This is a genomic window from Antrihabitans spumae (genome assembly GCF_043944905.1).
GTDB classification, from domain to species: domain Bacteria; phylum Actinomycetota; class Actinomycetes; order Mycobacteriales; family Mycobacteriaceae; genus Antrihabitans; species Antrihabitans spumae.
In genome coordinates, this window is record NZ_JBIMSN010000078.1 from 1 (window position 1) to 45,298 (window position 45,298).

Consider the following 45,298-nt stretch of genomic DNA (forward strand, 5'->3'; position numbering starts at 1 on the left):
CCTCCACCAGCCTCAACGGTCGCATGGCGATCAAAGGTGACGTCGACGCCGAAACCGCCGAAATGTTGCTCGCCGCCCTCTCCCCACTAGCGGCACCGCACCCGAACACCGCGACCGGAGACCGCGACGCGCGCAGTGCCGCGCAACGCCGGGCCGACGCGTTCGCCGAAATTCTGCGGCGCTACCTCGACTCCGCCACCGGACCCACCGAAGGTGGGGACCGTCCGCACCTGTCGGTGCACATCAACGCCGCCGACCTCATCGATCACCACACCGACATGTGTGACCCGAATGCTGCTGACCAGTCCGACACCGATCAGCCCGACACCGATCAGCCCGACACAGATCGGCTCGACACTGAACAACCGCGACCCGATCGCAACGCCTACCGGCAGTTGTTCGAGAACACCGACACCGGCTGGATGCCGTGGATGGGTCCGCTGACCGTGCGCTCCACGCGACGCCTTGCCTGCGACTGTGTGCGCACCACCATCGTGTTGGACGAGGACGGCTGCCCCGTCGACCTGGGTCGTACCACTCGGGTGGTGTCGAAACGGCTCCGCAAAGCGGTCGCTGCCCGCGATCGCGGGTGTTCTTTCCCTGGCTGCGGTCGACCCGAATCCTGGTGCGACGCACATCATGTGCACCATTGGGTCGACGGTGGTCCCACCGATCTGGACAACTTGGTGCTGCTGTGCCGGTTTCATCATCGGCTGATGCATCACACCGACTGGGATGTGGTGATGGGCACCGACCGCCATCCCTGGTTCATCCCACCCGCCGGAATCGACCCACGCCGACAACCCATTCCCGCCCACGGCCGAGCCAGTCCCAAGGCTGCCTGAGCCCAACAACCGAACATCGACCCCGCATCGGATCAACCACCGATGCGGAGTCGACGTGCGCTCGAACCCGTTCGACCCTAGATCAGGCTCTACACGCTCGACACCATCGGTGACGATGACCGATTTCCGCCAGCATCGGGCGAGGCAGCCCAGCTACAACTCAGGTATGACGAATGAGTCTCCGCAGGCGGAAGTCAAGGCGAACACCCCAGACGCGGACGCAGCAGAGTTTGTTGGCCGCTTCGAACGCTTCTGGGCAAATCCCGACCCCGAACGTCTCGGCGAGCTCCTTCATCCGGACGCTCACCTCAAACAACCGTTTCGACCCGAAATGCACAGCTGCGCTGCGTATGCCGACGAGCTAAGTCAGCTTCTTCAGCTGTGCCCCGACTTGGCGGGCCACCTTCTCTGGTGGTCAGCGACGCACGATGGTGTCGTCATCGAGCACACTCTGTCTGGAACGATCGCCGGGAAACGATTCTCTTTGGAAGTGCTGGATCGAATAACCCTGCGTGACGGCAAAGTTGTCGAGCGACTCGCCTACTTCGATCCCAGTCCGCTGATCGTGACGATCGCCACCCGCCCAACTGCTTGGCTGCGCTACCTCCGAATACAACTGAGCACAAGCAGATCTCGCTGAGGACGTGCCGATCGTCTTGGAGATCGACCACCGCTGCCGCGCGTATTTGCGATCTTGCTCAGCAGGAGGCCGATTCCGCTGAACCTAAAACGCGTCCCGAAACCCACTCCTCACCGTCGACCGAATCGTTTGCGCAAAACGCTTCGCATTCCCTCCAGCACGTGCCCGACACTCGCGTCGAAGGGATTGTCATGAACCATGTACGTCCACGTCGCGGACGGCCTCAGCACTCCTGCAGCCTCCAGATCGACCTTGCCGTCGACAACCAAAAGCTCGGAGAACGTCTGCACCGCTTGCGATTTCGCTTCATCGATGATCTTGTGAAACTCCGGTATCGCGGCACGGTGGAACTCGTCGATCGGCGTCTCCTTGCCGAGGGCACGCAGGTGAATGCTGTCTCGGACGTCGGCGAGAAAGGCGAGGTGATCTGCCCACAGCCGGTCGGTTTGGAACAGCAGAATCTCGCGGCAGACCTGTTCCAACGAATCGTCGGCGAGTCCCTTCTCGATCTCGCTGTAGTGATCCTTCGCCTCCGCCCGCATCAACTCGGCTGCGGCGTCACCGCTGAGCACACCGTCGCGGAATCGCAGGATGTCGTCACGCTGTCGCTCGATCAGCCTCGTGTAGCGCCACGTATTGCGATGGATCTCCAGGTTGACGCCTTCGAGGACTCGCTGCGCGTGGTCGACGTGCGGTGGCACTCGCCGATCGGTGACCTCGCCATCGTCTTCGGCGACAACCCCTTTGGGGATATTCGGCTCTCCCATCAGCACAACCTCGTCTTCGAGGCTTGCGAAGAAAACACTGCCGCCCGGGTCGCCCTGCCTGCCCGCTCGTCCACGCAGCTGATCGTCGAGCCGGCTGCTCTGGTATCTCGCGGTGCCGATCACATACAGTCCGCCACGCTCGACGACGTCGTCGTAGGTCGGGCCAGTACCTGTGTGACCGCCGAGTTTGATGTCGGTGCCGCGACCTGCCATCTGGGTGGAGACGGTGATCGCACCAGGCGCTCCGGCTTCGGCGATGATCTTCGCTTCCTCTGCGTCGTTGCGCGCGTTGAGCACTGCACACGTCAGTCCGGCTTGCACCAAAAGCTCTGCGAGCGCGTCGGATTCGGCGACGTCCTGGGTACCGATCAGAATCGGGCGGCCGTCGGCGTGCACCTTTTCGATCTCGGCGACGATCGCGGTCAGCTTCGCTTCCGCGGTTGTGAAAATGCGGTCGGGCTCGTCGATTCGGATGTTCTCCTGATCCGTCGGAATGACCGCGACCTCGAGCTCGTAGAACTCACGCAGCGTATCGGCAACGGCGACAGCGGTGCCCGTCATTCCAGCGACCGTCGGGTAGCGAGAGATCAGCGCCTGCACCGTGCTCGAATCCAGGATCTCCCCACTGTCGGAGGGCGCCAGCTGTTCCTTCGCCTCCACTGCGGCTTGCAGCCCGTCGGGCCAGCGCTGGAGCACGGCAACTCGCCCGCGCGACTGATTGATCAGCTGCACGGCTCCGTTGCGGACCAGGTAGTCGACGTCGCGGGTGAGCAACGCTTCTGCGTGCAGCGCGAGGTTGACCGAGGCAAGGCGGTCCGAGCCGGAATCGTCGTAGAGGTCGATCCCGCCGAGCGCCCGCTCGACTTCGGCCTCCCCAAGTGGGGTCAACCAGACGTTGCGGCCGGGGTCGACCTCGTAGTGCTGCTTTGGACGAAGCCGTCGAACGATGTTGGCGATCTCGACATGCGTGACCGCAGGATCCACCGACCCCGCCAGCACCAGCGGAACTCGCGCCTCGTCGACGAGCACCGAGTCGGCCTCGTCGATGATCGCGACCTCCCGGTGTGGTGCCACCTGGTCACCGGGGACAACCACGAGTCGGTCACGCAGCACGTCGAACCCGATTTCGCTGACAGCGCCGTACGTCACCTCGCACTCGTATGCGGAGCGCCGCTCGTCGTTGGTACTCGACTCCTCGACGAAGCCGACGGTGACGCCGAGTAGGTCGTAGACCGGACGCATCCATTCGGCATCGCGTCGAGCGAGGTAGTCGTTGACCGAGACAACGTGAACGTGGTTGCCGCGCAACGCATAACCGGCTGCCGCGATCGCACCGACGAGCGTCTTGCCCTCACCGGTCGCCATCTGCACGACGTTGCCCGAGAGCATGCCCATTGCACCCAACAGTTGAACGTCGAAGGGGCGTTCGCCGAGCGCGCGGTCGGCGGCCTCGCGTCCGAGCGCGCACGTGTCAGACAACCACGCCTTGTCGTCGACCGACTTCCGCAAGCGGTCCGCGGCGGCACCTATCTCCTCGTCGGACAGTTTGCGTAGGTCCGCCTCGCGCTCGCCGATCGCGGGCAACAGTTTTGTGTACCGCGTGAGGTCGACGCTTGCAGTGCGGTCTGTGAATCGCCGCAGTCGCGCGACGAGTCCCTTTCGATTCGACATCACTCGAGTGTTCCAGAACCCGCGCAGACGCCTCGGATAGTCGGCCGGGCAGTCCGGCGAGCCCGATATTGTCGCGGCATGAGTGCGGCCGGACCAGAGCACGATTTGGAGCAGTACCGCGTCGAGTTGACGGGCTACTGCTACCGGATGCTGGCGTCGCCCTTCGATGCCGAGGACGCCGTGCAGGAGACGTTCGTCAACGCCCTGCGCAGTATCGATCGCTTCGATCCTGCTCGCGGCGATGTGCGGCCGTGGCTGTATCGCATTGCCACCAACATCTGCATCGACACCGCACGAGGCCGCCAACGGCGGGCAAGAGCAATGGATCTGGCGGCGCCGTCACGCCCGGGACCCGACGTGGGAGCGCCGCTCCCGGAATATGCGTGGGTACTGCCGATCCCCGACCATCGGGCGGTGCCATCCGGTGATCCGGCCGACGTGGCGTTGCTTCGCAGCTCGATTCGCCTCGCGTTCGTCGCAGCGCTGCAACGTCTGCCCGCCCGACAGCGCGCCGTTCTCATCTTTCGGGATGTGTTGTGCTGGAAGGCAGACGAAGTTGCGCATCTGCTCGACACCACAACGGCGTCGGTGACCAGCGCGTTGCAACGTGCGCGGTCGACGCTTGCATCGGAACCACTCGGCGACGCACAACCGATGGACTCGACGCAGCAGGAATTGCTGACCCGCTACTGCGCCGCCTTCGAACGTTATGACGTCGAAGCTCTCGTTGCGTTGCTGCACGAGGATGCGACGACCTCCATGCCGCCGTACCTGTGGTGGCTACGCGGCCGCGCCGACATTCGCAGCTCGCTACTTGCCGGCGGCGACTTCTGCGCCGGCGCCCGGCTTGTTCCCACCATCGCCAACGGTGCGCCTGCGTTCGGTCAGTACCTACCGACCGGACCGGACGGCAGCCTGCGACCGTTCGCCCTCGTGGTCTTCACCATCGTCGACGCGACGATCACCGAGACAACCACCTACCTCGACCCCGACCGGCTGTTCGCACTCTTCGATCTCCCGCCGGTTCTCGTCACGACCGATTAGTTTTCGGCAGCCGACTCGTATCACTGGTGTACCCACCCGATACGAGAGGACCCGACGAACATGGCCGACTACATCGACGTCAACGGAATCAGCACCTGGTACGAGGACGGCGGGTCAGGTGCGCCGGTCGTACTGCTGCACGGTGGTCTGACCGACAGCCGAGACTTCGACGGCAACCTCGACGCGCTGGCCGCCGACTACCGGCTGCTGCTCCCCGAACGCCGCGGCCACGGCCATACCGCCGACCAGCCCGGTCCCATCACCATGGATCTGCTGGCCGAGGACTCGGCGGCCTTCATCGAGCGGATCGTCGACGGACCCGTCCGGTTGGTCGGCTACAGCGCAGGTGCCGTCGTCGCACTGGTCGTCGCGATTCGCCGACCCGATCTGGTCGACAGGTTGGTCCTGATCAGCGGTGCCTTCGACAAAAGCGGCGCCATTCTGAAGCCCAGCGCGGACGCACCACCGCCGCCGGTTCTGGTCGCGGCGTACGCGGAGGTGTCCCCGGATGGGGCCGACCACTTTCCAGTCGTCATGGCAAAGGTGGCGAGGTCGGCCAACGACGACCCGCCTATCCCCGCGGCAGACCTGGCGACCGTTGCGTGTCCGACGCTGGTCATGGCTGCCGACGACGACATCGTGACCCTCGAGCACACACTCGAGCTGTACCGGTCGATTCCCGACGCGCAACTGGCGATCGTGCCCGAAACGTCGCACCTGTTGTTGCACGAAAAGCCCGAACTGTGCACTCGCCTCGTTCGCGATTTCCTGGCAGGAACACCCACCACAACCTGGATGCCGATCCGGCGCGCCGGCACAGACTGACTCCCTGGTCAGTCGGCAAAGTACCGCCCCGGCGATATCCCGACTTCGCGGTGGAATGCGGCAACGTAGGCGCTGGGGGTGGCGTAGCCGACACGACCCGCAATGCGAGCCAGGGGCATGTTCGCAGCAAGGAGAGGCAACGACGACGCCAGCCGGACCTGAGTTCGCCACTGGCCGAACGTAATTCCGGTCTCTGCAACGAATGCCCTAGCAAGGGTCCTCGAGCTGACGCCGACGTCCGTCGCAACGTCGGCGAGGACGGCGTTGCCCGACGGGTCTGCGGCGATACGTTCGGCAACGGCGCGGGCTCGCGGGTCGGTCGGCATACGCGCGCCGATGGGAATTGTGCTGACAGGTTCGAGAGCGTCGAATACCACCGCCTCCACGCGTTGGCGCTGCTCGCCGGATAGCTTGCCTGTCGTCAAGTAATCGAACAGTTCATGCAGCAGCGGGGTGACGCGCACCATCGTCGGTGTGGACCATACGATCGGGCAGCGTTCGGGTTCGAGGAAGATGCCGCGCATGTCTGCGCCGTTCGGCGTTCCGGTCCGGTCCGGTCCGGTGAACGGCGTTGCCAGGCACCCAGAGCGCTCTCGTCGGCGGAAGGACCCAGTACCCAACTCCTACTTCGACATTAAGAACGCCGCGCGACGCCCAAGCGATCTGATGCTGCGGATGTTCGTGCGCTGGAAACCACGTTCCTGCTGGCAGGGCGGGGCCGCCGAACACCATCGCCGTGGTTTGGGTTGGAAACGGCACCGTGAAATGTCCGTCTGGCGACATAGTTTGTCAGCGTAGCTCGTGGTGGACAGCGGGTGGCCCTGCGTATTTTCGCCGTATGGGAATGAATGTGCTGCACCGCATGGCGTGCAGGTCCGCGGCTTGGGAAGTGCTAACGACTCGCAAATTGGTCCCGTGGGCACTGTGCGACCTCGACCTCGGTGAATCGACGGTCGAAATCGGGCCCGGCTACGGCGCGAATTTGCGCGCTCTTCGACTACGTACCGGTTCGTTGACCGGGGTCGAACTCGACGAGACGATGGCGAAACGATTGCAGGCATTGCATTCGGACCAGGTCACCGTGATCCACGGTGACGCTGCGAAGATGCCGCTCGGGGACGCGAGCTATACGTCTGTGGTGACATTCTCCATGCTGCACCACGTGCCCTCGGAGGAGCAGCAGGACGCGGTGTTCGCGCAAGCGCGTCGAGTGCTTCGACCCGGCGGCGTGTTTGCAGGAATGGATGGGCTGCACTCGACGGCATTTCGCCTGCTGCACACGGGCGACACCTACTTGCCGATAGCGCCCGAAGCGTTGCCGAGTCGTTTGTTCGCAGCGGGATTCGACGATGTGGCAGTCGAAACATACGGGCCGATGTTTCGATTCCACGCTCGCGTGGCTGCGTAGGCGTCGGCGGAGACTAGGGCTCAATGTGCATGGCCTCGGGAGCGAATGCCCCAACGATGTCAACGACCGGACCTCTGCTCGGTGCCTATGGTGCGTTGGACGAACTCGTCGATGAGCAGAGCTGTCCGATCCGGCTGATCTTCGGCAACCCAGGTTCGTGACCCGTGGATAGCCTCCGACTGAGATGTCGGGAAATCCGCTGCGAGCCGCTGAGCTTCGCTGTAGGGAAAGATTTTGTCCTCGGGCGCCCACGCGATCAGCACCGGCACGCTGACCGACGAAAATTGCGCCGCGGCGTCCAGCGTGTACCGATTGTTTACGGCCCGAAGGAATTTGAGACTGTCGCGCATCACGTCCGCGCTATGGGTGATCCCGAATAGGTAGTGGTCGATCAACTCGGTGTCGATCGGATCGACGGTGAGTGATCCGTAGCCGATGCGTGATCGTGCATAGACGTATCGGGCTTGCGGTATCCGCAGAATTCTGCGGGTGAGTGCGCCCGCTCCCGGGGTTCTAGCCATCCAGCACAGGTAGTCGAACAACGGCGGAGGAAAGTTCTCGTAGGTGTCGCACGGTGTCAGAACAAGTCGGGCAAGGCGTCGCGGCCGACGCGTAACAACGAGTTGGGACAGCATGCCCCCACCGTCGTTGCCGACAAGCGTCACATTCTGTAGTCCGAGGTGATCGAGTACGTCGGCGATAGTGTCGGCGATCCCGGTCGGCGTCAGATCTGCGTCTGGATTCATCGGCTCCTGGTGACCCCCGAACGGCCAGTCCGCCGTAATGCACCGATACTTTTCAGACAGGCGTGGCACCACTTTGCGCCAGGCCGCGGCGTTGACGAACAGACCATGCACAAACACGATCGGCGGTCCGCTACCGCGTTCGTAGATTTTGACCGGCCCTTGCGGCAGCCGCAGGATACGTTCAGCGCCAAGACTTTTCGCGAGATCCATCGTGATTCCTTCAATCGTCGATCGAGGCCGACCGCGGATGCAAGGACTAGTACCTCCGCTTGGAGGTCCGCCGTCCGCTTCTGCGGTGGAGTGGGACTCAGCATTGCCGACACGAGTACGTCAGTGCTTCCAGAAACATGCTGCGCGCCCACAGATCCGGGGGCTGTCTCGGAGGGTCGCCGAGGTGACGGTAGTGAAACGTGCCCTCGAACTCCGACCATTTTTCAGACGCGCAGTGACGATCACTTGTTCGCTTCGCGGACGTCCTTCCCCTGTTCGGCGAACGCGGTGAAATCCTGCATGTGCTGTTGCTGCTGCTTACGGAAGGCGCTCGGCATCAGAAGCCCCATCAGCCGCATCAGCAGACCGCTGAACCGGTATTCGCTATCGCATTCCCAGAGCGTCGTGTCCGGATTTGCTTCGGTCAGCCGATCGCGGGCGACACTCCACATGCCCGCGCCGACGATTTCCCGGTCGAAATGAACAACGGTCCCCTTGGGGATCCCGTGTAGGTCTGCCGGCTCCCGACGTGTGATCGTCTCGATGCATTCGAAACGTCGCTTCCCGGACTGCATTACGACCCGAGACGTGGTAGCGAGCTCGCCGTGGATCCCGCTCAGCGGCTCGTGCAGCACCATGCCTCGCAACCACTTCGGTAGATGTGCTGGATCGGCGAGCAGCTGGGCCACCCTCTCCAGCGGCAGGGCGACCTCGACCGAGTTGGTGAACTTCACGTCGTACTTTCCTTCTCGGCGTGGGACGACGTGCTGGGTGCGTAGAACTCGGTGGTGGCCGTGACTGCGGCCGCGACCTGCTCCGGTTCGCCACCGGCAGCCAGGTGAGCGTGGCCCCAAGCCGCGGCGCTGCGTCGGATGAACTCGCGCCCCTCGGGCGACTCCTCGAGCCCCTCGTGATCGAGGACCTCCCCGTCGGCTAGGAACCGAGCCAGGGTGAGGAGATGCAGGTCCCAGCCCACACCACCGGAACCGGGGCCGTAGGTCGGGAACATGGGCTCCCCGACCGCCGCTGCATGGACCAGCTCGAACTCGGTGCCCCCGGCAGGGCTCGGGGTCAGTAGTACCTCGACCTCGCTCGTACCCGGCCACTCGTCGGCCTCCGGCCCGAAGAGCCAGGACACCCGCAGCCGCCGCGGTGGGTCGCAATGGAGGATCTCGCCGTGCTCACCGCCGTCCAGTTCGAACGAACCCCCGAGTCGAAGGTTGCCGGTGACCGGCCTCAACCAGCGGCCAAGCCGCTCGGGGTCGGTGATGGCGTTCCACACCTCGTCGACCGGAGCGTCGTAGCAACGCCGCAGCTCGACCGTGTACGCGTCGCCGGCGGGCAGGGTCGCCGTGCCCATCGTCCGGCGGGCCGCGGCCAGTTCGTCCAGTACGTCCTTCATGTCATGGTCCTTTCGCTAGCGGATTGGCCTTGTCGGCAGGTGTGGTCAGGGATGCACGCCTGCCCCGGGCCAGCTCGGTCTCCAGGGCATCGAGCCGCTGATCCCAGAACCGGCGAAACCGGTCCAGCCATGCGTCGATCTCGCTCAGTGCCGCGGGCTCGACGGAGTAGAGCCGACGCGCACCGTCCGCCCGCACGGACGCGAACCCGCTGTCACGCAGCACACGCAGATGCTGCGAGACAGCAGGCTGGGAGATCGCGAACTCGGCTCGGATCACGTCCGTGATCGCGCCCGAGGACTGCTCACCGTCGGCGAGCAGCTCCAGAATGCGTCGGCGTCGAGGGTCGCCGAGGATGTCGAACGCGTGCACACGACGAATCGTACCGGTTTCTACTTATATAAGTCTAGACTGGCTTATCTAGCCCGCGATTCCCAGTCGTCGGGCACGGCGCTTTTCGATTTCTGCCCCGACCGCTGCGCTGATCTCGGTGCAGGTCGACCGCCGATGGTCCGGGTACTTGCGCAGCGTCGCGTAGGTCGCGGCAAGGAGTCGCCGTGTGGTGAACAGCGAGCTGGACGGAAGTTCTCGGTTGAGGACCTGCAGCAGGGTGGTCGCGCCGCTGGGATCGTCGGCCACCCGCCGGAGCACCTCGGTAGTCAGCGGCGAGGCCACCCCAGCGCGGCCCATCTGCAGCGCAAACCAGTACATGTCGTAGGACTTGCGGTCACGGTCCTGCCACCAGCGCTTCAGCGCTTCGTCCCGCGCGGTGGGTGAAACGGACGTTGCGAGTATGGCCTTCGACAGCGACTTCGCCTGGCAGAGCGCGTCGGCGATGCCTTGCGCCGGGGTGAAGTCCTTGAACTGCCCGGCGTCGCCGACGAGCACCCAGCCAGGCCCGGCGGACTCCCGAAAGTAGCTGTGCCAGTTGGCCATTACTCGCAATGGACCTTCACGTTCGGCACCGCGCACGATGTCGTAGACCTCGGGCCAGACACGGAGAGCGTTACGGAAATTGGTTTCGCGGTCGCGTTTGAACGCACGAGCATCCTGATGGTCGACGGTAACGCCGGCCATATAGAGACCGGAATCCGTAGGGCTCGCCAGCAGACCCCGATTGCCGTGGATTCCCACACGCAGCCGAGGCTCCTGCGACCCAGCGGCAAAGTAACCCCAGATCGGTGTCCGCCCCGGCGGTTTGACCAAGTACTTTCCTGCACCGACCGACTCGGCCACCACCGACCCTCGACCATCGGCTCCGACGACCAGACCGCCCGAGAGCGGACCGTCCGCGGTCTCGACACCGACCGCTCGATCGCACGACATCAGGACCCCCGTAACGCGGCACCCCGTTCGAACGTCGACGCCCGCGCGGGTGGCCGCTTCTTGCAGTTGCCGATCCAGGATCGTCCGGCGAACGTTCAGTCCTGGACTACCGGAGCTGTCGACGTCTCCGTCGATGCGGACATCGTCGTAGGTCAATGTGAAGCGAGTCAGTTGCGCTGCACCTCGAGCCGAGACCGGTTCCAGCACTCCCAACTCGGCAAGGATCTCGACACCGCGGGGCTGAATCACATGGGTAGACGGCGTCTCGCTGGGAAAGTTGGCCTTGTCGAGTAGGCACACTCGGACACCTGCTCGTGCCAGATAAGCAGCGAGTGCCGAACCAGCGCAACGGCCGCCAACGACTATCACGTCGAACGCTTCCACGGACACCTCCGAGGTCGCTCGTAGGGGTAACTTACCATTGGTAAGACTAGTTCTGATCTGGGAACTTATCAATGGAAAGATTGCACGTGGGCTATTCTCGGCACATGACCGAAGCCGACGCCCGCCGGCACTATCATCACGGTGACCTGCGAGCCACGGCAGTTGCCGCGGCCGTTGCCGAGGTCGAGGAAGTCGGCGTTTCAGCCGCCTCGATGCGTCGAATCGCCCGCCGAGCAGGTGTGTCACACGCAGCCCTCGCACACCATTTCGTCGACAAGACAGGGTTGTTCACCGCTGTTGCCGCGGAAGGGTTCACACGAATGGCCGCGGCAATCGCGCCGGCAGCTTCCGGCGACCTCGGGTTCCTTTTCGGCGGCGGAGAGTACGTGAAGTTCGCGCTCGAAAACCGCGGCTTCTACGAGGTCTTGTTCCGCCCCTACCTCTGCGACCAGACCGATCCAGCCCTCGAACAAGCCCGGACGGCAGCCTTCGACGTTCTGTACAGCAGCGCCCGAAGAAGTCTCATCGCTTCCCGCGACCCCGAGACAGTCACCGATGCCGACGTCGCGAGCCTCGTCATCGCCGGTTGGTCGATGTCGCACGGCTACGCCACCCTGCTCGGGACCGAAAACCTTGTCGATCGCCCGTCCGGAGATCTCCTTCGCGGGGTGGAGCTGTTGGCGTCACTGCTTCCGAATGGTGCGACTTAGGCTGAAATCTCAACGTCGCCAATGCATTACCGACCTCACATGCCTGATCGGACGTGTGAGGTCCGCAATTAGCGAGCGAGGTCGTGGCCAACGGCGACCTGGAACAGGTCTTCGACGACGAGGATCCGAGCCACTGGATCGCCTGCCAACGCGGGACTGTTGGCCGCAACTCCCCAAACCCGTGTACGCAGAATTTCGAGGAAGGCTACGGCGGCTGCCTCCGCGTCGAAATCGGTGATCGGGTGTTCGACGTGCAGTGTGTGCATGCCCACCACCGCGGCGGCGCAACTGCACCTGTCGCCACACACCGTCCAGGATCACCTCAAGGCGATGTTCGCCAAGTCGGTCGTGCACAGCAGGAGAGAGTTGCTGGCGCGTGCACTCGGAGCACCGGTGGCCTGAACTTCATGAATGATTCTGTCCCGCATACCTTCTGGGTCTCCACGACTACTTCACAAGCTTGTTGATTGCGTACTGCGGGCGCCCACCCAGCCGGTAGACCTGGGTCATGAGACCCTTCGAGTCGACTCGTGAGTCGATCAGGTCGAGCGCAATGTCCGGTCCGCTGTCGGGGAACAGCCGTGTGCCTTGGCCGAGGACCACGGGGACGACAAGCAGAGTCATCGCGTCGACCAGGTCGTTCTCGAGCAGCCACCGGATCAGCGCGCCACTGCCATGCACCTGCAACTCTCCCCCAGGCTTGGCCTTCAGCTCTGCGATGGCGGTTGCGAGGTCGTCAGCAAGGACAGTCGTACCCTCCCAGCGGGGTGCGGTGAGTGTGGTCGATGCGACGTACTTGGGCGTCTCGTTCAACGCCACACCGATTGGGTGCGCGCGCAGCTCGTCGATTGTTCCCCAGCCGCCGGCGAAGAGCTCATAAGTCCGCCGACCGAACAGGAACGCGTCGGCGCGCTGATAGGTCTGAGCGAGGAACGCCCTGGTCTCATCGTCACCCGCCCCCAACGCCCAGCCGCCCCGGACAAATCCATTCCGGCGATCCTCATCCGACGTACCGCCGTTTCCCTGCACAACTCCATCGACGGTGATTTGGGTCATTGTCGTCAGCTTCATTACCGCGGTCCCTTCGATCGGAACGCCTCTCGTGGGCGGCCTCACCACTACTACGAACACGGCTGTCCCGATCCGACACCGCCGCCATATCTCTTTGGACGGGGTTTCCTCCTACCTGCCTCGATCGACAAACCGATCCCCATCGAGCACCGGCACCGATTTGCTCTCGTTCACCTCTGCGGCAACCGCGACGTCGGATGCGTAGCCCGCAGCAGAAAGTTCTCGACCGGACGCGCACTGCGCCAACACGGTCCCCAACCGGTCGGACACCGAATGCCATGCCGCAGCTGCGATCTCAGCCTCCGGGGACAGCGCCAGATCCGGTCGCCGAGCGACCAACTCCGCAAGGAGCGCACCGGCACCGAAAAGATCCTCGACAGCAGGGCGAAGCGTCCCATCGGGCCAGCGCTCACCCGCCGCGATAACCGACAGGGCGGTTCCGTCACGGTGCTTCTTGGAGATCCACTCGGCCACTGCCGACGCACTACGCAATGCTGCGCCGATGCACACACCTGAAGACGCCGCGAGCGAATGCGCGATCGCGGATCCGTTCGGTGACGGCAGCACCAGCCGCTCCAATCCATTGGCCGACCGGACGGTGGCAGGCGACAGGCTCACAGCGTCTCCGGCCGCTTCGTTTCGACCGACAGCAAGGGCCGCTTGGTTATCGGCCGCGTACTGGGCCGCCGAGTTGTCGTTCCACCGATACGGCAGCACCTCTATCCCCTGATCGGCGGCCACCGACAACGTCGTGGTGAAGGACAACACGTCGACGACGACTGCCACCCCAGCATCGCCGCCGATAGCGGAAGCGCCGGATGAACCCCAGTCGAACCTGACGGCGTACGGAAGTTGTCGGTGCGCGGGATTCACACGCTCAGCCTCACACACGCGCAGTCGTCGCCAAGGACATCGGCCGCACAATCCCCCTCGAACGGGCCCTCAGTGTCCAGTTCCGACCCGGAATGTGGCACTGGTGGCCCGTTCGCGAAGCAACTAGCGCAGGTCGAACTTCTCGAGCCCGAATAGCTTCCACCGCGCGGACTCGATCGCTGGTGAATGAGCGGTTCTTTCCGACCCCGCGACCAGGCGATCGAAGCACCCCTGTAAGGCTCACACCATGAGCGAAGTTTGGCCACTGGTGCACGCGGAGCGCGCAGCACTGATCGACGACCTTGCCAACCTCACCGACGATCTATGGGACCGCCAGTCACTGTGCGGAGACTGGACGGTGCATGACGTCGCCGCTCATCTGGTGGCCAACGCGAAGACCACACGACTCGGGATCGTGCGCGCAATGGTCCGGGCGCGGTTCGACTTCGATCGCCAGACCGCCCAAGGTGTCGAGCGCGAACGCGGCTCCACTCCCCGCGAAACACTGGCGCGACTTCGGCAGGTGGCCACGCTTACGTCGACGCCGCCGGCACCGCTCGACAGCAGACTGGTCGAAGAGGTGGTCCATGGTGAAGACATCCGCGGGCCACTCGGGATCAAGCGCGACTACTCAGCAGAGGCGGTTGTCAGGTCGCTGCAGTATCAGGCACGTACACCCGTATCCTTCGGTGGCGCAAAGCAACTCGTAGCATCGATCAGGTTGCACGCCTCCGACGCCGACGTGTCGATCGGTGACGGACCTGAGGTCAGCGGTCCCGCGTTGTCGTTGCTTCTAGCAATCTCTGGACGCACCGTCGCGCTGCAAGACCTCGATGGGCCGGGATTGTCCGCGCTGATCTAGCTCGCAGCCGCGCAAAACCTCTGAGCGAATGTGGCACCGGTACCGCTATGCGGGACGGATGTCGCCTTCGCTCCGCATGCTCAGGGCAAAAAACGAGGAGCGACCCAACTTCTGGGTCGCTCCTCGTCGTATCAAGCTGTTCGACTACTGATTCGCGCGCTGGCGCTCTTCGTCGACCTTGGCAGCTGCGCGAGCGGCCTCTGCTTCGGCTTCCTTCTTGGCAGCTTCGCGCTGGTTCTCGGCCTTGTCCTGCTGGGCCTGGCCCTCGCGGGTCAGATCGTCTTGACCGGTGACGGCGCCGACGGCCTCCTTGACCTTGCCCTTGACGCCTTCGACGACGCCCTTGACTGCTTCGGCCGGTCCACTGTTCGAGTCAGTCATGCTGTTCCCTCCGTTGGGTATCCGTACAACGGTCGAATACCCGTGTAACCCGGGCGAAAACGCCGAGGCCCCCAAATGCGACCTAGCTCACCCAGATCGGTCCTCGCGGCGGCCTATGGTGGTCCTCGTGCGAACGAACGACACCACTCGCTACGGGGCGATCGCGTTCTCCGAGGCCAGCGCGGAGCGTCAACGCGCGACGGGAAGCATCAATTGGTACGGCCATCAGATGGTAGACGGCGATAATTCGGGTGAACGCCAGGAACTGGACGGACAGACTGCGGCGCTCATCCGTGAAACCGACTCACTCTTCGTTGCGACCGTAACCCCATCGGGCTGGCCCTACGTCCAACACCGAGGCGGCCCAAAGGGATTCGTCCACGTACTCGACCCATCGACGATCGCACTCGGCGATTACTCCGGCAACCAGCAGTTCGTCACCCTCGGCAACCTCGATCACGACAATCGGGTCGCACTGTTCTTCGTCGACTATGCGACCCGCACCCGGGTGAAGGTGTTCGGTCGCGCCGAGATCATCGAGCGCACAGACGATCCCGAGTTCATCGACCGTATGCTCACCACCGGCGACGGTCTTATCCGCACTCGCTGTGAACGTGCCTTCCGGATCGACGTCGAAGCGCTGGATCGCAACTGCATCAAGAACATTCCGGTCAAATACAGTGCCGAACGTATGGCCGAGTCGCTACGCCTGGCTCGCGAACCGCTGAACGACCAGATCGCACAGTTGCAACGTCGGAACCAGGAACTCGAGGCCGAGATCGCCCGGCTACGCGCCGAATAGCCTGATCAATGCTTCCCAATCGAGCGTTGCGCACCATCTGCCTCGAAGAGTTCGGCAGACCAGCGGGCGAGAACGTCGCGTGAATCCCAGTCGTCGGGATGGAAGCCCGGCCGGTTGTAGGTGTTGTAGCGAGTGACCGCGTCCCAGCTGAAAAACGGGGACTTGCGAATGTTGTTGAGGCTCTTCAGTAAACGAATCGGATTGTAGGACGCGGGGTCGGACACGAGCGAGCGACCGGTCTGAACGACGACCTCGGTCCAGAAGATCGCCGACGCCAAGTACATGATGCCGACTCGCAGCGTTTCGCTGTCGATGGTCTGGCGGTAGACGTCGAAGGCCACCGCCTTGTGCTCGGACTCTTCGAACGCGTGCCACAGCAACATCGGGCGCACTTCGGTGTCGTCGCCAACCAACTTCTGTGCACGCTCGTCGGTGAGCAGGATCTCGGCAAATGTTGCGGTGTAATGCTCGAGAGCTGCTGTGGCCGCCAAGGACCAGCTTTGCGGAAGGACCCTCTCGACCAGACCCAGCAACTGACCTACGTGGCGATCCACGCGCGCTGTCGGGTAGCCCATTTCCTGAAGTCGTTCGTTGAGCTGGCGATGCTGGTGCCGGTGCGTGGCCTCCTGGGCGATGAATCCCTTGATCGCTTCACGCAATTCGTCGTCTGTTACCTGGTCCCGGTAGTTGCGAACCGAGCGAATGAAGAAGTCTTCGCCCTCCGGAAACATTGCCGAAAGCGCGGCGACCAGGTGGCTCAGCACCAGGTCGTTGTCGACGTAGTGCTGGCGGTGCGCGCCGGTCGGATAGTCGAATCGGACTCGTCGCGCCTTGATCGGCTGCGTGGCTGGGGCGGTGGAACTTGTCATGGGCGTCTCCGTCGACGGTTCCATCTGACTAAGGCCATGGTCAGATGACCTGTCAGACTGTAGCGCGTGAGTTCGTCACGTGTCTACGGTGGAATGACCGCTGTCGAGCGCGGTCGTCAACGCCGCACGCAGTTGCTCGTGGCAGCGGTGACACTGCTGGGCACGCGCGGCGCGGCGGCCACGACCGTGACGGCGGTATGCAGTGAAGCCGGCCTCACGTCGCGGTACTTCTACGAGCAGTTTCCAGATCGCGACGCCCTGCTGCGCGGGGTTGCCGACGACGTATTCGCGACGCTGGAGGCGACACTCGTCGGGGCGATGCAGTCGGGTGTCGACGACTTCGGCGTGCTGGCACGGGCTCCGATCGACGCGTTGATTCGTCTGGTCGACAACGATCGGATTCTCGCTCGGATCATCTTCGTCGAGTCCGGTGCCGAACCGATTCTGCGGGCGCTGCGCAACGACACCGTTTCCCGAATGACGAATCTTCTGGTCGACAAGGTGAGCAACCTTTTCCCGATCCGAGATTCCGCGCTGCCCATCATGCAGTTGACGGCAACCATGATGGTCAGCGGAATGTCGGACGTGTTGCGGCGATGGCTCGACAACGAGATCGACATGTCCGCCGATCAAGTGGCCGAGCACACCACTGCTCTGTTCGCCGGTGCCGCCGCCTATGCGATGACGCTGGCCGCCCCGACCGGAGACTGAAGGCCCGCAGGATTCCACCCGAGCGCCGGGGCAACATGGGTGGCGAACGACTCCAGAATGTGCGCATTGAAATCGACACCGAGCGCCACTGGAATCGTCAGCATCAGCGTGTCGGCCGACATGACTGCTGCGTCGGCGCGCAGCTGCTCGATCAGCACGTCGGGCTCGGCGGCGTAGGTTTTGCCGAAAGTGGATCGGTAGCCGTCGATCACGCCGACCTGATCGGAATCGGTGGACCCGAAGTATGCGCGGTCGAGATCGTTGATCAACGGAAAGACGCTGCGGCTGACCGATACTCGTGGCTTGCCTGGATGTCCGGCCTCGTCCCATGCTGCGCGGAAGCGGTCGATCTGTTCGGCCTGAAGGTCGGCGAACGGGATGCCCGCATCCTCGGTCAGCAGCGTCGACGACATCAGGTTCACGCCTTGACGGCCTGCCCATTCAGCGCTGTCGCGAGTCGCCGAGCCCCACCAGATCCGGCTCTTCAGTCCTGGCGAAAGCGGGCGGATGGGCTGCGGCCGATCGGAGCCGGTCATTCGCGGGTCGCCGGCTGCAATACCTTCGCCGTCGATCGCCGCGATGAACTGGTCGAACTTTTCCCGGGCGATGTCTGCGCCTCTGGGATCCTTGCTACCCGTGTAGCCGAACGATTCGTAGCCTCGGGTCACGGTCTCCGGCGATCCACGACTCATCCCCAGTGCGATTCGCTGATCGGCGATGATGTCGAGCGACGCAGCCTCCTCCGCGAGGTAAAGCGGGTTCTCGTAGCGCAGGTCGATCACGCCGGTTCCGACCTCGATGTGTTTGGTCCGAGCCGCGATCGCAGCCAGCAACGTCATCGGGGCGGACTGTTGCCTGGCGAAATGATGCACTCGGAAATAGGCGCCGTTGACGCCGAGTTCGTCGGCGCGGACGGATAGGTCGATCGCTTGGTGCAGAGACGCATGCGCATCGATGACCTTCGATCCCCGACCGGGGCCGTAGTTTCCGAAAGACAAGAACCCGAATTTCTCCATGTTTGGTTGAACGTTGAATCAGTTCGGGACATTCCCAGCTCGACCGCCTGTGGCTGACGCTCTGTCGCTGTGGTTGACATGCATGTGACCCACCGATACATTAACTTTACAAAACCGTCCGATTGTCAACTTCGCGCAAGCGGACCGACAACCCCGGCCACGGGTGCTGTCATCAACAAACGGTAGTCAACAAGGGAGTTGAACGATGTCTATGACGATCGAGTCCGTCGACGAGAACACCGACGGCGACTTCGCCAAATACGTCGAGAAGCTGCACCAACTGTCCGAGGGTTCGGTACACAAGCGTTTCGATCCCTACGTCGACATCGACTGGAACTCGCCCGAGCTGGCTGTTTTCGCCAACGACGAGCGCTGGATCCTGCCCGAGTCCGCCGATCCGTTGACCAACGGCGATTGGTACCGCTCGCTGCCGAAAGAGAAGCAGATCGCGATCGGCATGTGGCGTCAAGCCAACGTCGCAAAGGTCGGCTTGCAGTTCGAGCAGATCCTGATCAACGGCATGTTGAACTACATCCAGACGCTGCCGAACGGCTCGCCCGAGTTCCGCTACTGCACTCACGAGATCATCGAAGAGGGCAACCACACCCTCATGTTCCAGGAGATGGTGAATCGCGTCGGCATGAATGTGCCCGGCGGATCGCCGTACATGAAGGTTTTCTCACCTCTTTTCCCGCTTGCCGGGCGGCTTATGCCTCTCGTGTTTTTTGTGGGAGTCCTCGCAGGTGAGGAGCCGATCGATCACATTCAAAAGTCGATCCTGCGCTCCGGCGAAGAGATTCACCCGATCATGGCCAACGTCATGCGTATTCACGTCGCCGAGGAAGCCCGCCACATCTCGTTCGCCCACGAGTTCCTCGAGCACCACATCAAAGAACTGAACACTGCCAACCGGCTCGCGCTGTCGATCGCATTCCCGATCGTCATGCGGGTGCTGTGTGACTTCATCGCTGTCCCGCCGCCGCAGTTCTGGGAAACCTTCGACATCCCGAAGTCCGTCAAGCGCGAGTTGTTCTGGGATCACCCGAAGTCGCAGCAGACTCTGCGGAACTACTTCGCGGACGTGCGGATGCTCGCCGAGAAGGCCGGCCTGATGAACCCCGTTTCCAAGCGAATCTGGAAGCTGATGGGGATCGACGGCAAGCAGTCGCGTTACCGCAGCGAGCCGAACCGCGCCGAGGCGGTTCTGCTGAAGTCCGCGTAGCGCCCGAGCCGCCGGTACGCACCGCGAGCAATAATGCGGTCATGGGGAAGACATACGAACGGATCGACGGCAGGTTGCGGGCGTTCATCGAGGAGCAGCCACTGTTCTTCACCGGCACCGCACCGCTGACCGAGGATGGGCACGTCAACATCTCGCCCAAGGGCCGCGCGGGTTCGCTCCGAGTGCTCGACGACCGAACCGTCGCTTACCTCGACTTCGGCGGGAGTCACGCGGAGACGATTGCCCACCTACGGGAAAACGGCCGAATCACGTTGATGTGGTGTGCATTCACCGGCCCGCCCAACATTGTGAGGGTCCACGGGACGGGTGTGCCCGTGTTCCGCGACGATCCACGCTTTCCCGAGTTGGTCAGCGGGTTCGGCGATGCAGACGCGCCAGGCTTGCGAGCGGTCATCGTCGTCACCGCAAAACTCATCAGTGACACATGCGGATTCGCCGTGCCGTTTATGGACTACCGCGAGGAGCGGACGCTGCACACGGACTACTTCGGCCGCAAATCCGAAGAGGAGTTCGCTGCCTACTGCGAGAGCAAGGACCACAACGGCGTCAGCATCGACGGACTGCCCGCCCTGCCGTTGCCACTGCCGCCGCGGGACCGATCTGCCGCGTCGAGTGCATAGCTGCTCAGGCTGAATCGGCCTTCTGCGCCTGCAAACCTATGCACTCGACGGGGTGCACACCACAGCGGTCGCGTTGTTCTCGGCCTCGACGCCCGCGTCACCGATCCGCTGCGCCAAACGCAATCGCAGGTCAGCTCTGGCCTGGTGTTCGAGGGTCAGGATGTTCGAGTGGGTCGAGACCATGTTCACCCATGCGTCCGCCGCGTAGTGCTGTCGCTCACTGACGTGCCGCCGCTCGACCTCGAAACCATGCCGTTCGATCAGCGTCAGCAATTCTTGATTGTGCGCAGCGTCGATCGGCGACTGGAGCTCTGGACCGAGATACCCGGAGTAGATCTCGTCGAGCTCCTGTTTCGGCGGAGTGATCGGTGTGAGGCGATTCGACAGCAGCACCAGACGGCCTCGGTCGCGAAGGATCGTGGCGCACTTTTCGAGTGCGTGTTTCGGCTCTACCCAGTGAAACGATTGAGCGAAGACAACCAGGTCGAACGACCGCCCGTTCGGCAGCCAGTCCTCGAAGGTGGACCGTTCGACGTCGATACCGTTGGCAACGGCTACCTGTCCCATTCGCGAATCAGGTTCGACGGCAAGGACATCCGCTCCGGCCTCGCGGAGTTGCATCGACGCGATACCCGTTCCTGCCCCGACGTCCAGTACCCGCACGTGGCCGGATCCAACCAACTCCGTGATCAGAGCGAGTGGGTAACGCGGCCGGTAGCGGTGGTAGTCACTGGCAGCGCGGCCGAATGCCTCGGCACGGCGTCGATCGGTGTGGGCTGGTTGTCGCATCGACATCCTCCAAGTGTGCCGAGTGCATAGCTGTTCAGGCTGAATCAGCCCTTCGAGCCTGCAAACCTATGCACTCGATGCTTTCTTGAATGCCTTGACAGCACGCATGGCTTCGGGCGTCACCTCGTCGGCAATATCGGCGAAGTCGTTGTGCTTCTTCAGATATGACGCAACGTATGGGCAGATCGGCACGATCCGCTTACCGTCGCTGCGGGTTTCGTTCAGCGCCGCCGTCACGAGCACACTCGCCAAACCCTGGCCGGCAAAACGATCGTCGACCTCGGTATGGAAGAAGATCCGCTGACTACCCTCGTCGATGTACTCGGTGAAACCAGCGACGTCGTCTCCGACGAGAACCTCGAACCTGTGCCGGTCCGGTGCGTTCCGAACTGCCATTCGATCGTCTCCGTTCATAAGGGTCAGCGCTTACCTGCGACCGCGTCCAGGATGATGTCGGCCGTCGCCTGCGGTTGTGCGACGAAGGATGCGTGCGATGAGGCGACCTCACGAACAGAGGCACCCATTCGCGCTGCTTGGAAGCGTTGCGACGACGCCGGAACCACCCTGTCCTCTGTGGTGACCAAGTACCAGCTTGGTGTCGTCCGCCAGGACGGCGCTCCCGAGAGTTCCAGGTTCGCAGCTACTGCGAAACTTCGCTGCCGCTCCGCCATCTCCGCTGCTTTCGCTTCGCTCACATCGGCAGCGAAGATCGGACGGAAGAGTTCGCGGGTGATGACGAGGTCGACGTTGGTACCGCCGGGGAATGTCGGATCCGCCACGACCTTGGGCAGCACCACCGGCGGAACGAGCAAGGTGATCGGGAAGCGGATGGGATCGAGCAGCAAGGCCGCAGGCTCGTTGAGGTCGGTCGCAATCGCGGAGATGAAGACGAGCGCCTGCACGCTCGGGTTGTTCACGTTGCTGATGACTTCGCCGCCGTAGGAGTGCCCGACAAGCACGATGGGACCGGAGATATCTGCGAGCACTTTCTCGATCGCCGCGGGGTCGTTCGCCGGTCCGCGCAACGGATTGACGGGTACGACGACCTCGTAGCCGCGGTCTCGCAGTATCTGCGCCACGTCGTCGAAGCCGGACGGATCGGCGAACGCACCGTGAACCAGCACGATGGTCGGTCGAACGTCGGCGGCGGCAGGTCCGGCGCCGCCCACGACAACGAGGCCCAGTGTGCACACGAGACCCATCACGAACGAAAGGACGACACTTCGGATCCGGCGTTGGCGCATCATTCGTCGACCTTCCCACACTGTCCGCGGTTTACACCCCGGCAGTCTGGGTAATAACTGCTCAACCAGCTGCAAATCTCCACATCAGCGGTATGTTCAGCCCCTTGGGCGGTGTCAAGAAGCGGCACCCTTCACCATTGCGATCGAAGGGCACCCATTGAGCAACCTGACCCCGTTCTATGCCGATGTTCAGGCGCACTACGACTTGTCCGACGACTTCTTCGCGTTGTTTCTCGATCCCACCCGCACCTACAGCTGTGCGTACTTCGAAGACGACGACCTGAGTCTCGAGCGTGCTCAACACGCGAAAATGGATCTGGCACTTGGCAAGTGCGAACTGCAGCCGGGTATGCGGCTTCTCGACGTCGGCTGTGGCTGGGGTGCGACCATGCTGCGCGCCGCCGACAGATACGACGTCGACGTGGTCGGGTTGACCTTGAGTCGCAATCAACACGACTACGTCGACACTCTCGTGAACAGTCGGAGCGACACTCCGCATACGGCCGAGGTCCGGCTGCAAGGGTGGGAAGACTTCGACGAACCGGTCGATCGGATCGTCAGCATCGGCGCCTTCGAGCACTTCCGCCGCGAACGTTATGCCAACTTCTTCGACAAGTGCCACAAGATCCTGCCGCCCGATGGCCGGATGCTGCTGCACACGATCGTGCAGTACAACCGTCACGAAATTCGGGCGAAGGGTTTGCCGATCGACCGAAAGTTGTTGGAGTTCGCGATTTTCATCCAGAAGGAGATCTTCCCAGGCGGACAACTGCCTGAACCGGAGTGGGTCGTCGACGGTGCCGAAGCCGCGGGTTTCACCGTCGAGCGAATCCATCCCCTGCGGCTGCACTACGCGCGAACACTGGACTACTGGGCGTCGGCCTTGTCGCAACGCCGCGACGAGGCGATCCGAGTTGCCTCGCAGGAGACCTACGACATCTACATGAGGTACCTCACCGGCTGCGCGGACCTCTTCCGTCGGGGCTACATCGACATCATGCAGTTCACCCTCGTCAAAGACAAGCGTAGCCAGTAGTGAAGGCAGGCAACGCCTTCCGAGTCGATGCCGACATCGAGTCCCTGCTGGGACGCCGGTATACGCTCTCGGATCACTACGAGGTCGGACGGGAAAAGATTCGAGAGTTCGCTCGCGCGGTCCAGAACGTGCATCCCGCGCACTACGAGTCCGCCGCAGCCCGCGAGTCGACCGGATTCGACGAACTGATTGCTCCGATGACGTTCACAGCCATCCTTGGCGGGGAAGCCCAGCGCTGCGTATTCGAGCAATTTCTGCCGCAGTACGACCTCAGCCAGGTCCTGCACACCGAACAGCGGATCGTGCAGCATCGGCCAGTGCGTGCGGGCGATGCACTGCGTTGCCGGATCACGCTCGATTCGTTCCGGTCCGTCCACGGCCAAGACGTCTTTACGCTCAAGACCGAAATCACTGACGGCGCAAATGTGCTCCTGCAAACCGGCTGGACCACAGCGGTCGCCCGGGCGGGCGGAATCGTCGATGATGACATCGCCCGCGCGGTCGACGGGGTGCTGATGCACCGCCCGGCCGAAGTCGGCCCTCGCGCGCGCGTTTCGCCGCTCCGCCTACTCGACGACGTCACCCCGATCAGCGTCGACCCCGACGGGCCACCACCTCGGGCCCAACAGCAGGCCAGTAATTTACGAGTCGGTGACGCGTTGCCTGCAGTGACGATGTGCATCAGCCGAGGCGATCTCGTCAACTACTCGGGGGTGGCGGGTGATCCCAATCCGGTGCATTGGAGCGACAGCATCGTGTCGATGGCCGGTCTGGACAACGTGATCGCACACGGCATGTTCACGATGGGGCTCGGAGCCGGCTACCTCACCGAATGTATGGACGACCCCTGCGCGCTCGTCGAGTTCGCGGTCCGATTCGCCCGGCCGGTGTACGTCGAATCGAGGACCGCTGCCGACATCGCATTCACCGGCACGGTCAAGAAGATCGACCCTACGAACAACACGGCCGACATCGCCTTGACGGCAGTTGCGAAGGGCGGCCGCATTTTCGGGCGCGCCACCGGAACCGTGAGATTGAACTGATTCGCACGAGCTCGCTCCGGCGACACGTGATCCTGTGCCCACCGACGTCATATCCGTGGTTGGGCACCAGTCTCACCCGATTCCGCAGGCCACTTTCTGGACCTGCGGAATCTTGACAACCAAATCAACCGGTTGATGAGGCCACCCACACTTCGTCTACCCGATTCGGCTTATTGGAAACCAATGCCGCCAAATGCATCGGGGTAGGCATCGACCGAGCACGTGTGGGGTTGCTGACATCACTCGCTAGATCGTTTGGATGCAACCTTGCTGGGTATTCACCAAAAGGTCGCCCCCGCTTGAGAACACAGTCGGGCTAGGCCAATCAGCTGCTAATTCTGCCGCCGGCGAACGTCCATGTCGTCCATATGCAGCGCAGCTCATTCGAGCACCATTCCGAACGCTATCCGACGCACGACGTCGGTGACGGCGCACAACACGGCTCGCGTTTAAGCGTCGAGTCGAAGGAGTCACGATGACCACACGCAACACCCTTGTTCGCTCGATGCACGACGTCGGAGCTGCAGCTTGGTTCGGCGGATCGCTGATGGGTGCCACCGGTCTCAACGGTGCGGCAAGCGACGTCAAAGACCCCAACGATCGTGCGCGAATCGCTGCCGACGGTTGGGCTCGATGGGCGCCGATCAGCGCCGTCGCAATCGGCATGCACGGCATCGGCGGGCTCGGACTGATCGCGGCGAACCGGAAGCGCGTTGCCCACCAGGACGGTGTCGCAGCGAATACCACCGTCAAGACCGTTGTCACCCTTGCCGCTGCCGGAGCAACGGCGTATTCCGGCTACCTGGGTTCCAAGGTTGCCAGGGAAGGTCGGATCCCGGCTGCAGGTGCCACCGAACCAGCACCAGGCACTCCCGATGCCGCGCAATCTGCACAGAAGCAGCTTCGCGTCATCCAGTGGGTCATCCCGGTCCTGACCGGTGCCGTTGTCGTTCTCGCAGCTCAACAGGGCGAGCAGCAGCGTGGCGGTCAGATCGTTTCGGGTCTGGGAAGGACTCTCGCCAACCGACTCGGTAACTGACGGCGGCGAGCAGGCTGTTGCGGCGATGCGCACTCGCACGATGCTTACGTAACAGCCTGCTCGAGCCTTCGGGATCGAGCGACAATGCCGGCAGCTAGCCGATTCGACTCCACGTCGACGTGTCAGGCATTAGACGTTCGAGGATGTCCGTGAGAGTGACGACGCCGAGCACGTGCTGGTTGTGGTCCTGTACGACCGCGAGGTGGCTGCGCGCGTCACGAATGCTTCGCAACGCCTCGGAGACGGATGTCTCCGGAGCGAGGATCAATACCGTTCGCATCAGGTCGCGGGCGGTCGTAGACGGATCGGCCAGCAAAGTGTCGCGCACGTGCACCACGCCCTCGACACCGTCGACCCCTGTGACGAGCAGTCGAAGGTGCCCGCTGCTACGACCGACTGCACGGATCTCGGCAGTCGCAGCGCCTGCCTCGACGCTCGCAGGAGTGACGCGTTCGCGGAGCATGTCGGCAACGGTAAGCGTTTCCAGCTCGAGCGCGTCGACGAGTCGTCGACGGTAACCCTCGTCGAGGACACCCGCAGTCGCGGAATGCTCGACAAGTTGCCGCAACGATTGCGGATCTTGCCCGGCCGCAAGCTGATCGACAGGTTCGACCCCGACCTTCACCAAACACCAGTTGGCCATTCGGTTCAGCTGATTCAGCAACGGCCGTGCGGCCCACATAAATCCCCGCGTCGGAATCGCGAGCATTGTCGCCGACTTCTCCGGATGCGCGATCGCCCAGGATTTCGGTGCCATCTCGCCGACAACCAGGTGCAGGAACGTGATGATGATCAGGGCGAGAACGAAGCCGCCGACATCGGCGAGCCAGGTGACGGCGCCCCACCCCTCCAGCAGCGGGGTCAGCCAATGATGCACTGCCGGTTTGCTTATCGCGCCCAACGCGAGCGTGCATACGGTGATACCGAGCTGAGAGCCGGCGAGCAGGACCGAGAGTTCCGATGCGCTCCGCAATGCAGCACGCGCCGCACGACTGCTCGCGGCTGCGTCTTCGAGGCGGTGTCGGCGCGCCGCGATCAGCGCGAACTCCACTGCGACGAAAAACGCGCTCGCGCCGATCAATCCGACCGTAATCAGTACGACGATCCACGGGTTATCCATGTGCAGCCTCCGCAACATCGTCGGCTCGACCGCTCACCGCGACGAAAACCGATGCCGGAACATGCTTTTCGACACCGCGCACCTGCATCGTTGCTACCCGAACGGTTGGCTCCTCGTCGGAGATCAAGTCGGCTGCGTCCGGCGGAAGGGACACGGTGACGGTGTCGCCGACCTGCGGAAGACCGCCGAACTCGGCGATAACCAAACCAGCCAAGGTTTCGTAATCGCCTGCAGGCAAACGATGGTCGAGGATGCGTTCGGCCTCGTCGATGTGCAAATCGCCGGGAATCAGCCAACCGTCCTCGGAACGAACAGCGCCGGTGACGAGCGCGGGGTCGTGTTCGTCAGCGAGTTCGCCGACCAACTCCTCCGCCATGTCTTCGATCGTGACCATGCCAGCGAAACCGCCGTACTCGTCGACGACGAGGGCTAGCTCGTCACCGGCCTCGACCAGCCGTCCGAGCACCTCGGGTAGCGGGAGCGTCGAGGGGACGACAACTGCTGTGCGGGTATGTGATTCGACCGTGCCCTGGACATCGTCGGCCAGCAGATCGTGCAGGTGCACAACGCCGAGGAGGTCGTCGACGGTGTCGCCGACTACCGGATACCTGGTGTGGCCGGCCCCCATCCTGGCGAGCACCGCGGTCACCGATTCGCCGACCCCTACCGTGTCCACCCGTGGCCTTGGAATCATCGCGTGTTCGGCGGTGCGAGTCGGGAAGTCGAGGATGCGGTCGAGCAGAATCGAGAGATCGCGAGGCAATTCGCCGTTGTGGCGGGACTCGGCAACGATGTGCGCAAGGTCGCGCGGGTTAGCGGAATGTTCGACGTCGTGGACGGGGTCGATCCGCAGCACTCGCAGCAACTGATTCGACGCCTGATCGAACAACCAGATCAGCCATCCGAACAACCGCAGGTAGAGGGTGGTCGAGAAGGCAAGGCGGCGAGCAACAGGTTCGGGTCGCGAGATAGCAAGGTTTTTCGGGAACAGCTCACCGAACACCATCTGCACGAACGTAGAGAACAGGATCGCAAGCACGGCACCGATTCCGATACCGACCGCGGTTGGAATTCCGATACCGCCGAGCAACTCCCCGAGCCCACGACCGATCAACGGTTCGGCGACGTAGCCGACGAGAAGTCCGGTGACGGTGATGCCGAGCTGAGCGCCGGAAAGCATAAACGAAGTTCGACGTGTGACGGCAAGTGCACGGGCAGAGGCTGTGTCGCCGGCGTCGGCGCGAGCCTTCAGTCGGGACCGGTCGACTGCCATGTACGCGAACTCTTGGGCGACGAAGTATCCCGTCAGAACGGTGATCGCGAATACGACACCGATGCCGGCAAGGACGGTCAAAGCAGTCAGCACGGCGGTATCACCACAAGCGCATGTTCACCGGAACCGGCATTGGGCGGGACGGGTCTTCGGTGGCGCTTTGCGCGCTTCATGACCTGCTTTCTGTTGCCTAGATGGAGTTCTCTCCGAGAATACGGCAAAGCGGACACATGAACGTGCCCGACGTATCGGGTGACTACTCGACGAACGGGGTCATATCCTGTCGCGCAGGGCAGATCGCAGTTCGGTGCGGTCGTCGAACGTCCGCACGTCGCTGCCGTACAACTGCACGGGGTCGCAACCACGACCGGTCACGACGACCACGTCGCCGGGCTCGGCCAATCCGACAGCCAGATCGAATGCCGTGCGACGGTCGGGTTCGACGACGACCTTCGCCTGCCGCGCCGCGAACGCTCCGGCGGCCACCGCCGCACGGATATCGGCTGGATCCTCGGAACACGGGCTCTCGTCACTGACGATGACGACATCCGCCAGCGCGGCCGCCGTCCTCCCGAGCGGGAATCGTTTGCCAGGGTCTCGATCACCGGTCGCGCCGACGACGACGATCAAACGTCCCGCTGTCAGCGTCCGCAGATACGGCAGTAGCTGACGTTGGCCAGCCGTGTTGTGCATGTAGTCGACCAGAGCGAGAAAGGTCTGACCGGCATCTATCCGTTCCAATCGACCCGGTACACCTGCCACACTTTCGAATCCGGTGACCGCAGCACCGAGGTCTCGTCCGGTCGCGGCGAGCAACGTCATCGCAGCCAGAGCATTGCGGACCTGATGCGGGCCCAGTAGTGGCAGCCTGACGTCGTAGCTGCCCATCGGCGTGCGCGCTGTGAAGGTCGTTCCAGAATCCCCGCAGTCGATTCCGTCGCCGAAGATGTCGGCCGTCGGGTCGACGGTCGACCACGTCCAGGACGGCACCTGGGTGGTGGCGACAAGCAGACGGCCGTAGTCGTCGTCGATGCCGATAGCCGCCAAGGCGGTTCGCTCAGGGGTGAACAGCGCGGCCTTGGCTGCGAAGTACACGTCCATGGACCCGTGAAAGTCCAGATGATCCCTGGCCAGGTTAGTGAAACCCATTGCGGCGAAGCGTGTTCCGTCGACCCTCCTGTGGGTGACGGCATGCGACGACACCTCCATCGCGGCAACCGTTGCCCCGGTGTCGCGGAACGACGCAAGGGCCTTCTGCAGTGGCGCGGCCTCAGGGGTCGTGCGCAATGCCGGACTAGATCCGGCCGGACCGGAGATGGAAATTCCGGTGATCGTCCCGACGGTCTCACCCGCGGCGGTCAGCGCCGCATCGAGGAGATAGGTCGTACTTGTCTTGCCGTTGGTGCCGGTCACGCCGAACACCTCGAGCGCGGTCGACGGCATTCCATAGATTTCCGAACTCACCGGACCGGCCCACCGACGAGGGTCCTCGACGATGATCGTCGGAAGCAACGTGGACGGTCGGTCGCTGAGAACGGCGGCAGCGCCGCGCGCGACGGCGTCGGCTTCGAAGTCGAGTCCGTGTACGTTATCGCCGGGTAGAGCGATGTAGAGGTCGCCGGGTTCGACGCTGCGCGAATCGTCGCTGACGCCGGTGATCGTGACCGCGACATCGCGGTACTGCGCACCCACCGTTGCAGCCAGCGCGGCAAGAGAGGAGCCGATCGGCAGAGGCGGGTCCTCGCGGAGGCGTTCGCACGTCACAGGGGTGCGGTCCTGCGCGGCAGGCGCGAATACGCAAGGCCATTCATTGATCGGGTATACCCAGGTCGGACGGATAGTAAATCGGACATAGGTTGCCGACGTTCAGCGCATCACGAACGCAATCGTCCGATCTTGCGAAGCGCGCCGTCCCACGCCACCTTCGCAGTAGCGACAGCTTCGCCGCCGACGTCGCTCGGCGTCACCATTCCCGCGGCAACCTTTGCGGCCAGCGCCTTGGTCTTCGGAGTGGCCTTGCTGAGATGTCCGCTGTCGAACGGCGGTTGCGGGTCGTACTCGATGATGAGCTGTATCGCTTCGGCGCGAGCCTGGCCCTCGATCTCGCCAACGAGCCACAGGGCCAAGTCGATTCCAGCTGAAACGCCTGCAGCTGTGACGATTTTGCCGTCTTGCACAATTCGTTGGCTGCCAACAGGTTTCGCCCCGAAGGTCCGCAGGATCGGCAGCGCAGCCCAATGGCTGGTTGCGGGTCGACCATCGAGAATCCCGGCTGCTGCGAGGATCGCCGACCCGCTGCATACCGACAGTGTCCAGGTTGTGGTGCGGTGCACGCTGCGGAGCCAATCCAGCAGTCTCGTATCTGCGGCAGCGGTCATGGTGTCCGTTGCGGATCCGCCGATCAGCACGATGTCCGGGGTCGGCGTGTCCGCGAACGAGTGCGTGGCGCCGAGGACAAGCACTCCGCTGTCCGTCACGATCGGACCCACCTCGTGCCAGACGAAGCGGATCTCCGCGCCTTTCATCGCGCGCAGCACTTCGTACGGTCCGATGACGTCCAACGCCGTCATGCCCGGATAGAGAACGATGGCGATCTGCATAAATGATCATAGAATTCGCGCACCGAAGGTGGCACTCGGCCTCGTCCGTACGCTGGTGTTGTGTTTCTACTCTTCGGCTTCGGCACCAAACGCAAGCAACTCGGCCCAGGCGAGACCCGGACCTGCCCGCGTTGCCACAACACGACGCAGTGGGCGCGCATCAAGGATTACAAGCAGTTCACCGTCTTCTTCATCCCGCTGGCGCGGTGGAAGCGTCGGCAATTCGAGGTCTGCGAGATCTGTGGCGCTGCTATCGAAGCCTGACATGTGGCGCTATCGCAGCGACGCGTTGAGTCTCGCGGCCTGCCGGGTGAGGTGGTCACGTTCGGGGAGATTCGATGCCGATCTGGCCGCTTCGGCATAGAGCCGGGCTGCGGTCGCCCGGTCACCGTCCCGCTCACGCAAGTACGCCTCGACGGCGGCATAGCGAGGCAGACCGGAGTCGAGTTCTGCCAATGCGGCCAGACCCGCACGCGGACCGTCTGCCTCACCGACCGCGACAGCACGATTGAGCCGGACCACTGGGCTGTCGGTGAACCGCAGCAACTCGTCGTACCACTCGACGATCTGCACCCAGTCGGTCTCCTCGGCCGAACGCGCATCTGCATGCAATGCAGCGATCGCCGCCTGAGACTGGAACTCCCCCAATCGATCCCGAGCAAGAGCCGCCTGCAGCACGTCGACCCCTTCGGCGATAATGGCGGTGTCCCACAGGCTGCGGTCCTGCTCTGCGAGGGGTACCAGGCTGCCGTCGGCACGAGTCCGCGCCGGCCGACGCGCGTGATGCAGCAGCATCAAGGCAAGCAGACCCTCGACCTCCTCGTGCTTCGCCAGTGCGGCAACCTGCCGCGTGAGCCGGATCGCCTCGGCCGCGAGATCCACACTGCCGCTGTAGCCTTCGTTGAAAACGAGGTACAGAACGCGGACCACAGTCGTGACGTCACCCGGTTGGTCGAACCGGACTCCCGAGACCGTCTTCTTGGCTCGGCTGATGCGCTGGGCCATCGTCGCTTCTGGAACGAGGTAGGCCTGCGCGATCTGTCTCGTGGTCAGACCGCCGACCGCCCGCAGCATCAGCGCGACCGCCGACGCCTGGGTCAAAGATGGGTGTGCACAAAGGAAGTAGAGCGCGAGCGTGTCGTCTTCTGTCTCGGTCGGACCAGGCTCGGGCTGCACCTCGACAAGTTCCTCACGCCGCTGCCGAGATGTGGCCGCTCGGGTGGCGTCGAGAAATTTTCGCCAACCGACCGCGATCAGCCAGGCTTTCGGGTCCCGTGGCGGATCGTCCGGCCAGACTCGCACCGCTTCGACCAGCGCATCCTGCACGGCATCCTCGGCCGCCGCGAAATCTGCTCCGCGCCGGACGAGGATGCCGATCACAGCCGGAGTGAGGGTCCGTAGCAGAGCCTCATCCATGGATTCTCACTCCGTGATGGTGCTTGGTGCGCCCATAAACGGACGGATTTCGAGCCATTCGTGAATCGGCTTCCCACCTGCGCCTGGCGCGGCAGACAGCTCGCCTGCCAATTCCAGTGCGCGCTTGTAGTTTTCGACGTCGATCACCATGAACCCGGCGATCAGATCCTTGGTCTCCGCGAACGGACCGTCGGTGACGGGTGCGCGCCCCTCGCCGTCGAAGCGGACCCACGAGCCCTGGTCGGACAGTGCCTGCGAGTCGACGAATTCGCCGGTGTCGCGGAGCCGATCGGCGAAGTCTTCCATGTACTGCATGTGCGCCGAGATTTCGTCCTGCGTCCACTGATCCATCGGCACGTCGTTGACCGGCGTCGGGGCGCCGCGGTAGTGCTTGAGAAGTAGGTACTTGGCCATCGTGTTCTCCTTGCTGCGGTACGGCCCATTCTGGCCGTGTTCACTGCTGGGACGCAGCCGCATTCGGGTTCTCGACATGCTTACCCAAAGTCGTGACGCTGAGACACCATTCGTTGCGTTTTGAGACGGGATCCCGTCCCAAAACGTCACGAATGGGCGCTGAGCGTCATGGCCTCCTGTGTGTCGGCAAGAACTAAATCGGCATTCATATGCGCACCCGCCAGAGCACCCGCTGCGGCGGAGGCACCGACCTGAGCTGACAGGTCGGTCGCGTTGCCTGCGACCCAGACGCCGGGGACCGACGTCGTACCTGCCATTCCGGTGGCGAAGTGGTTGCCCATTCCCATCGGATGGTCCTGCATCGGCAGTTGCAGATCTTCTATGCCGTCGGTTCGCGCGAGCATGGTTGTGGCAACGGCAATTACACGACGTGGCACGAGTTGCCCATCCGTCAACTGCACTCCGGCGATACCGCCATCTTCTGCTGCGACGACCCGATCGACCGGACCGTCGACAACCCGAATGTTGCGCGCCGCGAACCGCGCGCGTGTGTCGTCGTCGAGCTCGGTGTCGCGGGTGAAGTAGACCAGGTCGTCGGTCAATTGCCGAAACAGCATCGCATGGTGAACCGATGCGGGACCGACCGCAAGAACACCGATCGGCTCGTCACGCACTTCCCAGCCATGGCAGTAGGGGCAGTGCACAACGCTGCGACCCCAGTGCTCGGCCAGTCCCGGAATGTCGGGAAGGACGTCGCGCAGACCGGTGGCGACCAGGATGCGCCTCGCGGTCAGTGTGGCTCCGTCGGCGAGGGTGACGGTGAATCGCAGGTCGCCGTCCGCGGACTCCTCGGCCGGTGCCGCGTGCACGACCTCTCCGGTCACGATCGTGCCGCCGTAGCCGCGTACTTCGGCGCGACCCCGTTCCAGCAGCACGGCCGGCGGAGTTCCGTCCTGGCCGAGCAGTCCGTGGATACCCGCGGCGGGCGCGTTTCGTGGTGTGCCGCTGTCGATCACAACCACAGACCGACGTGAGCGCGCGAGCATCAGGGCACCGTTGAGTCCGGCCGCACCGCCACCGATCACAATGGCGTCGAGTGTCTTGTCGTTTGCTTCGGTGCTGGTTGTTGCACTCATGTCGTCTCCTTCTTCTCCAAACCTCAGTGTTCGAGGCGATGAATCGACCATAACCAGGGATTGCCCTATAGGCATACAATGTTGCGTATGACGCAAGACAACGGCGAGTTGGACAGCCTGGTGCGCAAACGCATCCGCGCCTTGAGGGTGGCGCAAGGCTTGTCCCTCGACGAACTCGCCGCCCGCGCGCACGTCAGCCAGTCCACGCTCAGCCGCATCGAGAACGGTCAGCGCCGTTTGGCTCTCGACCAACTCGTCACCCTCGCACGGGCGCTCGACACCTCGCTCGATCAACTTGTCGAGACGGCCACCGACAACGTGATCGCCAATCCGATCATCGACGCGGCCAACGCAATGCTGCGCTGGCCGATCAAGGCACAACCCGGCATCATGGTCGTGCGTCAGCGCCTGACCAATCCGCCGCCGGACAACCCCGCACGAATGCGCGCACACACCGGGCACGAGTGGCTCGTCGTCCTGTCCGGCACCGCCATCCTGATGCTGGGCAATCAGCGTTTCCGGATCGAAACGAACCAGGCCGCAGAGTTTCCCACGATGCTCCCTCACGCCATAGGTGCAGAGGGCGGACCGTGCGAGCTTCTCGGCATCTTCGACAACGCCGCCCGTCGCGGTCACAAAAACGGCGACGACGAACCCCGCGCCTAACCGCGCGTACTGGCTCGCTCCAGCAGCGACGAATTCGGTTCTCCGAAGCCGAATTTGCGATAGAGGTCGTGGGCGTCGGCCGTATGCAGCATCCAGCGAAACGTCCTGCCCGGACCGTTCTCGATCATCTCGGTGACCAGCTGCACACCGAGTCCGTTACCGCGATGAGCTGGCAAAACGAACACATCCGCGAGGTAGCCGAAATTGACGCCGTCGGAGATCGCGCGGGCAAAGCCGACAAGCTCGCCGCCACGGTCGTAGCAGCCGATAACCCGCCACGACCCGTCGATGGCTGCAGAAATGTCCTCATGAGTCCGCCAGGTCGCCCAGTAGGCGTGGGCCATCAGGAAGGCGCTGATCGCGTGCCGATCGATCCGCGCAGGGTCGTCGCTGAAGCTGTATTCGTCGCTCGGCATCTTCTGATCATGGCTGTGCTCCACGGATTCGGACAACCGTATTTGTCTCACCCGACTCAGAATCTGATGTGCGCCAGACCGACCGCCGCTCGGCGCACCTGGTAGCGGACCGCACCGAGCGGCGGCTCGTCGAGGCCGAGACCGACCCGTCCGGCGATCTCTTCCACGACGTCGTCGATACCGCGGTCGTCGGTGGCGATGTGCTCGGCGAACCGGTCCGTCGCAAGCGCGGCAACGCACCGGTCGATCTGTGCCATCGCCCAGGTTTCGTCCCGACCCACCACACGACCGATCACGTACCCGACCCGAGTCCGCAGTCGTTTGCGCAGCGTTTCCGGCGTGGCGATGAGCGCAAAGTGCCGCACTTCGATGCCTGCAGTGACGAGCCCTGTCATGATCTCGTCGAAATAGTCAGGGTTCACCAGAGTCATGGGAACGATGACAGGACCGTCGTGTGCCACAACCGCATCGGCCAGCGTCGACACAACCGCTGAACGCCATTGCGGTCGATCCTGGAAGTCGACCCGAGCGGTCGCGGGCAGCATTCTGTGGATCGCAAATCCGATGAGCTCAGGATCGGCGACGTGCGAGTTCGGCACGCGCCGGTGCAATTCGAAAGCGGTATGGGTCTTTCCAGCACCGAATGCGCCGTTGATCCAAATCAACATCAGTCCGAGCCTAGCGAGAACGATCCGCCGTTGCCGGTGGCCGGAGTGGATCGCCGCTACGGGGTGTAACCGGAAATTTCGATTGAGTCACAATGACCTACGTCAGGCAGAATGACTTTGCCAGGTAGCTTACGAGTGGCATTCTGTCACTCCAGTAACTTTTACCACTCCAGTAACACCTTTACGTCCGAGTCAGGGAGAACCATGAACCGTAAACGACAGGGATCACGGTTGGCAGCTGCCACCGCTGTACTCGGAACTGCAGCGCTCACCATGGTGCTTTCCGCGCCGACTGCCTCGGCAGGCGTCACCAGCATCAACATCGAACCTGGCCTCAGCACCGGATCGTCGAATGTCTACGGCGCAGGCTGCACCTACAAACTCACCGCAACTACCGACAACGGCGACCAGGTCTTCTTCCAGTCGACCGGATTGGCCTCGTTCGGCGCGATCAACGCGTTCCCTGTCAACGGTCGCGTCGAGACGACGTGGACACCGCGTCAGAACGGTCGATTCTGGGTCACGGCGTCCATCGGTGACGGATCGTCCTTCAGCAACGTCGAGGTCACCATCGGACGAGGAATTCCGATCGGACCCTTCTGCATCGTGATTCCCTAGTTAGGCCCCGAAGATCAGCAGATGCACGCAGCCGACGGCGACGCCGAGCACTGCGCCGTGCAGATACAGCAGCCACGCATCCTGCTCGACCGCGCAATAGAGCAGTTCTACGAAGTCTTCCGGCGGTAGCTCGCGCAGCTTCTGCGCGCACAGCAGGTCGAGCTTCTGCGCCTGCACCCGGTTGAATTCGGGATCGGTCGCCAACTCCGGTACCACTGCAATTGCGGTGCTCGTCGACCCGCGCCGTATTGCTTTCATCCGCCGTGCGCCGACGGCAACACTCACGAGCGGCTTCATCCGGCCGAGGATGCGGTCGATCTCTTCGGCCAGAACTCGATTGAGCAGCTTCTTGGTCTTGTCACCGTTCGGGCCGTCGATCAGGTGCCCGACGATAACCGGCATCGTGATGACCTGATGGGCGATCGCGTGGCCGAAATCGGTTGCCGCGGCCTCCTGCCGACGAGCGAACCTGGCCTGACGCCACGGACACAGGTACCAGGGCTTGGCAACGGCCGGAGTGAATACGACGCGCACAGCGATGACGTTGACCGTGACGCCGATCATCGCGGCGCCGCAGAGGATAACCAGCCAGTTGGGGAGCACGCCGACCACCGGGATGCTGTGGTGGACATGCAGGTACAGCGCCAGCAGGATGCCGAACGGGAAACCGAGCAGGCCGCTGCGGACCATAAAGCGAAGTTCGGGTGCTCCGATACCTTGCACGACGTCTTTCAACAACTCCGGTCGTGCGGCGAGACATTCGATGATCATCGTCTTGACGTTCAGAAGTTCGTCGACGTGTTCGCCGATCTCGTTGAACGCCCGGTTCGCGAGCTCTGGTAGTTCCTCGGCCACGCGCGCGTAAACGACTTCGCGGACCCGTGGTGGCAGGTCGTCCAACAGATCGGGATACGCATGCTGGATCACCGCGTCCACAGTCGACCTCAGGTCCGAGGCGATGATCGAGGCGAATTGATTCGCGATCGCGGCAGGTTCGAGTTGGCGGAAGAAGTCGCTGGGTCCGCCGATCCGTGAGATGGCTTTGTCGACCACCATCGACGCCATCTTCTCGCTTCGAGCGGGGATGAATCCTTGAAAGCCGAACCGTCCGCCCGCGGCGAAGATCGGCAGAATCTGGACCCTCCTCGGGAACCACGGATAGATCGCCGCGAGTCCCGGAACCCGGAAGCCGGCGAACTTCACGAGTGCGAACAGCATCCACACGCCGGTCCAGTTGGTGATGAGACCTGCGACGGCGGAAAAGATCGGGATGGTGACAAGCTCGATCGTGAAAGTCGACCAGCCGGCGAGCTCGTGCCAGTCGATGATTCCGCTCAACGCGACGGCGGACATCACGCCCGCCGCAGTGCCGCGGCGGGCGCGACGTCGGCGATTGCTTCGTCGACGAGGTCGTCGAGCGCAGCATGCAGACTGGTGTTGACGGCAGCGACGCCCAGTGCACGCATGTGGTCGAGTATCGCCGTTCGGTCCTCGTCGGTAGGTTCGCGCGAATCGGCCGAGAGGCCAACGGCAACACGACCTTTCGCCGCATCGACCATCAAGCGTGCGATGCCACCGACCGCCGACGCGACCGACTCGTACAGCTCGACAAGTTCGCGCAGCTGGAGGCCGTAGCGATTCAGATCGGTGAAGATATCGAGCAGGCGGGGCTCGGTGAACGTGACCGTCGATGCGTCGGCGTTCGCGGTGGCAAGTCCGAGTCCGACAAGTTTGTCGATCATCTGCGAACCGCCGACGCCGAGAAAATTGTCGACGAGGTCGAGTGGAATTCGAATGGTGCCGTCGTCGGAGTCTTCGCCTGTGGCGGGCTCGAAACCGAGCACCTCGCTCAGGTCTCGGCCCGATTCCAAGCACGAGATGATCCCACCGATGTGAGCGGACGTGAACTTCCGTTGCAGCAGCGAATCGATGATCTTCAGTCGCTCAAGATGGGTTCGGTCGTCGATGGATGCCCTGCCGCGATGCCTGGTCGGCGGTGGCAGCAGTCCACGCTCCTGATAGGCGCGTACGTTTCTCGTCGTTGTGCCTGCTGCGCGGGCGAGTTCGTCGATCCGGAATTCGGTCGGGTCACCTATGGCGGCTGAGATGGAATAGCCGACGAGGCGTAGCGCCCGTGCCCCCGCACGGGTGAGTACAGCGGGAACGGGCGCTACCCGACCGACGGCCATCAGCTCACAGCGGCGCGTTCACTCGGACGGTTGCCGAGCTTCGTCGCATCCGACGCCAGCACGAAGTCGCGCAGGTCGAGCTTGCGCAGCTGGTGCGCGTACTGCGTGGCGAAGCCGGGGAACATCGTGGCGTTGAAGCCGTCCTCGGTGAGATACCAACTCTGGCAACCCGAATTCCACGTCGTCGATTCGAGACGCTGTTGAATATCGGCGTTGTAGCGGTCCTGGACGTCGCGCCGCACGTCGAGCATCGTGAGGTTCTTGTCGAGAACGGTGCGGACCGCATCGGTGATGTAGTCGATCTGCGCTTCCATGTACACCAGGGCGGAGCTGTGTCCCGGACCCGAGTTGGGTCCGAAAGTCAGATACAGATTCGGGTAGCCCGACACCGCGACGCTCTTGTAGGCGTAGGCACCCTTGCTCCACTCGTCCGAAAGCACCCGGCCGTGCCGACCGACGATCGGAATTGGAGTGCCCGTCTTCGACACGTCGAAACCGGTCGCGAACACGATGCAGTCGAACTGGTGCTCGATACCCTCGACTGTCCGAATGCCTTTGGGAGACAACGTCGCAATCGGCCAGGTGATCAGTTTGCAGTTGTCCTTCTGCAACGCCGGGTAGTAGTCGCTTGTCATCAGCAACCGCTTGCAACCTGCGCGGAAGTCGGGGGTGAGTTGACGCCGCAACCACGGATCCTTCACCTGCGCACGAAGATGCGCCTTGCCGACGGTTTCGACGACGCGAGTAAGCGGGGTGTTCCACACGACACCGAGTGCCACCGATTCGTGTCCCCAGAACCATGCTTGCCGCGCAAGGGATTCCGTGACAGGGAACTGGCGATACAGCATCTTGGACACACTGTTGGTGCGCCGGTTCACTCGGGGCAGCACCCAACCGGCAGTGCGCTGGAACACCTTCACCGACTCGGCCTGCTTCACCAATTCGGGAACGATCTGGACCGCGCTGGCACCGGTGCCGACGACGGCGACCTTCTTGCCTGCGAAGTCGTAGTCGTGATCCCACTTCGCGCTGTGGACCTTATGGCCCTCGTAGGTGTCGATGCCCTTGATGTTCGGCAGGCTGGCATTGGCCAACGGTCCCGACGCCACGACTACAGAGCGGGCGAAAACCTTGGGTTTGCGACCGTCGAAGGTCACCGTCCATAGGCCGGCTTCCTCGTCGAACTGCAGGTTCGTGACGGTGTGCCCGAACCGAAAGTGGTTGCGCAGACCGAACTCTTCGACCATCGACTCGACGTAGCCGAGGATCTCGGCACTGCCGGAGTAGGTGTGCGACCAGTCGGGGTTGGGAGCGAAACTGTAGGAGTAGAGCCGCGACGGGATGTCGCACGCCGCCCCCGGGTAGGTGTTGTCCCGCCAGGTGCCACCGACGCGAGTGTCGCGTTCGAAGATCGCGAAATCGGTGATTCCCTTCTGTTTCAACCGAATTGCGGTACCGATGCCGGCGAATCCGCCGCCGATGATTGCCACGTCCAGTGGCGCGGACTTACTCATGCGACAGGCTCGTAGGTCAGTTCCTGCGCCCACTTGGGATCGGAATGAATGAAGCGTTCCGGCACGTGCGCCGTCACCTTGACCAGCGTGTCGGCAAGGAGGTGGTACGGGTGCTTGCGGTTGATGACCATGGAGCCGTGGTACTTGATGATCTGGTACATCGGCAGCCGCTTGGCGAAGTCACCGCGTTCGCCTGCAGCCTTGAAGCGATTCATCGCGCCGTAGAGGCGCTCCTCGTCGACGCCCATGGCAACGATGTTGTCGCGCATCTTGTTCAACAGCGGGACATAACTCAGCGCGCCGATGATCAGCGACGGGTTGAGCCAGCCGCCGACCAGGTCGATGGCAAGTTTGCGAGCGGTGGCATGACCCAGCAGATCCATTACCTCGAAACCGACTGCCAAATGGCGTGATTCGTCGTTGTTGATCCGCTTGAACACCTGCTGCGCGACGGGATCGGGAACTTCGTCGGTGATGAACTTGATCAGTGCGCCATCGAGGGCGACCTCGAGCATCGGGATGACCGTGCCGAGGAACGAAAGCGACATACCGTCGGCGTAGCGATCGAGCCAGTCGATGACGATCTTGACGTTGATGTTCGGCTCGGGAATCTTGTCGCCGTCGAGCATGCCCCAGCGTCGCATCAGTGCGAGTTCCGCATTGGCGTGCTTCTGTTCTTCAGCGTGGAAGTGCTCGTAGATGCTCTTGAGAGTGTCGTTCGGCGCCTTCTTGGCCATTGCCGCGAAGCCTCGCGCACCGACGTTTTCGATCCACATCAGATCCGCCATGAACGGCTTGAGTTTGGCGTGCATTTCGGGGCTGATGGTGTCCGCCCCTGGTCCGTCCCAGTCGATGTCGGCAAGTGCCCACTGCTTGTCTTTGATCATCTGCAGCATTTTTTCGAGGTCCATAGCCATGGTCAGACTCCTGTCTTCTGAGTGGAGCTCGGCGCCGGTGCGGCCGCCGTGTCTTCTTGGGGGAGAATGCGATTGAGCATTCCGATGCCATACGCGTACTGCGCGGGGAAATGCCGCTTGAGATGCCAGACGAGGTTGGCGTCGAGCTGCGGGAGTACGTAGAGCTTGCCTTTGTCGTGGGCGTCGAGAGTTGTCTTGGCGACGCTCTCGGGCGAGAAGCCGGTCAGTCGCATCAATGTGTCCGCGAGTTGCGACGACTTGGCGGTGATGCGGCCGTCCTTGGCGACGTTCGTCTTGACGAAAGTCGGGCACAACACGGTGACGTTGACGCCGGTCCCGCTGAGCTCGGCGGCCATCGTTTCCGACAGCGACATCACTGCCGCCTTGGACACGTTGTGTGCGGCCATCGATGGTGCCGCGGCGAATCCGGCGGCGGAGGCGACATTGATGATTCCGCCTCGGCCGGCGGCACGAAGTTGGGGTGTGAACAACTCGCAGCCGTACACGACACCCCAGAGGTTGATGTCGAGTGCCCACTTCCAGTCGTCGAGACCGATACTGCCGACCGGCTTTCCACCGATGCCGACTCCGGCGTTGTTGATCACCAGGCTCGGCGGTCCTTTGAAGATCAGTTCCGCATGCAACGCAGGGCTTTCCACGTCCTCACGGCGGCCGACGTCGCAGAAGAACGCGTGCGCCGTTGTGCCGTAGACCCGTTCGATGATGCGAACGGTTTCCTCAGCGCGCTCCTTGTCGATATCGGCGCAGATGACCTCGCCGCCACGAGCTGCGAGTTCCAGCGCGAAGGCACGGCCGATGCCGCTTCCCGCGCCGGTGACGACCGCTTTCGCCTTGTGCGAGCGACCGTTACGAGTGAACGGGGCAAGCAGGGTGTCGAGTCCCAGCATCAGCTGACCCGCCTTTCTGTAAGTGTCGCCGTCTGTTCGAGCGACGTGGTGATGAAGTGCGCTGCCCGTGCGACGGCGTGGTTGGCTTCCGGGATCAGGAGCGACAGCGCTTGGAAGACGTGCATCTGGCCAGGCCAGATTTCGAGGTCGCACCTACCGCCGGCCGCCCGCACGGTTTGCTGCAGGTACCTGGCGTCTGCGCTCAACATCTCAACCTCACCCGCCTGCACGAGGATCGGCGGAAGGTTGCTTCCAGCAGCCAGTTTCAGAGTCAAGCGGGTGTGCTTGGCATCGTGTCCGGCGATGTAGAGGGCGACAAGTTCACGTGCTCCCTGCGCTGTGATCATCGGATCGGGGCGGACCCGTTCCTGATCTGCCGACAATCCGAAGGAAATGTCGACGAGCGGCGAGAACATAACGCACGCAGCAGGTTGCGGGGTCGCGGTCCGCGCGTTCTCGATCATCAGATCGAGTGCGAGATGTCCGCCTGCGGAATCGCCCGCGACAACGAGATCGCTTGCCAGGAAGCCACGTTCGAGCAACCAGCGGTAGCCGGCTTCGATGTCGTCCGCAGCCGCGGGAAACGGATGCTCGGGTGCGAGGCGGTAGTCGGCGAGGAAGACCGGCAATCCAGTGGCGCGCGAGAGTCTGGACGCGAGACCGCGGTGTGTGCGTGCCGAGCAGATCACATAGCCGCTGCCGTGGATGTAGTAGACCGCTCTGTCACCGAATTCGACGCCAGGTGCTGCGACCCATTCGCCACGGACCGCACCGGATCGAACCTGGACTACTTTCGTTCCCCGCAACGGCGGTCCGAGTGTGGACATGAACCCCGCGATCAACTGCCGTGATGCCCACACGGCACGCGCGTTGAGCGGTAATGCGCTGGTCAGCGGCCGTAGCGTCACGGATGTCGCCATCGCCGCGAGCCTGGACGGAATTGAAGCCGATACGGGTACCGGCCGAATTGGGGTCGTCGTTGACCCTGCGTTCGTCATGCTTAACAGGGTCACTCATGCATGTGCCATTTGTCAATGGCTCATTTATCAGCCACACTTTGACCATGACCGCAACGAAGGCCAACGACGCCCGCTCGTCAGCGCACTCGCTCGAGATAGTCAAAGTGATCGAGGAGACGTCCGACGCAGTCTCCATCGTCTTCGATGTCCCAAGTGGCAGCGAAGAGGCGTTCCCCTACACCCCCGGTCAGTTCCTGACCCTGCGCATTCCGCATGCCGACGATTCGGTGTCGCGTTGCTACTCGCTGTCGAGCACGCCGTCCGCAGGCCGCCAGTTGCAGGTCACGGTCAAGCGTGTCGACGGTGGACACGGTTCGAACTGGTTGTGCGACAACGCAACTGCTGGAATGAGCCTCGACTCACTACGGCCCGGCGGGATGTTCACTCCGACCGACTGGGACGACGACTTCGTGCTCGTCGCTGCGGGCAGTGGCATAACACCGATCATGTCGATTCTGCAGACCGCATTGGCGAAGCACAGCAACACAATTCGTCTGGTCTACGCCAATCGCGATCCACAATCGGTCATCTTCGACGACCAGCTGCGTGCGCTTGTCGGTGCGCATCCAACTCGGCTCTCCGTGCAGCACTGGCTGGAATCGACCTCGGGACTCCCCACCCACGAGACGCTGCGCGAGATCTTCGGCGATGTGGCGGGGCAGCGAGCGTTCATCTGTGGGCCAGCGCCGTTTATGGAGGTCGCAGGACGGGCACTGTCGTCCGCCGGCGCTTCGCCGGACATGATCCACAAGGAAGTTTTCGTCTCGCTAACACCGATGCGTTCGCGGAGCGCGCCACCGCACCGGCAGTGTCGTCGAATTCCGGAGCGATAGCCACCGTCGACCTCGAGGGCGAAGTGCACACGCTGAACTGGCCGCGAGATCAGGTGCTGCTCGATGTTCTGCTCGACAACGACCTGGACGCGCCCTACGTCTGCCGTGAGGGAAACTGCGGCGGCTGCGCCTATTCGTTGCGTTCGGGTGTGGTGACGATGCTCGTGAACGACACGCTGGACCAGTACGAACTCGACCGAGGTGTGCGCCTCGCCTGCCAATCGATCCCCGAAACCGACGAGCTGGATATCGCGTTCGATCGCTGACGCCAAAAGCTGAACTAACTGTTACTACCGGCAGCCTTGCCTGTAGGTACCTTCCGCTATCGCGTCGGGCTGTGCGCTCTCCGATCCGGATGACCCAGAAGCAACGCGTCGACGCAATGCGAAACCGGCTGCTCGACGCGGCGGTCGACTGCCTGTGCGAATCCGGTTACGCGGGGCTGTCGACCAACGACGTGGTGCGCCAGGCCGAAGTGTCGAGGGGTGCTCTGGCGCATCACTTTCCGACGAAGTCCGATCTGGTCGCAGCGTTGGCCGAGCACCTGATCGGCCAGAGAGCCGAGGAGTTTCGCCGCCGTTTCGGGGCCTTGCCACCGTCGAGGCGGACCGCACCCGAAGCGTTGGACGTGCTGTGGTCGCTGTACAACGACCGCAACTTCGCTGCCTTGCTGGAGTTGACCGTAGCGGCACGCACGGACGACGAGCTGCGCGAGGAAGTTGCAGCAATCCCCAAGCAGCTCAACGACATGAGCCGCTCCGTCATCACGGAATACTTCCCCGACCTGGCAAACATGCCGTTCATCGACGACATCATCAGCGGCGTCGAAGCCCTCTACACGGGCCTACGCGTGCACTCGATCATCGACGGGGATGCTCGCGGTCGGCAGTCCGCCGTGCGCGAACTCATCAAATTCGCGATTGCAGGCGCGCAGGGATCGTCTCTGCTCAGTTCGTTCTTCCATCCGCCCGACAACAGGAGATCACAATGAGTGCTCAGCCCATACCTCAGCGCGCCGTGAAGACACGTCGAATCGCCTTCTCGTATCCAACGGGCGGACTCGATCGGCACTACGTCCAGGGCGACCTGGTGATGAGTCACGCCGTTGCCGTGCTGTCGGCCATGTTCCCGGAGGGTGAAGATTTCTTCATTCGGTCCGTGAAGCACTACCAGGACAAGATCACCGATCCAGAACTGAAGAAGCAGGTGCGGGGCTTCATCGGCCAGGAGGTCACGCACGGTCGCGAACATCGAGCGCTCAACGATCGTCTTCGTGAGATGGGTTATCCGACAAGGCTTGTCGATCGATTCGCGCACAATCTGCTGATCCGCACCGATCGTATCGTGCCGAAGCGCTTCCAGCTTGCAGTCACAGCCGCGCTGGAGCACTACACGGCCACCGTCGCCGAACGGCTGCTGACCAGTCCGGAGGCGCAGGAACTGCTCGGCGAGACCGAGGTTCGTTCGATGCTGCTGTGGCACGCGCTGGAGGAGTCCGAGCACAAGTCGGTCGCGTTCGACGTGTACCGGCACACGGGCGGAAGCGAACGTCTGCGGATCTTCACGATGTTCCTCGTCAACGCGCTGTTCTTCCCCATCGTCATCATCTTCACGGCCATTTCGCTGCTCGGTGACCGCGCGACGTACAACCCGAGACGACTGGTGCGAAGCATTGCGGCACTGCGACATTCACCGTTCCTCGCACGCGTCGTCATCGAACATCTGCGCGCCTACAACCACAACGGCTTTCACCCCGACGACGTCGATGCCACCGCACTCCTCGACTCGTTGGCGCACCGAACTCTTCGGCGAGCAGGGTGTGCTGACCGATCATCTAAAGTAGGCGCACACCTACGAACGGGGACCATGGACGTCAGGCGGCTCACGCGAAAAGGACGCCTCGCCACCAAGCAGGTGTGCGACGGATATGGACACGTACTGCGGACCGAGCACTGAGGTGTGTCAAGGATCTTGGACAGATCCTCGTGGGTCATGCAGCTGATGCTGCGTGACGGT

50 protein-coding genes and 2 pseudogenes are annotated in these 45,298 nt (G+C 63.0%); 21 read left to right on the forward strand and 31 right to left on the reverse strand.

Translation table 11 applies throughout. The features are described 5' to 3' along the window. Positions 1 to 845: HNH endonuclease signature motif containing protein (locus ACHIRB_RS17695; protein WP_395127736.1), on the forward strand; the 845-nt coding region annotated here is incomplete at its 5' end. A 166-nt stretch (positions 846 to 1,011) separates the two neighbouring features. Further along, complete coding sequence (locus tag ACHIRB_RS17700) at positions 1,012 to 1,485, forward strand: nuclear transport factor 2 family protein (RefSeq protein ID WP_395125790.1); 474 nt, start codon at positions 1,012 to 1,014, stop codon at positions 1,483 to 1,485. A 110-nt stretch (positions 1,486 to 1,595) separates the two neighbouring features. Here the strand turns inward: ACHIRB_RS17700 and secA2 are convergent, their stop codons facing one another. After that, positions 1,596 to 3,923 (reverse strand): accessory Sec system translocase SecA2, encoded by a 2,328-nt coding sequence (secA2, locus tag ACHIRB_RS17705; protein WP_395125791.1) that lies wholly within the window; start codon positions 3,921 to 3,923, stop codon positions 1,596 to 1,598. Between the two features lie 78 nt (positions 3,924 to 4,001). Here secA2 and ACHIRB_RS17710 point away from each other — a divergent pair, with 78 nt between their 5' ends. Next, positions 4,002 to 4,967, forward strand: a complete 966-nt coding sequence (locus ACHIRB_RS17710) for an RNA polymerase subunit sigma-70 (protein ID WP_395112761.1) — start codon at positions 4,002 to 4,004, stop codon at positions 4,965 to 4,967. Between the two features lie 60 nt (positions 4,968 to 5,027). Beyond that, entirely contained in the window at positions 5,028 to 5,792 is a 765-nt protein-coding gene (locus tag ACHIRB_RS17715) for an alpha/beta fold hydrolase (protein WP_395125792.1), read from the forward strand. Positions 5,793 to 5,800: 8 nt separating this feature from the next. On the opposite strand, the gene ACHIRB_RS17720 is transcribed toward ACHIRB_RS17715, so the two are convergent. Beyond that, the gene (locus ACHIRB_RS17720) at positions 5,801 to 6,316 is read right to left on the reverse strand and encodes an AraC family transcriptional regulator (RefSeq protein WP_395125793.1); all 516 of its coding nucleotides are present in this window, start codon (positions 6,314 to 6,316) and stop codon (positions 5,801 to 5,803) included. Positions 6,317 to 6,630: 314 nt separating this feature from the next. On the opposite strand from ACHIRB_RS17720, the gene ACHIRB_RS17725 reads away from it, so the two are divergent. Beyond that, positions 6,631 to 7,200 carry a class I SAM-dependent methyltransferase gene (locus ACHIRB_RS17725; RefSeq protein WP_395125794.1) on the forward strand — a complete coding sequence of 190 codons (570 nt, stop codon included), beginning with the start codon at positions 6,631 to 6,633 and terminating at the stop codon, positions 7,198 to 7,200. Positions 7,201 to 7,259: 59 nt separating this feature from the next. Here the strand turns inward: ACHIRB_RS17725 and ACHIRB_RS17730 are convergent, their stop codons facing one another. The 5 genes from ACHIRB_RS17730 to ACHIRB_RS17750 all read right to left on the reverse strand — a co-directional run bounded on the left by ACHIRB_RS17730 (position 7,260) and on the right by ACHIRB_RS17750 (position 11,266). Next, on the reverse strand, positions 7,260 to 8,156 hold the full coding sequence (locus ACHIRB_RS17730) for an alpha/beta fold hydrolase (RefSeq protein ID WP_395125795.1): 897 nt from the start codon (positions 8,154 to 8,156) through the stop codon (positions 7,260 to 7,262). 242 nt (positions 8,157 to 8,398) lie between these two features. Further along, positions 8,399 to 8,890 carry an SRPBCC family protein gene (locus tag ACHIRB_RS17735; RefSeq protein WP_395125796.1) on the reverse strand — a complete coding sequence of 164 codons (492 nt, stop codon included), beginning with the start codon at positions 8,888 to 8,890 and terminating at the stop codon, positions 8,399 to 8,401. Then, positions 8,887 to 9,558, reverse strand: a complete 672-nt coding sequence (locus tag ACHIRB_RS17740; protein ID WP_395125797.1) for an SRPBCC family protein — start codon at positions 9,556 to 9,558, stop codon at positions 8,887 to 8,889. Before ACHIRB_RS17740 ends, ACHIRB_RS17735 begins: the two co-directional genes overlap by 4 nt. Position 9,559: 1 nt before the next feature. Further along, the gene (locus ACHIRB_RS17745) at positions 9,560 to 9,928 is read right to left on the reverse strand and encodes an ArsR/SmtB family transcription factor (RefSeq protein ID WP_395125798.1); all 369 of its coding nucleotides are present in this window, start codon (positions 9,926 to 9,928) and stop codon (positions 9,560 to 9,562) included. A 48-nt stretch (positions 9,929 to 9,976) separates the two neighbouring features. Continuing rightward, positions 9,977 to 11,266 (reverse strand): NAD(P)/FAD-dependent oxidoreductase, encoded by a 1,290-nt coding sequence (locus ACHIRB_RS17750; RefSeq protein ID WP_395125799.1) that lies wholly within the window; start codon positions 11,264 to 11,266, stop codon positions 9,977 to 9,979. Between the two features lie 104 nt (positions 11,267 to 11,370). Between ACHIRB_RS17750 and ACHIRB_RS17755 the strand changes: the two genes are divergently transcribed. Then, positions 11,371 to 11,976 carry a TetR/AcrR family transcriptional regulator gene (locus ACHIRB_RS17755; protein WP_395125800.1) on the forward strand — a complete coding sequence of 202 codons (606 nt, stop codon included), beginning with the start codon at positions 11,371 to 11,373 and terminating at the stop codon, positions 11,974 to 11,976. Positions 11,977 to 12,044: 68 nt separating this feature from the next. Here ACHIRB_RS17755 and ACHIRB_RS17760 read toward each other — a convergent pair whose 3' ends face one another. Then, the gene (locus ACHIRB_RS17760; protein ID WP_395125801.1) at positions 12,045 to 12,242 is read right to left on the reverse strand and encodes a hypothetical protein; all 198 of its coding nucleotides are present in this window, start codon (positions 12,240 to 12,242) and stop codon (positions 12,045 to 12,047) included. Here ACHIRB_RS17760 and ACHIRB_RS17765 point away from each other — a divergent pair. Beyond that, a complete protein-coding gene (locus ACHIRB_RS17765; protein ID WP_395125802.1) occupies positions 12,241 to 12,378 on the forward strand; it encodes a LuxR C-terminal-related transcriptional regulator in 138 nt (45 codons plus the stop codon). The two genes, ACHIRB_RS17760 and ACHIRB_RS17765, sit on opposite strands and share 2 nt — an antisense overlap. A gap of 45 nt (positions 12,379 to 12,423) precedes the next feature. On the opposite strand, the gene ACHIRB_RS17770 is transcribed toward ACHIRB_RS17765, so the two are convergent. Further along, positions 12,424 to 13,032: a dihydrofolate reductase family protein gene (locus tag ACHIRB_RS17770; protein ID WP_395125803.1), complete on the reverse strand. Its 609-nt coding sequence runs from the start codon at positions 13,030 to 13,032 to the stop codon at positions 12,424 to 12,426. 126 nt (positions 13,033 to 13,158) lie between these two features. Then, a complete protein-coding gene (locus tag ACHIRB_RS17775; RefSeq protein ID WP_395125804.1) occupies positions 13,159 to 13,920 on the reverse strand; it encodes a 2-phosphosulfolactate phosphatase in 762 nt (253 codons plus the stop codon). Between the two features lie 247 nt (positions 13,921 to 14,167). On the opposite strand from ACHIRB_RS17775, the gene ACHIRB_RS17780 reads away from it, so the two are divergent. Beyond that, on the forward strand, positions 14,168 to 14,782 hold the full coding sequence (locus ACHIRB_RS17780; RefSeq protein WP_395125805.1) for a maleylpyruvate isomerase family mycothiol-dependent enzyme: 615 nt from the start codon (positions 14,168 to 14,170) through the stop codon (positions 14,780 to 14,782). A 144-nt stretch (positions 14,783 to 14,926) separates the two neighbouring features. Here ACHIRB_RS17780 and mbp1 read toward each other — a convergent pair whose 3' ends face one another. After that, positions 14,927 to 15,163: a microaggregate-binding protein 1 gene (gene mbp1, locus ACHIRB_RS17785; protein WP_199704137.1), complete on the reverse strand. Its 237-nt coding sequence runs from the start codon at positions 15,161 to 15,163 to the stop codon at positions 14,927 to 14,929. Positions 15,164 to 15,290: 127 nt separating this feature from the next. Here mbp1 and ACHIRB_RS17790 point away from each other — a divergent pair, with 127 nt between their 5' ends. Beyond that, a complete protein-coding gene (locus ACHIRB_RS17790) occupies positions 15,291 to 15,965 on the forward strand; it encodes a pyridoxamine 5'-phosphate oxidase family protein (RefSeq protein WP_395125806.1) in 675 nt (224 codons plus the stop codon). A 5-nt stretch (positions 15,966 to 15,970) separates the two neighbouring features. On the opposite strand, the gene ACHIRB_RS17795 is transcribed toward ACHIRB_RS17790, so the two are convergent. Continuing rightward, positions 15,971 to 16,834: a metal-dependent hydrolase gene (locus ACHIRB_RS17795; RefSeq protein ID WP_395125807.1), complete on the reverse strand. Its 864-nt coding sequence runs from the start codon at positions 16,832 to 16,834 to the stop codon at positions 15,971 to 15,973. 66 nt (positions 16,835 to 16,900) lie between these two features. Here ACHIRB_RS17795 and ACHIRB_RS17800 point away from each other — a divergent pair, with 66 nt between their 5' ends. Next, the gene (locus ACHIRB_RS17800) at positions 16,901 to 17,545 is read left to right on the forward strand and encodes a TetR/AcrR family transcriptional regulator (RefSeq protein WP_395125808.1); all 645 of its coding nucleotides are present in this window, start codon (positions 16,901 to 16,903) and stop codon (positions 17,543 to 17,545) included. Here ACHIRB_RS17800 and ACHIRB_RS17805 read toward each other — a convergent pair. Next, positions 17,509 to 18,561, reverse strand: a complete 1,053-nt coding sequence (locus tag ACHIRB_RS17805; protein ID WP_395125809.1) for an LLM class flavin-dependent oxidoreductase — start codon at positions 18,559 to 18,561, stop codon at positions 17,509 to 17,511. The genes ACHIRB_RS17800 and ACHIRB_RS17805 overlap by 37 nt on opposite strands. Before the next feature lie 211 nt (positions 18,562 to 18,772). Between ACHIRB_RS17805 and ACHIRB_RS17810 the strand changes: the two genes are divergently transcribed. Then, on the forward strand, positions 18,773 to 19,783 hold the full coding sequence (locus ACHIRB_RS17810; RefSeq protein WP_395125818.1) for an AurF N-oxygenase family protein: 1,011 nt from the start codon (positions 18,773 to 18,775) through the stop codon (positions 19,781 to 19,783). A 41-nt stretch (positions 19,784 to 19,824) separates the two neighbouring features. Then, positions 19,825 to 20,424, forward strand: a complete 600-nt coding sequence (locus ACHIRB_RS17815) for a pyridoxamine 5'-phosphate oxidase family protein (protein WP_395125810.1) — start codon at positions 19,825 to 19,827, stop codon at positions 20,422 to 20,424. Between the two features lie 36 nt (positions 20,425 to 20,460). On the opposite strand, the gene ACHIRB_RS17820 is transcribed toward ACHIRB_RS17815, so the two are convergent. The 3 genes from ACHIRB_RS17820 to ACHIRB_RS17830 are packed head-to-tail and all read right to left on the reverse strand — an operon-like array spanning position 20,461 to position 22,457. After that, the gene (locus ACHIRB_RS17820) at positions 20,461 to 21,219 is read right to left on the reverse strand and encodes a class I SAM-dependent methyltransferase (RefSeq protein WP_395125811.1); all 759 of its coding nucleotides are present in this window, start codon (positions 21,217 to 21,219) and stop codon (positions 20,461 to 20,463) included. A gap of 60 nt (positions 21,220 to 21,279) precedes the next feature. Further along, entirely contained in the window at positions 21,280 to 21,609 is a 330-nt protein-coding gene (locus ACHIRB_RS17825) for a GNAT family N-acetyltransferase (protein WP_395125812.1), read from the reverse strand. 23 nt (positions 21,610 to 21,632) lie between these two features. Continuing rightward, positions 21,633 to 22,457: an alpha/beta hydrolase gene (locus tag ACHIRB_RS17830; RefSeq protein ID WP_395125819.1), complete on the reverse strand. Its 825-nt coding sequence runs from the start codon at positions 22,455 to 22,457 to the stop codon at positions 21,633 to 21,635. A 157-nt stretch (positions 22,458 to 22,614) separates the two neighbouring features. Here ACHIRB_RS17830 and ACHIRB_RS17835 point away from each other — a divergent pair, with 157 nt between their 5' ends. From ACHIRB_RS17835 to ACHIRB_RS17845, 3 genes are all read left to right on the forward strand, one after another. After that, a complete protein-coding gene (locus tag ACHIRB_RS17835) occupies positions 22,615 to 23,493 on the forward strand; it encodes a cyclopropane mycolic acid synthase family methyltransferase (protein ID WP_395125813.1) in 879 nt (292 codons plus the stop codon). Beyond that, entirely contained in the window at positions 23,493 to 24,536 is a 1,044-nt protein-coding gene (locus ACHIRB_RS17840; protein WP_395125814.1) for a fused (3R)-hydroxyacyl-ACP dehydratase subunits HadA/HadB, read from the forward strand. The genes ACHIRB_RS17835 and ACHIRB_RS17840 overlap by 1 nt, the downstream gene beginning before the upstream one ends. 475 nt (positions 24,537 to 25,011) lie before the next feature. Then, on the forward strand, positions 25,012 to 25,575 hold the full coding sequence (locus ACHIRB_RS17845) for a hypothetical protein (RefSeq protein ID WP_395125815.1): 564 nt from the start codon (positions 25,012 to 25,014) through the stop codon (positions 25,573 to 25,575). 94 nt (positions 25,576 to 25,669) lie between these two features. On the opposite strand, the gene ACHIRB_RS17850 is transcribed toward ACHIRB_RS17845, so the two are convergent. The 4 genes from ACHIRB_RS17850 to ACHIRB_RS17865 form a co-directional block, all read right to left on the reverse strand. Then, the gene (locus tag ACHIRB_RS17850) at positions 25,670 to 26,695 is read right to left on the reverse strand and encodes a hemolysin family protein (protein WP_395125816.1); all 1,026 of its coding nucleotides are present in this window, start codon (positions 26,693 to 26,695) and stop codon (positions 25,670 to 25,672) included. Next, positions 26,688 to 28,061, reverse strand: coding sequence for a hemolysin family protein (locus ACHIRB_RS17855; RefSeq protein ID WP_395118271.1), 1,374 nt, complete (start codon positions 28,059 to 28,061; stop codon positions 26,688 to 26,690). The genes ACHIRB_RS17850 and ACHIRB_RS17855 overlap by 8 nt, the downstream gene beginning before the upstream one ends. A gap of 180 nt (positions 28,062 to 28,241) precedes the next feature. Beyond that, positions 28,242 to 29,732, reverse strand: coding sequence for a Mur ligase family protein (locus tag ACHIRB_RS17860; protein WP_395118273.1), 1,491 nt, complete (start codon positions 29,730 to 29,732; stop codon positions 28,242 to 28,244). A gap of 110 nt (positions 29,733 to 29,842) precedes the next feature. Further along, positions 29,843 to 30,568 (reverse strand): DJ-1/PfpI family protein, encoded by a 726-nt coding sequence (locus ACHIRB_RS17865; protein ID WP_395118275.1) that lies wholly within the window; start codon positions 30,566 to 30,568, stop codon positions 29,843 to 29,845. Positions 30,569 to 30,628: 60 nt separating this feature from the next. Between ACHIRB_RS17865 and ACHIRB_RS17870 the strand changes: the two genes are divergently transcribed. Then, positions 30,629 to 30,832: a zinc-ribbon domain-containing protein gene (locus ACHIRB_RS17870; protein WP_395118277.1), complete on the forward strand. Its 204-nt coding sequence runs from the start codon at positions 30,629 to 30,631 to the stop codon at positions 30,830 to 30,832. 9 nt (positions 30,833 to 30,841) lie between these two features. Here the strand turns inward: ACHIRB_RS17870 and ACHIRB_RS17875 are convergent, their stop codons facing one another. The 3 genes from ACHIRB_RS17875 to ACHIRB_RS17885 all read right to left on the reverse strand — a co-directional run bounded on the left by ACHIRB_RS17875 (position 30,842) and on the right by ACHIRB_RS17885 (position 33,534). Beyond that, a complete protein-coding gene (locus ACHIRB_RS17875; RefSeq protein ID WP_395118279.1) occupies positions 30,842 to 31,984 on the reverse strand; it encodes an RNA polymerase sigma factor in 1,143 nt (380 codons plus the stop codon). A 6-nt stretch (positions 31,985 to 31,990) separates the two neighbouring features. Further along, complete coding sequence (locus ACHIRB_RS17880) at positions 31,991 to 32,398, reverse strand: YciI family protein (protein ID WP_395118302.1); 408 nt, start codon at positions 32,396 to 32,398, stop codon at positions 31,991 to 31,993. A gap of 146 nt (positions 32,399 to 32,544) precedes the next feature. Beyond that, positions 32,545 to 33,534 (reverse strand): NAD(P)/FAD-dependent oxidoreductase, encoded by a 990-nt coding sequence (locus ACHIRB_RS17885; RefSeq protein WP_395118281.1) that lies wholly within the window; start codon positions 33,532 to 33,534, stop codon positions 32,545 to 32,547. 87 nt (positions 33,535 to 33,621) lie between these two features. On the opposite strand from ACHIRB_RS17885, the gene ACHIRB_RS17890 reads away from it, so the two are divergent. After that, entirely contained in the window at positions 33,622 to 34,200 is a 579-nt protein-coding gene (locus ACHIRB_RS17890; RefSeq protein ID WP_395118283.1) for a helix-turn-helix domain-containing protein, read from the forward strand. Here the strand turns inward: ACHIRB_RS17890 and ACHIRB_RS17895 are convergent. Together ACHIRB_RS17895 and ACHIRB_RS17900 are read right to left on the reverse strand one after the other, a co-directional pair. After that, a complete protein-coding gene (locus ACHIRB_RS17895; protein ID WP_199704096.1) occupies positions 34,197 to 34,616 on the reverse strand; it encodes a GNAT family N-acetyltransferase in 420 nt (139 codons plus the stop codon). The two genes, ACHIRB_RS17890 and ACHIRB_RS17895, sit on opposite strands and share 4 nt — an antisense overlap. Positions 34,617 to 34,672: 56 nt before the next feature. Further along, complete coding sequence (locus ACHIRB_RS17900; protein ID WP_395118286.1) at positions 34,673 to 35,284, reverse strand: AAA family ATPase; 612 nt, start codon at positions 35,282 to 35,284, stop codon at positions 34,673 to 34,675. A 204-nt stretch (positions 35,285 to 35,488) separates the two neighbouring features. Between ACHIRB_RS17900 and ACHIRB_RS17905 the strand changes: the two genes are divergently transcribed. Then, positions 35,489 to 35,902 carry a hypothetical protein gene (locus ACHIRB_RS17905; RefSeq protein WP_395118288.1) on the forward strand — a complete coding sequence of 138 codons (414 nt, stop codon included), beginning with the start codon at positions 35,489 to 35,491 and terminating at the stop codon, positions 35,900 to 35,902. Here the strand turns inward: ACHIRB_RS17905 and ACHIRB_RS17910 are convergent, their stop codons facing one another. Genes ACHIRB_RS17910 through ACHIRB_RS17935 form a run of 6 tightly spaced genes read right to left on the reverse strand, consistent with a single transcriptional unit; the run spans position 35,903 to position 42,350 of the window. Beyond that, positions 35,903 to 37,255, reverse strand: coding sequence for a DUF445 domain-containing protein (locus tag ACHIRB_RS17910; RefSeq protein WP_395125817.1), 1,353 nt, complete (start codon positions 37,253 to 37,255; stop codon positions 35,903 to 35,905). Continuing rightward, the gene (locus ACHIRB_RS17915) at positions 37,255 to 38,091 is read right to left on the reverse strand and encodes a MerR family transcriptional regulator (RefSeq protein ID WP_395118292.1); all 837 of its coding nucleotides are present in this window, start codon (positions 38,089 to 38,091) and stop codon (positions 37,255 to 37,257) included. The genes ACHIRB_RS17910 and ACHIRB_RS17915 overlap by 1 nt, the downstream gene beginning before the upstream one ends. Then, positions 38,091 to 39,605, reverse strand: coding sequence for a flavin-containing monooxygenase (locus ACHIRB_RS17920; RefSeq protein WP_395118294.1), 1,515 nt, complete (start codon positions 39,603 to 39,605; stop codon positions 38,091 to 38,093). The genes ACHIRB_RS17915 and ACHIRB_RS17920 overlap by 1 nt, the downstream gene beginning before the upstream one ends. Then, entirely contained in the window at positions 39,602 to 40,522 is a 921-nt protein-coding gene (locus ACHIRB_RS17925) for a ferritin family protein (RefSeq protein ID WP_199704088.1), read from the reverse strand. The genes ACHIRB_RS17920 and ACHIRB_RS17925 overlap by 4 nt, the downstream gene beginning before the upstream one ends. A 2-nt stretch (positions 40,523 to 40,524) precedes the next feature. Then, positions 40,525 to 41,430 carry an SDR family NAD(P)-dependent oxidoreductase gene (locus ACHIRB_RS17930; protein ID WP_395127737.1) on the reverse strand — a complete coding sequence of 302 codons (906 nt, stop codon included), beginning with the start codon at positions 41,428 to 41,430 and terminating at the stop codon, positions 40,525 to 40,527. Further along, positions 41,430 to 42,350 carry an alpha/beta hydrolase gene (locus tag ACHIRB_RS17935; protein ID WP_395118298.1) on the reverse strand — a complete coding sequence of 307 codons (921 nt, stop codon included), beginning with the start codon at positions 42,348 to 42,350 and terminating at the stop codon, positions 41,430 to 41,432. The genes ACHIRB_RS17930 and ACHIRB_RS17935 overlap by 1 nt, the downstream gene beginning before the upstream one ends. A gap of 143 nt (positions 42,351 to 42,493) precedes the next feature. On the opposite strand from ACHIRB_RS17935, the pseudogene ACHIRB_RS17940 reads away from it, so the two are divergent. From ACHIRB_RS17940 to ACHIRB_RS17950, 3 genes and pseudogenes are all read left to right on the forward strand, one after another. Then, a pseudogene (locus tag ACHIRB_RS17940) lies at positions 42,494 to 43,548 on the forward strand (2Fe-2S iron-sulfur cluster-binding protein). 71 nt (positions 43,549 to 43,619) lie between these two features. After that, positions 43,620 to 44,273: a TetR/AcrR family transcriptional regulator gene (locus ACHIRB_RS17945; protein ID WP_395118300.1), complete on the forward strand. Its 654-nt coding sequence runs from the start codon at positions 43,620 to 43,622 to the stop codon at positions 44,271 to 44,273. Beyond that, positions 44,270 to 45,125: pseudogene (locus ACHIRB_RS17950) on the forward strand (metal-dependent hydrolase). Before ACHIRB_RS17945 ends, ACHIRB_RS17950 begins: the two are co-directional and overlap by 4 nt. Positions 45,126 to 45,298 lie beyond the last annotated feature (173 nt).

Bases quoted from the DNA above. Each gene is read 5' to 3' on its own strand.
- ACHIRB_RS17700 (WP_395125790.1), top strand. From the start codon at position 1,012: ATGACGAATGAGTCTCCGCAGGCGGAAGTCAAGGCGAACACCCCAGAC.
- secA2 (WP_395125791.1), bottom strand. From the start codon at position 3,923: ATGTCGAATCGAAAGGGACTCGTCGCGCGACTGCGGCGATTCACAGAC.
- ACHIRB_RS17710 (WP_395112761.1), top strand. From the start codon at position 4,002: ATGAGTGCGGCCGGACCAGAGCACGATTTGGAGCAGTACCGCGTCGAG.
- ACHIRB_RS17715 (WP_395125792.1), top strand. From the start codon at position 5,028: ATGGCCGACTACATCGACGTCAACGGAATCAGCACCTGGTACGAGGAC.
- ACHIRB_RS17720 (WP_395125793.1), bottom strand. From the start codon at position 6,316: ATGCGCGGCATCTTCCTCGAACCCGAACGCTGCCCGATCGTATGGTCC.
- ACHIRB_RS17725 (WP_395125794.1), top strand. From the start codon at position 6,631: ATGGGAATGAATGTGCTGCACCGCATGGCGTGCAGGTCCGCGGCTTGG.
- ACHIRB_RS17730 (WP_395125795.1), bottom strand. From the start codon at position 8,156: ATGGATCTCGCGAAAAGTCTTGGCGCTGAACGTATCCTGCGGCTGCCG.
- ACHIRB_RS17740 (WP_395125797.1), bottom strand. From the start codon at position 9,558: ATGAAGGACGTACTGGACGAACTGGCCGCGGCCCGCCGGACGATGGGC.
- ACHIRB_RS17755 (WP_395125800.1), top strand. From the start codon at position 11,371: ATGACCGAAGCCGACGCCCGCCGGCACTATCATCACGGTGACCTGCGA.
- ACHIRB_RS17765 (WP_395125802.1), top strand. From the start codon at position 12,241: ATGCCCACCACCGCGGCGGCGCAACTGCACCTGTCGCCACACACCGTC.
- ACHIRB_RS17760 (WP_395125801.1), bottom strand. From the start codon at position 12,242: ATGCACACACTGCACGTCGAACACCCGATCACCGATTTCGACGCGGAG.
- ACHIRB_RS17770 (WP_395125803.1), bottom strand. From the start codon at position 13,032: ATGACCCAAATCACCGTCGATGGAGTTGTGCAGGGAAACGGCGGTACG.
- ACHIRB_RS17780 (WP_395125805.1), top strand. From the start codon at position 14,168: ATGAGCGAAGTTTGGCCACTGGTGCACGCGGAGCGCGCAGCACTGATC.
- mbp1 (WP_199704137.1), bottom strand. From the start codon at position 15,163: ATGACTGACTCGAACAGTGGACCGGCCGAAGCAGTCAAGGGCGTCGTC.
- ACHIRB_RS17795 (WP_395125807.1), bottom strand. From the start codon at position 16,834: ATGACAAGTTCCACCGCCCCAGCCACGCAGCCGATCAAGGCGCGACGA.
- ACHIRB_RS17805 (WP_395125809.1), bottom strand. From the start codon at position 18,561: ATGGAGAAATTCGGGTTCTTGTCTTTCGGAAACTACGGCCCCGGTCGG.
- ACHIRB_RS17810 (WP_395125818.1), top strand. From the start codon at position 18,773: ATGACGATCGAGTCCGTCGACGAGAACACCGACGGCGACTTCGCCAAA.
- ACHIRB_RS17815 (WP_395125810.1), top strand. From the start codon at position 19,825: ATGGGGAAGACATACGAACGGATCGACGGCAGGTTGCGGGCGTTCATC.
- ACHIRB_RS17820 (WP_395125811.1), bottom strand. From the start codon at position 21,219: ATGTCGATGCGACAACCAGCCCACACCGATCGACGCCGTGCCGAGGCA.
- ACHIRB_RS17825 (WP_395125812.1), bottom strand. From the start codon at position 21,609: ATGGCAGTTCGGAACGCACCGGACCGGCACAGGTTCGAGGTTCTCGTC.
- ACHIRB_RS17830 (WP_395125819.1), bottom strand. From the start codon at position 22,457: ATGCGCCAACGCCGGATCCGAAGTGTCGTCCTTTCGTTCGTGATGGGT.
- ACHIRB_RS17845 (WP_395125815.1), top strand. From the start codon at position 25,012: ATGACCACACGCAACACCCTTGTTCGCTCGATGCACGACGTCGGAGCT.
- ACHIRB_RS17850 (WP_395125816.1), bottom strand. From the start codon at position 26,695: ATGGATAACCCGTGGATCGTCGTACTGATTACGGTCGGATTGATCGGC.
- ACHIRB_RS17865 (WP_395118275.1), bottom strand. From the start codon at position 30,568: ATGCAGATCGCCATCGTTCTCTATCCGGGCATGACGGCGTTGGACGTC.
- ACHIRB_RS17875 (WP_395118279.1), bottom strand. From the start codon at position 31,984: ATGGATGAGGCTCTGCTACGGACCCTCACTCCGGCTGTGATCGGCATC.
- ACHIRB_RS17880 (WP_395118302.1), bottom strand. From the start codon at position 32,398: ATGGCCAAGTACCTACTTCTCAAGCACTACCGCGGCGCCCCGACGCCG.
- ACHIRB_RS17885 (WP_395118281.1), bottom strand. From the start codon at position 33,534: ATGAGTGCAACAACCAGCACCGAAGCAAACGACAAGACACTCGACGCC.
- ACHIRB_RS17890 (WP_395118283.1), top strand. From the start codon at position 33,622: ATGACGCAAGACAACGGCGAGTTGGACAGCCTGGTGCGCAAACGCATC.
- ACHIRB_RS17895 (WP_199704096.1), bottom strand. From the start codon at position 34,616: ATGCCGAGCGACGAATACAGCTTCAGCGACGACCCTGCGCGGATCGAT.
- ACHIRB_RS17900 (WP_395118286.1), bottom strand. From the start codon at position 35,284: ATGTTGATTTGGATCAACGGCGCATTCGGTGCTGGAAAGACCCATACC.
- ACHIRB_RS17905 (WP_395118288.1), top strand. From the start codon at position 35,489: ATGAACCGTAAACGACAGGGATCACGGTTGGCAGCTGCCACCGCTGTA.
- ACHIRB_RS17910 (WP_395125817.1), bottom strand. From the start codon at position 37,255: ATGTCCGCCGTCGCGTTGAGCGGAATCATCGACTGGCACGAGCTCGCC.
- ACHIRB_RS17915 (WP_395118292.1), bottom strand. From the start codon at position 38,091: ATGGCCGTCGGTCGGGTAGCGCCCGTTCCCGCTGTACTCACCCGTGCG.
- ACHIRB_RS17920 (WP_395118294.1), bottom strand. From the start codon at position 39,605: ATGAGTAAGTCCGCGCCACTGGACGTGGCAATCATCGGCGGCGGATTC.
- ACHIRB_RS17925 (WP_199704088.1), bottom strand. From the start codon at position 40,522: ATGGCTATGGACCTCGAAAAAATGCTGCAGATGATCAAAGACAAGCAG.
- ACHIRB_RS17930 (WP_395127737.1), bottom strand. From the start codon at position 41,430: ATGCTGGGACTCGACACCCTGCTTGCCCCGTTCACTCGTAACGGTCGC.
- ACHIRB_RS17935 (WP_395118298.1), bottom strand. From the start codon at position 42,350: ATGGCGACATCCGTGACGCTACGGCCGCTGACCAGCGCATTACCGCTC.